The following is a 57671-nucleotide window of genomic DNA, read 5'->3' as shown; positions in this document are numbered from 1 at the left end:
GAGATGTGGCGGGAATGCAGGTAGGCAGCGATCAGGCGCCGTGAGTCGCTGCGATAGTCGCTGGTGATCGAGACCGGACCAAAGAGTGTCGTGTAATGAGGGTTGCACGCGACAAAACGCGCGATGCCCTTCCAGAGCATCAGAAGTGGTGCATAGGATCGTTGATATTTTTCTCTTACGAAGGAGCGTCCCATTTCCAGGGCCGGGCCGATCTTCTCGAAGAAATGCTCGCGGTAATGGAAAAGGGTGTTGGTGTACAGGCCTTCCCGGCCGAGGCGGGGCAGGATGACATCGGTGGGTCCGATCCGGTAGGCCCCTACTACCTCGGAGTGCTCCCGGTTCCATAAAAAGAGTTGGAGGTACCAATCGTCGAATGGGTCAAGGTCCAGAGCATGGCCTGTTCCTTCGCCCGCCGCCCGGAAAGTGATCTCTCGGAGACGGCCGATTTCCTCGAGGAGTTGGGGAATCTGGGCGGCCCGTGCGACGAAAACCTCGAATTCACCGCTGACAAGCAGGGATTGCCCCTCGGGCAACGCCTGGATTTCAGCCGCAATGGTCGTCTTGTCTCCGGCGTTGATGATCCGGGCCGGGGGAGCGGCGTGACGGCGCGGTGTTTTGAAGCGGAAGGGCAGCATCCTTGTCGCTGGTCCCATGGATTTGCCGAGCCGGCAGGTGCGATGCCTCAGGTAGTCGGAAACATCTGACGGCTTGCTGAATGCTGCAATCTTGTGGGGGTCGATGAGGCTGCCGATTTTGACCTGGATTTCGGACGAGCTTTTGTTCAGGACCTCTCGCGGCAGAAGGGCCGTTCGGAGCATGGGGTGGAGAAGGCCGGCCATTTGAAAGAGGCTGCTGTTCCTCCCCCTGAAGAAAACGGGTAAAACCGGGACGGAACTGCGCTGGATAAGCTTTGAGAGCGTCTCATTCCACAGGGGTTCCGCCACGTGACCGTGCCGAAGGGAAAAATGGGCGACCTCACCGGCGGGGAAGACCGCCAGCATGCCTCCGTTTCGCAGCAGTTCCAAGGCCTGCTTGACCGGCGCGATGTTCTTCGGTGAAGTCCGTTTCTTCTGAAAGGGGTCGGCAAGCAGAAGCAGCGGCCGCAGCTCTTTGATTGTGCCGAGGATAAAGTTGGCCAGGATTTTGAAGTCGCCGCGCACCGAAGAGAGGATGGCGGCCAGAATGATACCGTCGACACCGCCGAATGGATGGTTGGCCACAACAATCACCGGGCCGCTGGAAGGAATGGCCTTGGCTTCTTTGCCAACAAGAGAGTACCGCACCCCGAGCACCTGCAGGAGATGGTCCAGAAACTCTTTGACACTCTCACTGCGGGGAATTGCAGCGTAGGACGCCCTTATGCGATCGATGCTCAGGGCATGCTCGAGGGAACTGCTGGCCAGCGCGGCGAGTTTCCTCCGGATAAAAAACTTTTGCGAATCAACCGTCGACGGTGAAACATCCAGTGTCTCTCGGGCTAACACGGGCACTCCCTTTATTGCGAGATCAAATGTTTTTGTTCCAGTTTGTGCTGGCATGCAACACAAAGGGCGGTTTCCGGTACGGCATAAATGCGCTCTATAGGAATCAATGCACCGCAGTGCTCGCATAAGGCAGATTCATTATTTTCTTTGATCTTATTCAGGATAGAATCCAGTCTGAGAACATAAGCTCTCTTCCTTTCGATTAATGTGTAAATTGTATTTAGAGAGATCATATACTGGGCTTTATCACATATCTCCGATGGACTCCCATCTGAGTTTTCCGCGTGATACTGTTTTCCCATGCTCAGAAGCTGCCTGAGCTGGCCTTCAGCTTCTGATTTCAGTACGAGAACCTGGTCGATGAATGGCTGGCTGATGATTTGCATTTCCTTGTACCTCGCCGAGATCGAATGGCTGCGGTGTTCCGTATTGGTGCATAAGACCCGAATGCAGTAAATCGGCATGGCCGCCGGAGAAAGATGACGGGGGCGTTCTCAGGCGGCGTGGGCATGGAAAGGGGTTGTGAATCATGGGAGATATTTAGCCGAGGAATGTTTGGAACATTGGAGAGTCATGCAAGACTTTGATGAAGGAGGACCGGTTGGGAGGCATGGGAGATGGGAAAAGCGGGCGGTGACGCACTCTGCTTCAAGCGCCATCCTTTTTCATCGGCGCCTGGTTCGCTGTCAGCGTCAAGACGGATATTCCGCACGCTGCGGCTCAGATCAGGGCCGCAAGAAAGGAGAGGCCCGTCGGCTCCAGGGCCTTGCCCACGGCCCAGCCGAACAGGGCCTTACCCACGACGCCGCCGACCTGCTCTGAGACCTGGGTTTCGGGATCGGCTTGGGTGCGGATGAATCGGCTGTCCAGGAGTCCGGATCCTTCGAAACAGGCCAGGATTTGATCCGCGTTCAGTACATCCGTTTGGTATCTGATGGTGACGCTGCCCGTGACCGGGTTGATGGTGATGTGGTCGATGCCGGTCAGGCATTCGAGTTCATCCGTCAGGCGCTCGGATAAACCGGACTGGGCCTTGAGCATGGGGATCTTGACACGGAGCCTGCCGGGAATGCTGTGCATATAGACCGTCATCATCTTTTGTCTCCTTCTTTCGCTTGCAGAAGCTCCTGCTTGCTGGGTGTTGCGAGCATCGAGACTTCGGAGCGCCAGTTTCCTGCACGTATACGTGCTCACGTTCCCGGAGGTGCGGCAGAGAGGGCGCTCTTCGGTGTTTTTCCGCCTCGTCGTGAGGTTGATCTGAGGTTGCGGACCAGATAGATGAATCTTTCCCTGCCGTTCGGTGTTTTTCCGCACCGGTGTAACGCCGGTAGGCTGCATCAGGAAAAGAACTCCTGCGGCACGCACGATGGATTGTGATCGATCATGCCGCATATCCTGGAATGGGCGTATTAGGTTTTCATTAGGCGTTTATTAAAAGTAGGCTCGCCAGTAGGATGGCCTTCAGGCAGCGTCTCTGTAAGGGCATGAGACTTTTTCAAGGGCCTCTGATCCTGAAGAAGGGCTCGCCTTCGTAAAGGGTTTCCCCCCGGGAGCGCACGTGTGAGTCCGTTCTTTGGTCCGTCGAAAGATCCATGCCGCTGCTGCCACTGGTCGAGATCTTGGCCAAGAAGCTCAGCCTGAGCGTGCACAGCACGGAGGTCCCAGGCTGCTCCGCCCGTTCGCTCCGGTCAGGCCAGTGCGGTGTTTCCGACTCCCGATGATCAATCCGTTCCGGGTCGCCCGCCGAGACGATCCGACCGCCCCGAGTCAGCAGTCTCCGGATCATGGTTGGGAAGCGATTCCGGATGTCGCCGTAGATGCTGCGCTGTCCTGCAATGCTTTCTCCGCGGATCGGGTTGCGTCCATCATCTCGAGCTCAACGCTTTCCCGCCCGGTTTGTCGATAGAGCAGGGCGGCGCAAAAGGCGGTGAGGGGAGCCACCGTCACCAGTCCAAAGCTTCCAACCAGGATATTCAGCACCTCGGCGGCAACGAATGGGGCGTTCAGGATGTTGACCGCCGGGAGACCCTTGGCCATAAACAGCAGGAACATCGCTATGTGGCTGCTGGAATAGGCGAGGAGAAGCGTGGTCGTCATGGTCCCGACGACCGCTCGACCAACGCGCAGACCCGAGCGCAAGTGCTCGAAGGTGGCAATGTCCGGATGCCTGCGCTTGATTTCGTCCATGCTCGCGGCAATGTCCATGGCGAGGTCCATGACGGCACCGGAGGAGGCGATAAAGACGCTGGCGATGAAAATGCCCGTCAGATCGAGTGTGTAATGGCCGGAGTAGAGGAGGGTTTCGGCAAAAGGCCGCACCGCACCGTGGAGCGCGAACGCCTTGGTAAAACCGACTGCCAGCGCACAGGTGAGCCCGACGCCGAGCATGGAGCCCAGAAAGACGGCAAGGCCACGCCGGTTGATCCCACCGACCGAGAAGGTGATCACCGCAGTGAGAAGGGCCGCGATGGCGAGGCCCGTCGAAAGAGGAGGAAAGCCGCGCAGCAGCAGTGGGAAAAAGAGCTTCCAGAGAATCATCGCCGCGAAAAGGAAGGACAATACGGCCTTCAATCCGGTAACCCCGGCGACAGCCAGAAGGAGAATGCCGAAGATGCCGATGAGAAGAAGCTGCATCTGAAGGCGGTCGTAGCCTCGTGCAACCCCGTGGGCGGGCCGCCCGTCGATTGTGTCGTATTCGACAAGGATGATTTTCCCGGTCTCATAGAATTCGTCGAATTCCATCCTTCCGGTCAACATATTGACAATTTCGATGGTTTGTCCTTCATTGGGGCCGTTGATCAGCCGCACGGTGAGGAACTGCTCCTCGGTCTTGACGATGAGATTTTGACGTACGCGGCTGTTGTCCACGGCCTCCACCACACCGCGTGCGTGGATCCCTTTTGGAGCGCTGGGGATGCGGGCGAGATCCAGGAATGAGAGCGCGACGCAGATGCCCGCGATGATCAGCGAAAAAATCCATTCATGGTGCTGCTTGGTTGACATGTAGCTTCTCTCCCGCCGAAAAAAAGCGGCGGCGCCTCTCCGGCACCGCCTGTCACGTTATGGATTCGAATAGGACCGTCAGGGCCCCCTTTTCACCGAGGCCGTGCTGCCGAATTCCTGTGCTGGGCAGCACATCGAGTCATGAGCAGGGCTGCCGGATCCAAGCCGGCCGGATGGGAAGTGCCTTCGCACTTTTTCCAACCGGCGATGAGATGCGGCCTGGAGAAAATGGATGGAGCCAGAAAGCATTCCTATTTTTCGATGGGCAGGCTCGGGAGGTTCATGGCCTCGCCAAGCCGCTTGGCGATATCGGTGTTGTCGTAGAAACCTGCAAACCGTTCGGCTTCCCGGCCATGGGCGAAGATCGGAACCGGCACGCCGGTGTGGGAATAGGAGGTCCACCCGATGCTGGCGCGCTCGTTCAGGATATGGGTGATGGTCACGATGATCGGTTCGTAGCCGCCATAGAGATAGCGGTTTTCGTCGGCCGTGTTGTCATTTGTCCCGCAAAGCGATTGGTCATAGGCGTCCTCCAGCTTTTCCTTCTGGTATTCGTTGAGGTCAGCCCAAACCAGACCGAAGGCATTTTCCATCAGAGCAAGCATGTCTCCATTCGAAGACAGGGTTTCAGGGTCGGAGGCACAATCAGGACAGCAACCAGAGTAGGCGTCTTTGTGATCTGTCCACCCATTTTCCCGGAAGTATTGAAAGCTGTTGGTCTGTCCGAGCAGTCGATCGTAATAGGCCTTGTACGCCGTGGTGGCATGGCCGATCGTCATGCCGCCCGTCTCGTGGTCGCCGGTGACGACGATCAGGGTCTGTTCGGGGTGTTTTCTGTAGAATTCGAGGGCTACGCCGACGGCGTTGTCGAAATCGAGCATATCGCCGATGGTCGCCATGGCGTCGTTGGCGTGGCAGGCCCAGTCGATCTTGCCGCCTTCGACCATGATGAAGAATCCTTTGCCGTTGCCTTCATGTTTTCTTCCCCAGCCTCTGAAGAAATTATCGCGGGCGGGATTATTGGATCTGCCGTCATAGAGGTTGGCGATGGCGACTTCGGTCATTTCGGCGAGCGACAGGTTGGTATCGGGTCTATCGATGGCATAGGGCATGGCCGAAGAGTCTTGCAGCCACGGGTTGATGCAGACGACCCGGTCTCTGGGGGCGTCCTTGAGCGCGAGGATCGATTCGCGGGTATTGCGGACTTCGTAACCGTTGTTTGTGAGCAGTTCATAGACATCGTTTGGAGCATCGGGTTTGACCAATCCTCCGCCCCCGAAAAACTCGTATCCGGTCGCAGCCAACTGGGTGCCGATGGCATTCATGTCGCCGCGGCTCGGGACGCTGGCATAATAGGCGGCGGGTGTGGCATGGTCCAAAGAAACGCTCGAGATGATGCCGACCTTCATGCCGTTTTCGTGGGCAAGCTGGGCGACGCTTTTGTAGGAATGGGTCTTGGTGTCATCCATTCCGATGGTCCCGCTCCGCGTTTTGATTCCACAGGCGAAGGCCGTGGCCGAAGACGCCGAGTCGGTCATCAAGGCAAAGGAATCATAGGTGGTTTGCATCCCCGCCACCGGCATTTTGCTCATATTGAGGCGGTTTTCATCGGCAAGTAGATACTCGGCCTCTAATTCGCCGTAGTTCGGGCCTGGAGGCAGCCCCTTATCGATTGCAGATTTGGTAGCCAGATAGGCCTCGGTTGCCTGGATCTGCGAGGCTGACATGCCGTCCCCGAGGAAGAAAAAGACATATTTCGGTTGAGCCGCACAGGCCAACGTGGCCGCGAAAAGGATCAGCATGGCCAGGAGCGCTGCTCCAGCTTGTTTTCCGATTTTCATGGTTTGCCTCCTTACTGTTTAATGATAGTCGAGTGGTCGGATGGTTATGGATGGACGCCTTTAGTCAATAGTTTCATAATGTTTTCTAATTCTTGCCATCACCCCCTTTCGAAGATTCGACCGGAAAATCGAACCAGAGAGCCCCTTCCACAGTTTCTGGCCGGGGATTCTTCGTGGACTGGGTGTTCAACTCCGGTTCCTCTATTTAGTTTCCATCCGGAAATGGTCTTTTTGGCCAATCTCGGCGTCAATCTGCACGTTTGCTTGTGCGGCGACCACTAGGTCGCCTCCGCGCAACCGCTTGATTTCCTTGATATTGGCCAAAAATCCTCATTTCCGGATTGGAAACTGGGTTGTACCGGGAAATGGTCTTTTTGGCCAATCTCGGCGTCAATCTGCACGTTTGCTTGTGCGGCGACCATCAGGTCGCCTCCGCGCAAACGCTTGATTTCCTTGATATTGGCCAAACCGGGACCCGCCGCGAAGCGGTGGGACTGAGCACGCGCAGCGTGTAAAGAAAAATCCTCATTTCCGGATTGGAAACTGAGTCCTACCGCAAAATCATTTCCGGATGGACACTAGATACTATTTGATGGCTCCGGGCAGCACGAACCGCTCTGCCTGCGCTGGAGCGCCAGGTGTTGAAGATGGAGAGACCCAACAGGGTTGCCCGGCTGCTCCTTGGAAGACTTGCCTTACGCTCGGACAGCCGCGGCCCGATATCGGGGGCCTCAGCAAGGAACTTTGAAATCAGAGATTAGGGAGGGATTGTTGGGAGGATCTTAGGGTTTGTTTTTGATTCGGATAGAAATGCATGCAGGAAAGAATAGAGAACTGAGTCCTTGAGGCCGGCCTGCCGGTACCCCCGCTGCGGGGTTCGTGGTTCTTGAATGATGTCAGCCGAGGATGCATGCGGCGCTTGTAGTCGCTCGGCGGGCGTTTTCCGGGTATTTCGTCATGCGCAGGGAAAAATCTAGGTTTTATGCGCTCTTTGAGTATAATCCCCTTCAATTCATTCTTTCTTGCGACCCAATGCTGTTCGGCGGCTGACCTTCGCGGCATGCAGGCGGCTGTATAAGACGTCCAAGAAACTTCAACAACCGGACAGCCGCGGCTGAAAAGGGTTTTCTGGTGTTCATCTGGAAATGATTGTCCAGCACAATCCGGTTTCCAATCCGGAAACGAGGATTTTGTTCGCCGGCTGCGCCGCTACGTTCCAACGGCTCGCGACGGCTCCCAATTTCTTCATACGCTGGGCGTGCTCAGTCCCACCCGTTCGGGGCGGGCCCATGTTTTTTAAATACTCGCAAAATCAAGTTGTTAGGTGCATGATACCTGGAGGTCGCCGCGCACGTCAACGTGCAGCTTGACGTTGAGATTGGCCGAAAAGGCTGTTTCCGGATGAGAACTTTCTACCCTCCCCTCGGCGGGGATTCATAAGGATGCAGGGGTCGGGGAGGATATGGCGAAAGGGGTTTTATGACTATGGCGATCGAGACGGGGGTATCTTCGAGACGGGAAGGGGTGGAATCTGGGCGGGACATGCAACGGCTTATGGACACGGCCTTGGGAAAAAGGCCTGCGGATCTGGTGGTCAGGGACGGGACTCTGATGGATGTGTATACGGGGAGGCTGCTTCCGGGACGCTCCGTGGCGGTTTCGGGGGAGTGGATCGCCCAGGTCGGGCCTGACCTCGGCTACGCCGTGGGGCCGGAGACCCGGGTGATCGAGGCGGACGGGCGAGTGATCTGTCCGGGGTTCATCGATGCGCATACCCACCTGATCAACTACTTCAATATCCGCGAGTTCCTCTCATACGCCGTCCCCTCGGGTGTCACCTGTCTGATCGCTGAGATTGAATGCTACGGTTTCATCCTGGGGGCCGAGGGGGTGAGGATCTTCATAGAGCAGACGGAGGCCAGCCCCATCAAGATCTACACCCTGGTCCCGCCCATGGTTTCCCTGAGTCCGGCCGCGCAGTCCCTGATGATCACTCCGGAGCAGTTGGCCGGGCTGTTCGAAGACCCCCGGGTCATCGGGCTGGGGGAATCGTTCTGGCAGGCCCCTGTCCTGCAGTCGGACCAGCGGATCCTGGCGTTGATCCGTGAAACGCATAAGGCCGGGAGATCCGTCCAGGGCCATGCGGCCGGAGCCTTTGACAGAAAGCTGGCTGCGTATGCGTCCATCGGCGTGGAGTCGTGCCACGAAGCCATTTCCACCGAGGATGTGCTCAACCGCCTCGAGATGGGGTTCTATGCGATGATCCGGGAAGGGGATATCCGCCGCGACCTGGAGATCATCCTTCCCCTGAAAGACAAGATCGATTTCCGCCGCGTGATTCTGGTGACCGACGGGACCAACCCGAGCCTGCTGATCGGAAACGGTTATCTGAAAGATGTGGTGCAGAAGGCGGTGGATCTGGGAATCGATCCCATGGAGGCGGTCCGCATGGTGACCCTCAATCCGGCGGAGCATCTGGGGCTCGACAAGCTGACCGGCGGCATCGCTCCGGGCCGCCATGCCGACCTCCTGATCCTCCCCGACGCCCGGACCATCAGGCCGCAATGGGTGATCTCCAAGGGCCGGGTGGTGGCGCAGGAGGGGCGGATGACCGTGCCGATCCCCGCGGCTCGATACCCTGACAGGCTGATGAATACGGTCAGGGCACCGGCGGTGCCGTCCTCCGCCCTGGTGGTTCCCGAGTCCTGTGCAGATCGGGAGGGGATGGTGCGGACCCTGGACATCCAGCCGGGGGGCTTGGTGGCGCGGGAGGGCAGGGCGCGTCCCAGACCGGTCTCAGGGTATCTGGCGGCGGATCCGGCTGACGATCTGCTCAAGATATTCTTCATGGAGCGGATCAGCGGCCGGGGAGAGGCGTTTATCGGATTCGTCCGGGGTTGGGGCCAGAAGCGCGGAGCCGTTGCCAGCACGCTCTGTTGGGACACGGGGGGCATCATCGGAATCGGCGAAAACGACGAGGATCTGGCTTCTGCCGTCAACCGATTGATTGAGATTCAGGGGGGATCCGTCATCGTCGTGGACGGGGAGCGGAAGCTGGAGATCCCCCTTCGCGCCGGGGGGTATGTCTCGGAACTGAAGATGCCGGAACTGGCCGAACGACAGGGGCGCTTTCAAGAGATCATGACCTCCCTGGGAACAGGCCTCGATTTCGCTCATCTGACCCTGAGCGTCCTCACCACGCCCGCCATCCCGTTCATCCGCATGACGGAAAAGGGCTACTATCGGTTCAGGGAAGGCGATATTGTCGGGCTCGGATCTTGACGCTCCGCATTCCGTTTTTTTCTTGACACGTAGTTATGTTGTGGCTAGATTGTAACCACATTCTTGAGGACTCAGAATCAGAAGACGTTCCAAAATTGTTCGTCAGATCGACCTGTTGCTTTTCCTCACGCGCCTTGGTGCTTTTGCTCCTACAAGAAAGGCGAAAACAAAAAATGCCCGTCAGCAAAGTCATACACCCCACCGCTGGAATGGATCGCTATGATCCGGCCGGCTGGAGCTGTTTTCCGGCAGAAAGGTGTTTGGGATTAAGTCGTTTGCTTTTAGATAGTCTCCATCCGGAAATGATTTCCCGGTACAACCCAGTTTCCAATCCGGAAATGAGGATTTTTTGCCAATATCAAGGAAATCAAGCGTTTGCGCGGAGGCAACCTGTAGGTCGCCGCACAAGCAAACGTGCAGATTGACGCCGAGATTGGCAAAAAAGACCATTTCCGGATGGAAACTAGATAGATAAAGTCGAGATTGCCCTACAGGGATCGGCGGGCGGGTTCTCTGGCGGGATGATGAGGGGGGTGCGGTAGGACTGAGAGGGTCGGCGCCGCCCATCCCAGTGGTTCATAAGGACGGAGTGTTGACCAGTCCGGTTGCCGGCTGACCTTTGAAAGGGGGTATCCCGCCCGACCGGGGTTGCCCAGAGCGCGGCAGCGGTTTAGAAACAGCCCGGACGACTATATCGCAAGTTCAGGACAAGAGGTAGAAAAATGAGGTACGCGGAGACAGGGTTCAATCTGGAAATCGATTTATCACACGGAAACATCGAAAGGGTAGAAACTGACCCGAGAGACACGGAACTCTATCTGGGGGGGCTGGGTACGAACGCCAAGATTCTGTGGGATAGGGTTCCCCCTGAGGTCGAACCCTTTTCTCCCGATAATCTGCTCATATTCAGCGCCGGCCTTTTGTGCGGCACCCCGGCCACCGGCTGCAACCGGACGATCGTGTCGACCATTTCCCCTCAGACCCGGTTGATGCAGTTTTCGATGATGGGGGGTTTCTGGGCGCCGGAATTGAAGTATGCCGGTTACGACAAGGTGATCCTGCGAGGCAAGTCACCCAACCTGGTTTACCTGTATATCAACAACGACAAGGTGGAGATCCGGGATGCCTCTCACCTGCAGGGGAAAGGTGCGGTTGAAACGGCCGAACTCATCCGGCAGGAGCTGAAGGAGCCGAGGGCCCAGGTGGCGGCCATTGGTCTGGCCGGTGAGAACCGGGTGTACTTCGCTTCCATCGAGCAGGGCCGGTCGAGCGCAAGTCGCGGCGGGATCGGAGCCGTCATGGGGGACAAGGGTGTCAAGGCGATCGCCGTTCGAGGAACCAAGGACATCAATGTGGCGCGGCCGGCGGAGTATATCGAACTCTGCAACGAGGTGCTGGCCTATATCAAATGGCGGGAAGAACATCCCATCGAAGGGGTGATGACCATTCTGAAGGGCCTAGGGTCCCCGCAGGAGATGGCGGTTCATGACGAGAAATGGCATACGGAAAATTTTGCCTGGGGCAATGCGCGGGTTCGCAGAAAGGACTTCTGGAACGAGGAGGTCGCAGAAAAGTGGACCGAAACGCTCGAAACGATGCGGACGCGGCTGATCAGCTGCTACAACTGCCCGATGAAGTGCGGGGCGACCGTATCGGTTCCAGGGCTTTCCACTTACATGATGAAATGCTTCTCGAAGCTGACGTACACGATGGCGGCCATGTCCGACCTCGATTTCGGCTTGACGATCGCACAGCGTGCGACGGAGTACGGGGTGGATGGGTTCTCGACCCCGCAGGTGATGGCTTTCGCGATGGAGCTTTATGAGGCCGGCATCCTGACGGATCAGGACATGGCGGGGATGCCCTCCGACAACGACGGGAAATTTTACTGGCTGCTCGACCGGATCGTTCGTCGGGAAGGGATAGGCGATGTCCTGGCCAACGGCACCTACTGGGCGGCCCAGCAGATCGGCAAGGGCGCGGAGGCCTACGCCCACAACAACATCAAGAAGCATGAGCAACTGCCCCTCAAGCTTGGCATGCTTAATCCTATCTATTTTCTCATGTACGCCACCGGCGAGAAGATCAACATCACCCAGATCGAAGGGCAATTCCCGCAGGCGCCTTTCCCGACAAGGGAAGAAAGGGAGGCCTTCGTCAAGGACTGGATCCAGGTTCCGGACGATAAGTTCAAACAGTATTTCCTGGACTGGGAACTGCGGGGAGAGAAATCGATGCCTTTCTATCCGACCGTCGAGATGTGCTGTGACATCGTCGATTGGCAGGAAAGGATGCATTACATCGACGACGCCCTCGGCATGTGCGCTGGCCTGTCTTCCTTTCCGCTCAAGCCCCCGTACCACATTCACAATTATCCGAAATTCATTTCAGCAGGGGCCGGGATCGAGATGGACGAGGCCAAACTGACGGAGGCAACCAAGCGTTACCGAACCCTGGTACGGGCGAACAATATCCGGAGGGGCATGCGGAGAAGCGACGAGAAGCCGCCAGAAGACCACTGGAAGAAAAGATTCCCCGAGTTGGAAGAGAAGCTCCTGGACACCTATTACACCTTCAAGGGGTGGAACAAAGAGGGCATTCCTACCAAAGAATCTTTGCATGAACTCGGTTTGGATTATGTCGCCAAAGACTTCCTGGAGAGGGGAATCTTGACCGATAATGAAGGCACTCCTTCTAAAGAGACTTCGGCGGAAAAAGAGCCGAAATAGGCTGGAGGGAACGAATCGTGGCTGGTGAGAAGAAGAAGAAAATCGTCAAGACGATCAAGGTCGACGCGGATAAATGCAACGGCTGCCGGGCATGCGAGGTGATCTGCTCCGCCTTTCACGCTACGCCGAAATACAGCAGCAACAACCCGGCGAGGTCCCGCATCCGGGTGATTCGTGAACCGATCCGGGACATCTATCTACCTGTTTATGCAGGAGAATATGCGCCGGCGGAGTGTATGGGGCGCGACAAGTACGTGATCGACGGGAAGGAGTACGACGAGTGCGCCTTCTGCCGGGCCGCCTGTCCGTCCCGGGATATCTTCAAGGAACCGGACTCCGGCCTTCCCTTGAAATGCGATATGTGCGAAGGCGAGGACGAACCGTTGTGCGTCAAGTGGTGTCTGGTGGACGCCCTGACGTATGAGGAGCGGGAAGAGGAAGTCGAAGAAGAGGCCGAGGAGCGTGAGGACCTCGAGATCGGTTTGGAGGCGCTGGCCGATAAATACGGGTTGGATACCATCATGGAAACCGTTGCCAAGATGTCCATGTCGAAAAAAGGCTGAAACGTAACGGCAAAAAAGAGGATAGAAGAAGACAGTGGAAGCGGTAGCCGATTATAAGGAAATTATCGATGTCATCAAGGCGAACGGGGGGGACGCGTTCAAGCGGTGCTTCCAGTGCGGTCTGTGCGACACGGTGTGTCCGTGGAACCGGGTCCGGAACTTCAGCATCCGCAAGATCGTCCGCCAGGCCGCGTTCGGGATGACCGAGATCGAGAGCGACGAGATCTGGCGCTGCACGACGTGCGGGAGGTGTCCGCAGCAGTGTCCGAGGGACGTCAAACAGATCGAGTCCGGGATTGCCCTGCGCCGGGTGGCGACGGAATACGGGGTGTTCCCGACCTCCGTGAAGGCTATCCGGACGGTGAGCGCGAGCCTGGTGGGGGAAGGCAATCCGCTGAGCGAGGAGCGGAAGAAGCGGGCGGACTGGGCGAAAGGCCATTCGGTGGAGGCGTTTACCGAGGAGATGGACGTCCTTTATTTTCCGTGCTGCTATCCGAGCTACGATCCGAGGTTGAAGAAGGTGGCGCAGGCCACGGCCGACATCCTGAACCAGGCCGGCGTGAGCTTCGGGATCCTGGGCAGCAAGGAGAACTGCTGCGGGGAGAGCATCCGGAAGACCGGGGACGAGGAGTTGTTCAAACGCCTGGCGAAGGAGAACATCAAGACCTTCATCGACAGCGGGGTGAAGAAGATCCTGGTCTCCTCGCCGCACTGTTACCACACCTTCAAGAACGAGTACCCGGAGTTCAGCGTCCACTTCGAGGTGATCCATGTCTCCGAGTTTGTGCACCAGTTGATCGAGGAGGGGCGGCTGACGATCCAAAAGGAGTACCCGAAGCGGGTGACGTATCACGACCCGTGCTATCTCGGGCGGCACAACGGGATCTACGACGCGCCGCGGGAGGTGCTGAAAAAGGTGCCGGGCCTCGAACTGGTGGAGATGGCGGACTGCCGGAGCGACAGCCTGTGCTGTGGCGGGGGCGGGGGCCGGATCTGGATGGAGACGCCGAAAGGGGAGCGGTTCTCGGACCTGAGGCTGGAGCAGGCGATGGACGTGGGCGCCGAGGTGCTGGCGACGGCCTGCCCCTACTGCATCGCGAACTTCGAGGACAGCCGGCTGACGCTGGATGTGACGGAGAAACTGGAGGTCAAGGATATTACCGAGATCATCCGGGAAGTGATGTAGTTTCCGGCCGGAAAGGGTGTTTTTGCCCAATCTTGGCGTCAACCTGCGCGGTTGCTTGTGCGGCGTACCGGTCGTACGCCTTCGCGCAACCGCTGGGTTTCCTTGATCTTGGCCAAACTGGGACCCGCCGCGAAGCGGTGGGACTGAGCACCCGAAGGGTGTGAAGAAAAATCCTCCTTTCCGGCCTGGAAACCGGGATTTTACGGGCAAATCATTTCCGGATGAAGTGAGACGATTTGCAGTCCTGCAGGAGAAGGGCCGGGGCGCGGCCTTCCCGGCGGAAACGATTCAGTGCAGATGAGAAGGCCCCTGCCCGGGGGCCGCAAGCGATCTGCTGAGGTGAAAAAGTGGAAAAAGAAGAACACGTGCTGGAAGAGAAGATTCGATACCTGTGCAAGGGTCTCGGCAAGGAAGATTTCGGGGACGTGATGGTTGTCGGCGGCGGGATCAGCGGCATTCAGGCCTCGCTGGATCTGGCCACGGCCGGATTCAAGGTGTACCTGATCGAGAAGTCGCCTGCCATCGGCGGCCACATGGCGCAGCTGGACAAGACCTTTCCGACCAACGACTGCTCGATGTGAATTCTCTCCCCGAAACTGGTCGAGGTCGGCCGGCATCCGAACATAGAGGTCCTTACCTACACCGAGGTGGACCGAGTCGAAGGGGAAGCGGGGGATTTCAGGGTGACCCTGAGGAAGAAGCCCCGGTACATCATCGAGGAGAACTGCACGGGGTGCGGCACCTGCGCGGAGTATTGCCCGGTGCAGTATCCCGACCGATACAATCAGGAGATTTCCGAGAACAAGGCGGTTCACATCTATTTTGCACAGGCGATCCCGCTGATCGCCTATATCGATGAGAGCTGCCTGTATCTGAAAGAGAAGAAGTGTCGGATCTGCGAAGGGGTGTGCAAGAGCAACGCGATCGACCTGAACCAGAAGGAAGAGAAACGGGAGGTGAAGGTCGGGGCGATCTTGCTTTCCTCCGGCCTCGAGCCGTACGACCCCGGCGTGAAGCATGAATACGGCTACGGGAGGATGCAGAACATCGTGACGAGTATGGATTTCGAGCGGCTGCTGTGTGCCACCGGTCCATACGAGGGGGAGATCCTGCGCGCCTCGGACAAGAAGCACCCGCACAAGATCGCCTGGATCCAGTGCGTGGGCTCGCGGCGTGTCACGCCGGGGGACAACAGCTACTGCTCGGCGGTCTGCTGTACCTACGCCCAGAAGCAGGTGATCCTGACCAAGGATCACGACGCGGATGCGGAGTGCACGATCTTCCACAACGATGTGCGCTCGTACGGGAAGGATTTCGAACGCTACTACGAGAGGACCTCGCAGCTGCCGGGGGTGCGGTTCATCCGGAGCTACGTATCGATTGTCCGGGAGGATCCGGTCACCGGGAATGTCTTCCTCCGCTACGCGACGCCGGACGAGGGGGTGAAGGAAGAGGAATTCGACATGGTGGTGCTCTCCGTCGGGTTGAACCCGCCGGTGGATGCGCAGGCGATCGCGGAAAGGTTCGGGATTGCGTGCAATGCACATGGGTTCTGCGAGACGCACGCCACGAACCCGATGGAGACGAGCCGGCCCGGGATCTTTGTGAGCGGGGGGTTCCAGGGTCCGCTGGATATCCCCGAGTCGGTCTTCAGCGCGAGCGGGGCCGGGTCGCAGTGCGGGGAGTTTCTGGACCGCCGGCGGGGCAGGCTCACGACGGAGCGGGTCTACCCGGATGAAAAGGATGTTTCACAGGAAGAGCCGCGGATCGGCGTGTTTGTGTGCCACTGCGGGGCGAACATCGGCCGGGTGGTGAATGTGCCCTCGGTGGTGGATTACGCCCTGACGCTGCCGAACGTCGTCTATGCCCAGGAGCAGCTTTTTTCGTGCGCGACGAACTCGGCGAACCAGATCACCGACATGATCAGGGAAAAGGGGCTGAACCGCGTGGTGGTCGCGGCCTGCTCGCCGAGGACGCTCGAGCCGCTGTTCCGGGACACGCTGCGGGAGGCGGGCATCAACCAGTATTACTACGAGATGGCGAATATCCGGGAGCACAACTCCTGGGTCCACTCGAAGGAAAAGGAAGAGGCGACGCAGAAGGCGAAGGACATCACGCGGATGTCGGTCGCGCGCGCGTGCCTGCTGGAGCCCTTGCAGGAGATCGACCTGCCGGTGAACAAGGCGGCGCTGGTGGTCGGCGGGGGCGTTGGGGGCATGACCTGCGCGCTGTCGATCGCCAAACAGGGCCACGAGGTCTATCTGCTCGAAAGGGAGGCGGACCTGGGCGGGATGGCGCGGCGGATCCACTACACGCTGGAGGGGCTGGATGTGCAGAGCTATCTGCACGATCTCGAACGGGAGGTCTACCAGCACCCGTCGATCCACGTCTATACGGAGGCGGAGATCACGGAGGCGACCGGTTACGTGGGTAACTTCGTGACCCGGGTGAAAACGGGCCGGCGCGAGGTGGAGATCCGCCATGGGGCGGCGGTGATCGCGACCGGTGCGATCGAGTACCGGCCGACCGAGTACCTCTATGGGGAAAACGAGCAGGTGGTGACGCAGCTCGAACTCGAGGACCGGATCGCGCGCCGGGACGAGGCCCTTGCCGGTGCGCAGAGCGTGGTGATGATCCAGTGCGTCGGCTGCCGGCAGGCGGACCGGAACTATTGCAGCCGGGTGTGCTGCAGCCAGGCGGTCAAGAACGCGCTGAAGCTGAAGGAACTCAACCCCGAGATGGATGTCTATGTCCTGTACCGGGATATGATGACCTACGGGTTCCGGGAGGATTATTACCGGGAGGCGTCGAACCGGGACGTGAAGTTCATCCGCTGGGAGCCGGAGCGAAAGCCGCAGGTGAGCGAGGCCGAAGAAGGTGGCCGGAAGGTGGTGCGGGTGGTGGTGCCCGACCCGATCCTCGGGGAGGAACTGGCGATCGACGCGGACTACCTGGCGCTGTCGGCGGCGGTGATCCCCGCTCCCGGGGCTGTGGAGCTGTCGCGGCAGTTCAAGATATCGCTCGGGCCGGACGATTTCTTCAAGGAGGCGCACGTCAAGCTGCGGCCGGTGGAGTTTTCGACGCAGGGCGTGTATCTGTGCGGAACGGCGCATTATCCGAAGCATATCCCGGAGGTGATCAACCAGGCCTACGGGGCCGCGGGCCGGGCGTTGACCCTGCTCTCGCACGATGTGGTGACGGTGTCGGGGGCGGTCTGCGAGGTGGAGGAGAAGAAGTGCATGGGGTGCGGGGCGTGTATCGCGGCGTGCGCCTATGGCGCGATCGAGTTCCGGGACACGCGCCAGGGGCCGAAGGCGGTGGTCAACCCGGTCCTGTGCAAGGGGGACGGGTTGTGCAACGCGGCGTGTCCGACGGGCGCGATCCGGCTGAAGCACTTTACCGATGAGGAGATCAGCACCCAGATCGATGCGGCGATACCGGAAGAAGAGGCTTTGCAACCCATGGATGCGGCGGTTGGAGATGTGTAGGATAATCGAAACGGATGAAGCCGGGATGAGCGGTGAAGGGGGTGAGAAGGAATGAGTGCAGGGGCCAAATTTAAACCCAGGATGCTCGGGTTTGTATGCCACTGGTGAGCGTATGGCGCCGCTGATATGGCTGGAGTTTCCAGGCTACAATATTCGAACGAGATCAGGCTGATTCGCGTCATGTGCTCGGGCAGGGTGGATCTGGAGTTTGTGCTCAGAGCCTTCTCGAACGGGCAGGACGGGGTTTTCATAGGTGGCTGCCATTTAGGCGAGTGCAATTACATCACGCACGGGAACTACCATACGCTGAGCATGGTGCTGCTGTGCAAGCGGATCATGGAGCATATCGGTCTGAACCCGGAGCGGCTCCGGATCAAGTTCATGTCGGCCGGGGACGGGATTCCGTTTGCCGAATACATGACGGATTTCAGCCGGACGATCAAGGAACTGGGCCCGATCGGCAAGGGGGAGGGCCTGGACCCTGCGGAGGTGAAGGAGAAGCTCGACGCGGTCCGGAAGCTGGTCCCCTATATCAAGGTGGTGAAGCGGGACAAGCTCGAACGCCGTCTGACGGACAAGGCGGACTACGAAGGGTTCTACACCCGGGAGGAGATCGAGGAGCTGTTCCGGGACGTGGCGTCCTACTACATCGATCCGGAGAAGTGCCAGGCCTGTATGACGTGCTTCAGGCGGTGCCCCGCGGAGGCGATCATCGGTGGGAAGAACCTGATCCATGTCATCGACCAGGACAAGTGCATCAAGTGCGGGACCTGCTTCGAGGTCTGCCCCCCGCGCTTCGGCGCGGTGCAGAAGCTTGTCGGCGAACCGGTTCCCCCGCCGATCCCCGAAGAGCAGAGAAAAATCGTCAGAAAAGGCAAAGAGAAATAGAACCACGTGCAAAAAAAGGGCGCCTTCGGGCGCCCTTTTTTATGGCGCGCCAGGCATGGCGCGAATCTCATGAGATGAACGTCGTTTACAGGTCGGATCCCTTTCGCTCCGACCAGGCGCAGAAGCGATCAGGATGGGTTGTCCTGCAGCACACGCCCGTAACCGCAGTAAACGTAAATCCCCTCAGATCCGTGCGACGGCGAGGCCAGGGTCATGTTGAGGGACCGCGCCAGATCGATGGCGAGGGCCGTCGGCCGGGAGGCCGCCAGGATGAATGGGATGCCGGCCCGGGCCGCCTTCTGGACCAGTTCATAGCTGATGCGGGAAGAGAGCACCAGAAGCTTGGCCCGAGCGAGGGTCCCCTGGAGAAAAAGCCTTCCGACCGCCTTGTCCAGGGCGTTGTGGCGCCCGACGTCCTCGGCCAGGGACAAGCGCTCGAAAGAGGCGTCGAAGAGGGCGGCGGCGTGGGCTGCGCGCGTCAGCCGATAGAGGGTCTGGTGGTCCTTCAGGGTATCGAGGCATCTGCGGGCCTCTTGAAGGTCGAGCTTCGGTCCATCCGGGAGGATGTGCACGACCTGGGAGAGATCCTGGATCAGCTCTTTCCCGCAGATGCCGCAGCTCGACTGGCTGAGGAAGCCCCGGCGTTCGAGGATGGGCCTGATGATCTGCAGCCGTGAAGGGGTGACGGTCAGGGTGACTACATTGGTCTGCTCCCCTTCACAGGATGCCAGGGTTTCGATGTCAGCCGGCCGGTCGAGGATGCCCTCGGCGAGGCAGAAGCCCGCGGCGTGCGCCTGCTCGTCGCCCGGGGTGCGCATGACGACGGCGTAAGACTGGCCCTGGACCCGGATGGACAACGGCTCTTCGCGGATCATCTCCAACCGGGCTTCCTCTTTCTTCTTTCCTTCCTGTAGCTGAACCTTCAGTGTGATCGTGTTTTCAGTCAAGGCCCCTCCTCAAGTCTGCAGGCGGCACCGATGTCAGGATTGCCCTTTACAGCGCTCCGGCCGGACGACCGCCAATCGGATCGCCAGAAGGCGGCATATATCCTATATGCCTGGCCGGGCCGAAACCCCCGGCAGGGCTTCGGAGTTCTCGGAGCCGGGGCGGCTCATGCGAATCCGGTGATTCGTCGATCCCTCCACCTGTCCGTTCAGGTAACACCATCCAAACCGCATCGAATGTTTTCAAAACCATCCACAAGGTGTATAAAATTATCATGAACGGCATCCCCGCGCAAGGTCTGACCGGGGGGACAACCTCCGGGGCGGCGCCCGAAAAGGAGGGTTTCGATGCACTGGAAATGGTTCTTGGGCATTTTCGCGGCTGTGATCGTCCTGGTTGTCGCCGCTGTCTACATCTACGCCGCGACATATGACTATGACCGGCTCCGGCCGAGGATTGTCCAAGCCGTCAGAGAATCGACGGGCAGGGATCTCCTGATCGGAAAGCCTCTGGCCGTCGAGATCGGTTTTTCACCCATCATAGCCCTTGAAGATGTAAGTTTCGGCGATCCGCGACACGGCTCCGGCACGGACATGTTGAAGGTCAAGCGCTGCGAGATCCAGATCGCTCTGCTGTCTTTGCTGAAAGACGTCCTCGAAGTTAAGCGCTTACAGTTGATCGAGCCCCAGCTTCTCATCGAGAGGAATCTGCCGGAGAGGTCCAAAGCGCGAGGCGGTGCCAAACCCGAGACCGGCGAGGGTTCGCGGACCGTCGGCGCAGAGGACGAGGTTTCCGGGCAATCGGGCGGGTCCGATGCTGTTGCGCGGCGGTTTCCTGCCTTTGGATTCAAGGATGTCGAGGTGCTCGACGGTGTTGTCGAGTACCGTCGCCGGCCCGACGGCGGGCTGCATACCCTCCGCCTGCAACGTTTCGAGGCGCGGAGCGGGGGCGTGGATGCCGACATAGAGCTCGAGGCGAAGGGGGACTATGAGGGGCATGTCTTCGATCTCAAGGGGCGAACGGGGAGCCTGCCGGCCCTGGTCGATGCGGAAAGACCGTGGAATGTCCGGCTGGATGGGCTTGTCGGCGGGGCCGTGGTCTCGATCGAGGGAGAGATAGAGGAGCTTTCAGGCATCCGCGGGGGGCGCTTAACAGTCTCCGCCCACGGTGAGGCCATCGAGCGACTGCCGTTTGCTGCGGCTTCTGGCATACCCGGTTTGCAGGGGTCGTTTGAGGGGCGCTTCGAGATTGCCGGCAGCCCGGCGGGGCCTTATCGAATCTCGGGTTTGAATGTCAGGCTTGCGAAGAATAGGATTGCAGGCGATTTGGAGATCGATACGAGCGGGTCTTTCCCGGCCGTAAAAGGGGCGCTGTCGTCGGAGTACCTGGACCTGAGGCCTTTTCTCTTCAGAGGGGAGGCGAACGCTCCGAAGACCGGGGCTGGGGCCCCTGCGAGCGGAGGGGTCTCGGGCGGCGGGCGGGTCTTTTCGTCGGAGCCGATCCGCATCCCCGTTCCCGGGGGGCCGGCCCTGGATGTGAACTGCATCTTCAAGAACGTGTTCATGCCTCGATGGGCGTTTACGGATCTTCATGCGCGGATCCGGCTTTCGGACGGGCATCTCCGGATCGAAGACCTGAATGCGGTTACGGAAGCGGGTTCAGTCGGCGGCCGATTCCATTTCAAGGCGGCTGAGCGTGGGATAGCGGTCGACGCCCTGTGCAAGATAACGAAGCTGGATGTCGCCCGGATGATCGAGAAACTGGGCAAGAGGCCGTCATTGGAGGGGCAGCTCGATGCGGACCTCGACCTGCGGGGCCAGGGTGCTTCGGTCGCCGAGATCATGGCGGGGCTCGATGGGAAGATCTCCATGGTGATGGGTGCGGGGCGGATCGATTCAGCGACCGTCGATTTCTGGGGGGCCGGTGTCGTTCAGAGTCTTCTGCAGGTTCTCGATTCCGGCAAGAAAGCCCGATCCTACACGGACTTCAACTGCCTGGTGGCAGGCTTCCTGGTGACAGGGGGGATTGCGCGCAGCACCGCGCTCGTGCTGGATACGGATGTCACGAGCCTCGTAGGGGCCGGGCAGGTGAACCTCCGCCATGAAACCCTCGATCTCGAGTTCGCCCTTATACCGAAGTCGGGCATCGGAGTGCCCGGCCTCGCCAAGGTCGGAATCAGCATCGGACAACTGACCCGGCCGTTCAAGCTGGGCGGCACCCTCAAGAAACCCTCCGTTCTCTTCGATGTTCACGAAACGGCCTGGATGGTGGGGAAGGCTGTCGGCGGCTCGGTCCTTTTCGGGCCGGCCGGCATCGCCGCCGCCCTGGCAACCGGGGCCTCCGGCTCCGAGAACCCGTGCCTGGCGGCCGTGCAGGCGGCGGAAGCCGGGGTGCCGGTCAAGGAAGACAACACCCTGCCGGAAGACCTCCTCAAAGGGGTGGTCGATCAGGCCGGGAAACTGCTCGATCGCCTTTTGGGGAGATAAACAAGGCCGCCGGCGGAACCGGGTCAGCGGGGCGTTTCCGGAGGAGAAGAAGCGGTTTTCCCGGGGGTTGCGTCCCCGGACCGACTGCAACCTTTTTCATCGAGCCAATGGCATTGCCATGACCAGAAAGATCGACATCAACAGCGATATGGGGGAAAGCTTCGGGGCCTATACCCTCGGGATGGACGCCGAGGTCATGTGCTACATCACCTCCGCCAACATCGCCTGCGGTTTCCACGCGGGCGATCCGGGCGTCATGAACCGGACGATCCAGTTGGCCCGGCGCCACCGCGTCGGGATAGGTGCCCATCCGGGGTTCCCGGATCTGCTCGGCTTCGGTCGCCGGAACATGGATTGCAGCCTGGATGAGATCAGAGACTACGTGATCTATCAGGTTGGCGCGATGGAGGCGTTTTGCCGTCTGTACGGCATGCGTCTCCAGCATGTGAAACCGCACGGGGGGCTCTACAACATGGCGGCGGGAAATCTCGACATCCTGCGGGTCTTGGCGGGGGCCGTCGCCGCCCTGGATAGGGAGGTTCTGATGGTGGCCCCGGCCGGCGGGCGTGCCGAGGCGATGGCGCGCATCGGGCGCGAGGAAGGGGTCCGGGTGGTTTTCGAGGCCTTTCCCGACCGGGCTTACACCCCGGAAGGCGCGCTGGTTTCGAGGCGGTTGCCCGGGGCTGTCATCCTCGATCCGCAGGAGGTGCTCGACCGGGCCCTCACCCTGGTCAAGGAGGGCAGGGTCGCCGCGTTCGACGGGAGCACCGTTGCGATGGAGGCTCAAACGCTTTGCGTGCACGGCGACAATCCGGCCGCCGCGGAGATGGTTGCGGGCATCCGCAGGGGGCTCGAGTCGGAGGGGATCGAGGTGGCCGCCATGGCGGAGTGGGTTTGAGGCGAAGGTGATGGTTGGCGTGCTCTATGAGACGGCCCGGTTCAGGGTCAGCGGCGATTGCGGGCTTCTGGTCGAGTACGGGGACGGGGTGGACCTCTCCGTGAATGCGAAGGTCCACAGGATGGCCGCGCTGCTTCAAGCATCCTTGCCCGACGGTGTCGAAGCCGTCATCCCCGCTTACCGCTCCTTCTGCATCCTGTACGACCCTTGTAAGAGCGGGCCGGCCGCCTTGAAGCGGCAGATCCTGGAACTCGAAAAATTGCAGGATTTTGCGGCGGACGAGGCCGCTCGGACCGTGGGGATCCCGGTTTGCTACGGGGGCGCGTTCGGTCCGGATATCGCTTTTGTCGCCGCTGGTCGCGGCCTCTCGGAGGAGGAGGTCGTGCGCCTTCACACCGCTCGATCCTACCCCATCTATGCCATCGGGTTTGCTCCCGGGTTCTGCTACCTGGGGGAACTGGACGAGCGGCTGCACACCCCGCGGCTCGAGACCCCGCGCACGCGGGTCCCTGCCGGATCGATCGGGATCGCCGGAGAGCAGACGGGCGTCTACCCGCTCGAGACGCCCGGAGGCTGGCGGATCATCGGACGCACGCCCCTGAGGCTTTTCGCCCCGGAACGTATGGATCCCTTCCTCTACCGTGCCGGCGATCGGATCCGGTTTTTCCCCATCTCGCAGGAGGAATTCGAGGCGATCGCGGGGGGTGAACAGAGATGACGATCGTCTTGGAGGTCATCGCCCCCGGCCCCCTGACCACGGTCCAGGATGCCGGTCGGGGCCGCTTCCTGCACATGGGGGTCCCGCTCTCGGGGGCGCTCGACCCCTTCGCCTATCGGGTGGCGAACCGGCTCGTGGGCAACCCGGCAGCAGCTGCCGTCCTCGAAATGACGTTTGCGGGTCCACACCTCCAGGTGTTCGACGAGGTCGATCTGGCGGTGACCGGCGCCGACATGGCGTGGGCCGTGAACGGGGTTCCCGCCCCGTGCTGGCGCACCGTGAGGGTCGGCAGGGGGGACGTGGTGCGGATTGGACAGGCTCGGAGCGGCTGCCGCGGCTATCTGGCGGTGACCGGCGGGATCGATGTGCCGGTGGTCCTGGGCAGCCGGTCCACCTGTTTGAACGGCCGGCTGGGTGGCATCGAAGGCAGACCTCTTCGAAAAGGCGATCGGATCGCGCGGGGGGCGGGGGAGCCGCTGCAGAGGGGGCGCAGACTGCCATGCCCGCCGGTTCACGGGGGCGCCATCCGGCTTCGGGCGGTGCCGGGGCCCCAGGACGAGTGCTTCCGCGGGGCGCTGGATCTCTTTTTCGAGGCGGTCTTCCAGGTCACCCCGCAGACCGACAGGATGGGATGCCGGCTGCACGGCCCGCCGATCCGGCACGATGAGGGGGCCCCGCAGGGCATCGTCTCGGAGCCGTCCCTGCCGGGCAATGTGCAGGTGCCGCCGGACGGCCGTCCGATCCTGCTGCTGGTGGAGCAGACGATGGGAGGCTACACGAAGATCGCCACCGTGATCTCGCCGGACCTTCCCCGGATCGCGCAGGCAAGGCCGGGGGACGCCGTCCGATTCGACCGGGTGACGATCGAAGAGGCCCACGCGGCTTTCGAAGAGGCGGCCCGAAGGATGAACGATATCGACGCCCTCTTCGCCTCACCTGTAAGCTGCCTGGAGCGCCTGGGGCTTCCTTTTTGAGCTTCTCTCTCCGGAAAGGGCCTTTTTCGCCCGGCTCGGCCGCGATTTGCACGTTTGCCTGTGCGGCGACCTGCAAAGCGGTCTCGCGCAGACATTCCTGACTGACTCGATTCCCGGGCTTTGAATCTTCGTTCACTTTTCCCTGCGTGGGTTGTCTGATCGCTGGCTCCGGCAGATCCTCAAACGGCGAACGGGGCCGCGATCCCGCGGCCGAGGGCGAAGGCCTCCAGGTTGATGTCGAGGACGCCCGGCGGGATCCTGTTCTGCAGCACCTTCTGGATCGATCCCGGCTGCACCACGCCGGTCAGCTCCACCACCGCGCCGAGCATGCAGATATTGTAGACGATCGGCTTCCCGATCCGGTCCATGACCTCACGGTACAGGGGCAATTGTAAGAGCCGTGCGTCGACCCTGCTGCCCTCCGGCTTCACGTAGCGCGGGTCTGTGAGCAGGATGCCCCCCGGTCGGATGATGCCGAAGAATTTGTTGTAGGCCTCCTGCGTCAGACAAACCAGCACGTTCGGCTGGTTGGCCTTGGGAAAGCGGATAGGCGAATCGGAGATGATCACGTCCGAGCGGGTGGCGCCGCCGCGGGCCTCGGGGCCGTAGGATTGGGACTGGGTGGCGACGAGGCCCTCGTGGAGCACCGCCGCCTCGGCGAGGATGATGGCCGCCGTGATGACCCCCTGGCCGCCGGACCCCGAGAAGACCAGCCTGCATCGCTCCATCACGCACCCCCTTTCATCGCTTTTTGGATGAGCCCGTCGTATTCGCGGCAGTATTCGGGTTTTTGTTCCTGGATGAAGATGCCCCGTTCGATGAGGGCCGGGTTCCGCTGCTTGGCCTCGGAGCCGATCGGCGTCGTGTTATCCTTGAACCACTCCATCATGTCGGCTGCGTCGCCCATCTGGTTCTTCCGTCCGTAATAGGTCGGGCACTGGCTCATGACCTCGACCACCGAGAATCCCGGATGGGTGAAGGCCTTTTTGAGGATGTCGACCATCTGGGTCACGTGGTAGGTGGTGGTGCGCGCGACGAAGGACGCGCCCGCCGCCTTCGAGAGGGTGACGACGTCGAAGTCGTGGTCGATGTTCCCGTATGGGGCCGTGGTGGCCTTGCTGCCGTATCCGGACAGGGGCGAGTATTGCCCGCCCGTCATGCCGTAGATCCGGTTGTTCATCACGATGGCGGTCATCTCGATGTTGCGCCGGGCTGCGTGGATGAAGTGGTTGCCGCCGATGGCCAGGGCGTCCCCGTCCCCCATGGGGACGATGACGTTCAGCTCCGGCTTGGTGATCTTCACCCCCGTGGCGAAGGCGAGCGCCCGGCCGTGAAGGGTATGCAGGGAGTGGAAATCGACGTAGCCGGAGATGCGGGAGGAGCAGCCGATTCCGGAGACCATGACGATGCTGTTCTTGTCCCAGCCGATCTCCATGACGGCGGTGATGAGCCCCCTCAGGACGATTCCATGGCCGCAGCCGGGGCACCAGATGTGGGGGAAAAAGCGTTCCCGGATGTAATCGTTGATTTTAGGCATGGGTCAAACCCCCTTTCCCTGGATGATCCGGAGGATGTTGCGGATATCGGTCGGGTTGATAAACTGCCCGTCGATGCGGTTGGCCAGGGCGACCCGTTGGGGGTCGGAAACGGCCCGCTTGACGGCCCGGATAATCTGGCCCATGTTCATCTCGACGACCACGATGTGCTTGGCCGCCGCGCATTTTTCCTCCACCAGGCCATAGGGGAAGGGCCACAAGGATTGCAGCTCGAGCAGGCCCAGCCGCTCGCCCCTGGCCCTGCGGTTCTCGACGACATGCAGGGCGGAGCGGGCCGAGCATCCGTAGGAGATCAAGACCGTTTCGGCATCCTCCATGTGGTATTCCCGGTACCGGGTGATCGCCTCGACGTTGTGCACGATCTTGTCCTTCAGATGCCGGAGCAGTCCTTGGACGACTCCGGGGTTGTCGGAGGGAAAGCCCCACATGTCATGGAAAAGGCCCGTGACGTTGTAGCGGTGCTCCCCGCCGAAATCGGACATCGGGATCCGTCCGTCTTCCCTCGGCAGATAGGGGTGGAAATCCACGCCGGCCTTGACGGAGGTCCGCAGGCGCTGCACCACCGGGATGGCGCCCTCCTCGGGGATGACGAGACCCTCGCGGAGATGGCCGATGACCTCGTCGAAGAGGAGGATCACCGGCGTCCGGTAGGTTTCGGCCAGGTTGAATGCGTGGACCGTCATCTCGAAGACGTCTTGATGGTTCGACGCCGTAAGTGCGATGATGGCGTGGTCCCCGTGGACCCCCCATCGCGCCTGGTAGACGTCCCCCTGGCTCGGCCCCGTGGGAAGTCCGGTCGACGGCCCTCCGCGCTGCACATCCACGATGACGCAGGGGATTTCCGTCATGATGGCATAGCCGAGACCCTCCTGCATGAGGGAAAACCCCGGGCCGCTCGTGGCGGTCATCACCTTGTGCCCTGTCAGGGATGCCCCGATGATGGCGCAGATAGAGGCGATTTCGTCTTCCATCTGGATGAATTTGCCTCCGCGCTGGGGGAGGCGGTAGGACATGTGCTCTGCGATCTCCGTCGAAGGGGTGATGGGGTACCCGGCGAAAAACTCCACCCCTGCATAGAGCGCAGCCTCCACGCAGGCCTCGTTTCCCTGAACGAATCGAATCGACCCTTCCATTTAGCTCCGCTCCTCCTCCGGCATGGTCTCTATCGTCAACGCCAGGTCCGGGCACCGCATCTCGCACATCCGGCAGCAGATACAGTCCTCCGGCCGTACGGCGCAGGCCTTGTCCTGATCGTCCAGCTCCAGGACGTGCTTCGGGCAGAAGTGCACGCAGATCCCGCAGCCTTTGCACCAGTCCCGGTTGATGACGAGCCCTTTCAGTTTCGGCTTTCCTTTCGGCATAAGAGGTTCCTCTCAGGAATTTCGAGCTTAGTACCGTTTGAAGGATGAGGCTATCGAAAAACAGGCTTGATCAAACTGTGTCACGGGGTGCTATTGCCATCCGGCGATATCCGCCGGGCGGCTATGTATTTGCAGCCTCAGCCCGGTTGGTCAGTTGGAGAAGGCTCTTAAGTTGTTCCCATGCGGAAATGATTTCCCAGTAGAACCCGGTTTCCAATCCGGAAATGAGGATTTTTCTTTACACGCTGCGCGTGCTCAGTCCCACCGCTTCGCGGCGGGTCCCGGTTTGGCCAATATCAAGGAAATCAAGCGTTTGCGCGGAGGCGACCTGGTGGTCGCCGCACAAGCAAACGTGCAGATTGACGCCGAGATTGGCCAAAAAGACCATTTCCGGATGGAAACTAAGTTGAGAAGCCGCCTTCGGTCTAAATAAAGGCTCCACGCGGAGATACACCGCCAGAACGACCATGTTTTCGATCGGGAACCAATGAACTCCCGCTCTTCACGTATACGGGAGGGCTCCCCGATGTCAAGCGTTTTTGGTGAGACGGGAAACATCGTTGGGGACTCGACATCTCGACGCGCCCGAAGGTTATGTCGGGCTGGCCGGTCTCTGGACCGCCCAGCCGAAAACGCCCAAAAGTCAGAAACGTTTGCATAGATTTATGGGCGCTGCATCCTGCAGGTCTTTGGTTCAGGGGAGCGGTACGGCAGCGGCTCTTCGGGTTGCGATTAAAAAAATATTTGATTTCAATGTCTTGTATGAACCCCCATCAGCTTGTCCATCTTTGCCCGATGTTCAATGTGACGAGGGAATTCCTGGCACACGTGTTGCTATAGGATAGTGCCACACAAAGGGCCTGTCATCCCCATCTTATGACGGGGGTGAAGTCGGTCCGTGAATCGAGCGTCTCGAAACGACCGGACTGTTCACAGACGTCAGTTCGGGGGCATGGCACGCGGATGGATCCTGGGGGTATCGCGGTCTTACGATGGATTTTATAATGAAGTTTTCAAAAGGGTGTCTGGGGCTCTTCATTTTGGCGTCCCTTTTCCATTTCTGCCCGGTCTCTCATGCAACGGCGGAGGGTTCTCCTGTTTTGCCCGCCGGAGGCCGGATCATCTGCGGTGACGGACGCATCCTCGAGGAAGACAGGGGCACCCTGACAGTCCTTCAGCAAAGCAGCCGGATGATCGTCGAGTGGGATACATTCCACATCGGGGCGAAGGCAAGGGTCGCCTTCCGGTACAGCGAGGGGAAGGGACAAACGCTCATCAGGATTACGGATCCCGGTGCCGCCCGGATCTCGGGAAGCTTGTATGCCGATGGGGAGATCCTTCTGGTCAATCCTGCCGGGGTTTTCTTCGGACCCTCGGCCCGGGTGGATGTGGGCGGGATGGCTGCGTCGAGCCTGGATATCCGGGATGATGCCTTCCTGAGAGGGGATCTGATCTTTGACGGAGAAGGGAGCGCCGGTGAAATCGTCAACGAGGGTTCCATCCGGGCTGCCGACGGTGGATACCTCCTGTTTTTTTCGCCTGTAGTCGAGAATCGAGGTGAACTCCTAAGCCCGAGGGGAACCGTGTTGTTGGCAGCCGGGGAGTCTGTCACCTTGGACGATGCTCTCGATGTGCGGATCCGAGCGGGTTCGGCCGGCGCTTGCATCGACAACCCGGGGGTCATACAGGCTGACGGCGGCATTGTCCTATTAAAGGCCCGATCACCGGATGGTCTTCTCCCGGCCCTCATCGACCATTCCGGCGTGATCGAATCGAAAACCCTGGACGGGGTCCCCGGCCGGATTCTTCTGCTATCCGACCTATCACACGGTCAGGTTGTCGTGAGCGGCCGGCTTGACGCCTCGGCGTCAGGTACAGGCGATGGCGGGTTCATCGAGACGTCGGCGGCGGAAGTTTCGGTGATGGACGATGCTCGGATTTCCACCCGGGCGGCTGGCGGCGGGACGGGTCTGTGGTGTCTCGATCCCGCCGATTTCATCATTGCACCCGAAGGCGGTGATATGACCGGTCGCCAGGTGTCTGACTTCCTGCGTGATTCCAATCTCGAAATACGAAGCACTCGAGGGGCTGCGGAAGGCAAAGGCGACATCCGGATCGATGATGTCATTAGCTGGAGCGCCCACACCCTGACGCTTTGCGCCTTCCGCAGCATTATCATCGACCGGCGATTGAACGGCTCCGGCCAGGCCGGGTTGGAGTTCGTCTTCGGGCAGGGATCAGCGGATGGAAACATCGACGGGGAAGAGGCGGATTACGTTGTAAACGCGAGCGTGAATCTGCCTGCAGGCGGCCATTTTCGGACAAAGCTCGGCAGTTCCGGCGAATGGGTGCCTTACAGGGTCATCACCGAACTGGGGGCTGCGGGCAGCCGCTCCACAACCGACTTTCAGGGGATGCTGGGGGATCTGACCGGCCGGTATGCCTTGGGTGCCGACATCGATGCCTCCGCCACCGGCCAATGGAACAACGGGGAAGGATTCGAGCCGATCGGCGGAAATAGTCCGGATTTTCCGTTCGATGCGTCTGCTTTTACGGGACGGTTTGCCGGTCTTGGACATGTCGTCAAGAATCTTTTCATTTGTCGTGAAACGAATGCCATCGGTTTGTTTGGAATCGTCCAAAATGGAATTATCCGAGATATGGGGCTCGGGGATGCATCCATAAGCGGGGGATACTATTCCGGGGGGCTTGCCGGTGTCCTTAATATAACGGCTGTCAAACACTGCTTTGTCACAGGTGATATCACCCTTTTGGGAGACAGAGCTTTTGCCGGGGGGCTTTTTGGTTGTGTGAATGGCAGCAAAATCTACAACTGTTTTAATTCAGCAAAAGTCGAAGATACAGAATGTCTAGGTGGAAGTATTGGAGGGATTGCCGGCGTTATCACTTCTTGTTATTTTATGAATTGTTATAATGCGGGAACAATAGACGGCGCGGACCTTGTCGGCGGATTGGTAGGCTGTGTGGGCAACTGTCTGCCAAATGGCCTCAGTTTGGCTAATTGCTATAATTCGGGAAAAATCATTGGGAAATCAAGGAGCGGCGGCTTAGTAGGGGGATTCAGCTGCACTTCTTCGGTTTCATCCGTGAGAAGCTACTGGGATATCGAGTCATCCGGGCAGGAGGACTCCTGTGGCGGGATCGGTTTATCCACTGCACAGATGAAGCAGGCGTCGACCTTTTCAGGTTGGGATATCGATGGAGAAGGTCACACGGGTAAACTGTGGCGGATCTATGAGGGTTGTACCTATCCCCTCCTGCGAAGTTTTTTGAAGCGGGCGACCGCTGTTCTGCCCGGTACAAAGGTTTACGACGGCACGAGAAAGGTGGACGTTGGGTCCTTTGTTTGGGCGGTCGATTCGGGGGATCCTTTCGATCCTTCAGCGATCTTTTGCGATCAAGTGAAAACCGAGAGCGCTGATGCAGGGACATACCCGCTCGATCTGAGCGGTTTCTACTCCGTCCAGCTGGGTTATGATATCAAATTCGCCGGCGTTCCGACGTTTACCATCACGAAAGCGCCCCTGACGGTCACCGCGAAAGACGATCGCAAGACGTATGATGGAAAGCCGTATTCCGGCGGTAGCGGCGTCATCTACGCCGGATTGGTTCATGGAGAAAGCGAAGGGGTACTGGATGGCTCCGTCATGTATGGCGGTTCCAGCCAGGGGGCCGTTCGGCCTGGAACCTATGCGATAGCACCATCGGGCCTGAGTTCGAAGAATTATGACATCGTCTATTGCAATGGGACGTTGACGATCGAACCTACTACCGCCCGCCACACGATCATCGTCTCAGCCGATCCAGCTGGCGGGGGAATAGCAGGCGACGGCGGGGTATTGGATGCAGGTACGCAGGCGACGGTCTCAGCCGTTGCCAATCCGTGCTACACCTTTATTCACTGGAGTGAAAACGGGCGGATTTTTTGCACGACACCCACCTACACCTTTTGGGTTACCGAGGACAGAAATCTCACGGCCCATTTTCAGATGGCCGAACCGGTTATCAGCGGCCTGACACCGTCCGAGGCGCTTGCAGGAGGAGAAGAATTTTCTCTGAGCGTCAAAGGCAGAGCGTTTTGCCAAGGTTCTGTGGTCTGTTGGGATGGTTCCGAACGAAAAACCGCCTTTGTCTCACCTGAAAATCTGACAGCTGAAATCTATGCCTCGGATATTGCGAAGCCCCGAATGGTGGCGGTCGCCATCGTCAATCGGGCGGCGGACGGAAGCTCGATCCAGTCGGAGCCGAAATATTTTGTGATCCGGGACGCGGAAAAAGCGGCCGAGGCCATCCCGACCCTGACAGACTGGGGCGTGATCTTGTGCGCTTTTCTGATGTTCGCAATCGCGATCAGCGTTTTGAAACGAGGTCGGAAGGCTTGAGTTTGTTTCGGAGGTCGCTGGCTCGGGCCGGTTCCCCGTATGCTTCATCCAACAGAAGGCCTCCGAAAGCGGAGGTGCTCTGTTCTTCATGGCTCATGCTCTTCTCCTGTCGGCGTGTTGGAAGCGAGATGCTCACAAATAATGCCTCTCAAATCGGCGGGCATAAGGCTGCAGGAATAAGGCCCTGGCGATAGCTCGGGCCGCGCCGGTTGTCGACATCGCTCGCAAAAAGAGAAAGGTCAGCCGGGTGATGGCAGGTCGGATGCCCCTCAATAGATCTTTTCATCCTCGGCGAAGGCCTCGGGCGCGTCGCTTTCATAGTCCCGCTCGCGCCCGTCCTTCTTGCGCCGTGCGTATTCCCGGTACCACTCGTGGGCGGTGATCAGGGCCATCACCTCGTTCGATCCGGTCCAGATGGAGGCCAGCCCGAGGTCGCGCACGATGCGCTCGATGGGGAAGACATTGGTGTACCCGATGCCTCCCATGACCTGCATGGCCTTGCGCGCTGCCTCCTGGCACGATTCGGTGACGAACTTCTTGGTTTCGCTCACCAGGCGGCGGATCGTGTTGGGGTCTTGGTTCGAGTCGACGGCACGCGCGGTGGTGTAGACGAGTGAGCGGCTTGCGTCGAGGAGGGTGGCGGCCTCCGCCACCTGGAAGCTGACCCCCTGGAACTGGTTGACGGGTTGGCCAAAGGCCCTGCGCCGCGTGGTGTACCCCGTCGCGATATCCAGGGCGGGCCGGGCGGCGCCGATGGTCATGGCGGCGGTCCCGAGGCGCTCCGGGATCATCATCGTGTTGAAGACCTCATAGGCCCCGTTCAGCCTCCCCACGATGTTTTCCCTGGGCACCACGACATCCTTGAAGACCAGGCGGCCGGCCCCTCCGCCCCGGCACCCCATGAGGCCGTAAAGATAATCGACCTCTACACCCGGCCCCCGATCTACGACGAAGCAGGTCAGGGCCTTGTGGGGGTGGGCCTGGGGGTCGTGATCGGTGCGCGCGTAGACCAGGAAGTAGTCGGCGCCCTCCGCTCCGACGATGAAGCGCTTCTGTCCGGTGAGGAGAAAATGGTCGCCGCTTTCGACAGCCGAGGTGGTGGTGCCGAAAAAGTCAGAGCCTCCCCGGGGTTCGGTCAGGCACTCGGCGGCGAAGACTTCTCCTGCCAGCAGCGGTTTGACGTATTTTTCCCTGAGGTCATCGCTCCCATGGAGCACAATGGCGTCGCAGACGAGCTCCGCGCCCACCCCGAAGGTGCAGGCGAAGATGTAGCCGAGGGTGCCGATCTCTTCCATGACTGCACAGGTGGCCACCCAGTCCAGGCCCCGGCCGCCCCAATTCGCGGGGTAACGGCAGCCGAGGAGGTTGCGCCGTCCGGCCTCCTGCAGAAACTCCCGGGGGAAGACGATCGTTTCCCGGTCCATGCCCAGGATCATTTCCCGCGGCACCCATGCCACGAGGTCCCTGGCTTCCTCCACGATCTGTTTCTGGGCCTGGCTCAGCAGGAATTCGTACATCTTGGATTTTCTCCTGTGACAGACGGATCGGTCTCAGACAAAGACCCTTCGGATTTACCCGCCTTCCGGAATCACGGTTTGCTTCAACGGCCTTCAGCAGCGCTGCATGGACAGCGGCTTTTTATGCTGTATGCGCGGCCGGCTGAGGGCCTTGAGGCGAAAGCCGGGCCCGGCAACCGCCCTGATCTTACATGCACCGTGTGGGAACTGCAAGCCCCGCCCGTGCATGCAAATGACAGGACCGGAAGCCAAGGAAACGACCAATGGAACCGAAACATGTCCGGGGCAGGACTCGCGGCTCGGCGGACCATGTTGAGACGTGCCCTTCCTTTTTTTGTTCGAAGATGGTCCTGACGTTGTCGATTTCTTACCGACGGTGGCTCCGTGAATCCCTATCCATATCCTTTTTAAACCGGATGCACACCATTCAGAGCAATCCGCCCATTTCGCGATAGAGGAATCCTGTTTTCTGCAGGATACGAGATAGATCTGATGGGCACACCTATGGCTATGAAATTGATCTTTATTTTAAAATCAATAATTTATACAGCTTCTTCATCTTCTTGGTATGGATGTGTTTGCCTGGATGCGCTCCTTCACTACTTGGCATCTTTCTTGCTTTACCAACCCATCCAGGAAAAACTCATCGGATCGGCGGGCTCGAACCTGGGGGTTGGAGCCCGCTTTTCGGTTCTGGAGAGGCGGGAGACCCGTACCAAGTTGGAGTGAATCCAAAAACGGACAGGCTGCACGCCCTTGGGATCCAGGCCAACGGGTCCCATTACTTGTCGGAGCTGCATGATGCATTGGATGGCGCTTATTTCAGAATTCATCATCCTGGTCTTGTCGTTTGCCTTTGCTTGCGCCGACGGTTTCGCCGATCCTATTCCTCCGCCCAAAGACAAGCATCCTCGGGTGGCATTCCCGGGGATGCCTCTACGATTTGTTGCCAATGCAGGTCAAGTGGATCCACGTGTCATGTTTTATGCCCGGGCCTCGGGCTTTACGTTGTGGGTGACCGCAGAGGGCATGGTCTTTGACGTGGTGCGGGCCGAAGCGAACAAGACAGCGCCGGCCGGGGGTGCATCGCCTGGGCCGGCAAAGGAAGCGATGAAAAGGGAAGTGGTCGGACTCTCCTTTCCAGGCGCTGTGAAGAGGCCCGAAGTGGAGGCCCTGGAGGAGGCGGAATGCCGCGTAAACTTCATCAGGGGGCTGGACCGCCAACACTGGAAAACCGGGGTTCCCACCTTTCAGTCCGTCATGTACCGGGGGATTTATGAAGGGATAGACCTCAAGGTCTATGGGATCGGGAGGCAGGTCGAGTATGACTGGATTGTGAGGCCGGGGGCGGATCCCGGGCACATCTGTCTCCAATACGCCGGGGTACGCGGTACCCGCATAGACGACAAGGGCGACCTGAGGATCGAAACGGCTCACGGAGAACTGATCCATCGGCGGCCATCGAGCTATCAAGAATTCGAGGGCCGCCGTGTGGCGGTGGCATCGGCCTACCGGAAAACGGGGGAAGATACGTACGGTTTCGAGGTGGGCTCCTACGACCGCAGCCGACCGCTCGTTATCGACCCCGTCGTCGTGGTGTATGGAGGATTCCTGGGCGGCGCGTCGGACGATTTTTTGAACGGCGCCGCGGTGGACTGCGACGGACAGGCATATCTTGCAGGCATTACGCTCAGCAGTGATTTCCCTCTGGAAAACGCCTGTCGGGTCGATCCCAAGGATACCGAGATCTTTCTCGTCAGGATCGACACAACCCGGGTAGCGGGTGACAATCTGATTTATGCAACCTATCTCGGCGGGAGCGGGCAGGAATTCGGCGGATGGATCGCGGCCGGCGACGATGGAAATGTCTACATCACAGGGTGGACGGACAGTCCTGATTTTCCGGTCTTGAACGGGTGTCAGTCAATTCTCCGAGGGGATGCCGATGCCTTCCTGATCCGGATCGACACAAACCGAAAGGGCATCGAAAGCCTCATCTATGCAACCTATTTCGGGGGAACCGGGAGCGATCTCGGTTATGCGGTAGCGGTTGACGGTGGGGAGAACGCGTACATCGTCGGCTCTACGGGCAGTCCGGATCTGGCGGAGTTGTACGAGCGGTTCCGCTCGGGATTCCAGCCGCAGCCGAACGGCGGCCAGGATGCCTTCCTGGTCCAACTGGATACGCGTCTTGATGGCTCCGAAAGCCTGGTTTATGCCACGCATCTCGGCGGCAGTCAGGATGAGAGCGGTTTGGGCGTTGCGGTGAGCAGCCGCGGCTTGACCTTCGTGACAGGCTCCACCTTCAGCCTCGATTTCCCCGTTCTCAATGGTTGTCAGCCCGAATTGAAGGGGGCGTGCGATGCCTTTCTGGCCTGTCTGGACACGGCCAAAAAGGGAAAGGAAGGCCTCGTCTATGCCACCTTTTTCGGAGGGGAAAAGGCGGAAACAGGCTATGGCGTGGCCGTAGACGACAGGTGCGGAGCTGTTCTGGTCGGAGACACGGAAAGCCGTGATTTCCCGGTCCTGAACGGCTGTCAAGCGGCCTCGAGGGGAGGGGTGGACGTCTTTGCGGCCAGAATCGACACCGCCCGCAGCGGTTCAGAAGGCCTTGTCTACTCGACCTACCTCGGGGGAAGCGGTATGGAAGCCTGTTCGGCTGTCGCGCTGGATTCCGACAAACAGGTCCATGTGACAGGACAGACGGCCAGTTCGGATTTTCCTGTCCACGACGGGTATCAAACTGGACTCGAGGGCGAGAGCGACGCTTTCGTGGCGACCTTGGATACAGGACTGAGCGGCGCGGCAAGCCTGGTTTTCTCGACCTTTCTGGGTGGAGGAGGCCGGGAGTACGGAAGCGCCGTCGCGGCGGGTTCCACCGGTACGGTCTATGTGGCCGGGGTGACGGATGGCCTGTCTTCGGGTGATGGCGTGCCGGCCGCTGGAGGACCTGCCGGCATGCGGCACGATATGTTTCTGATCGTATTGGATGAGAATTCGGCCTCCGGGGTGGATTTGAGCATAGGGAAAGACGTCAGCAACGCCAACCCCTCGAAGGGCGAGGAAATCACCTTCACCCTTACGGCAATGAACCACGGCACGCAGAACGCCACGGAGGTCGCCGTGGAAGATTTTCTCCCGGCGGGGTTGGTGTTCGTGTCCGCCTTTACGGCTGTCGGAGGCTACGACCCCCAGAGGGGCCTCTGGCATATCGGCGACCTCGCCGCGGGTGGGAGTGTTTCATTGGATATCGTCGCCCAGGTGTCCGGCGGTGCGGCGGGTCGAATCGAAAATAGGGCCGAGATCCGGAGCGCTGAAAACGATGTGTATATGTGGAACAACACCGCCGTCGCCACGGTGGATGTTTGTCCCTTTCACGTGATCAGAGCGACGGCCGGACCGAACGGCAGGATCGACCCGGCCGGTGAGAGCTGTGTGCTCCCAGGTTCGGCTTTGACCTTCACCATCACACCGGACGCTGGATACGTTATCAAGAACGTTCTCGTAGACGGTGCATCCGTCGGGGCGGTGGCCCGCTACACGTTCTCTTCCGTGGCGCTCGATCATACCATCCATGCGGTCTTCACCGAAGAGGGCTTGATCAACGGCGATTTGAATGAGGACGGCGAGATAACGGCCCAGGATGCAAAGTGCGCCTTGGACGTTTCCCTGGGGATTTGCCCCACCGATTGCGGGGCGTGTGACGAACTGCCTTCCGCGGATGTCGACCGGGACGGGAGCGTGACCGCGGCCGATGCGCAATGCATTCTGGACAAAGCGATGGGGCATCCGAGTTGCCTCGATTGATGTGTCCGCGGTTCCTTCGTTTCCATCCGGAAATGGTCTTTTTGGCCAATCTCGGCGTCGATCTGCCCGTTTGCTTGTGCGGCGGCCTGCAGGCCGCCTTCGCGCAAACGCTTGATTGCCTTGATATTGTCCAAACCGGGACCCGCCGCGAAGCGGTGGGACTGAGCACGCGCAGCGTGTAAAGAAAAATCCTCATTTCCGGATTGGAAACTGGGTTGTACCGCGAAATCATTTCCGGATGGACACTCCTTAGTCGAGATTCGAAGGTGCCGTCGGTAATGGGCAGGCGACATGGTTTGGTTGTCATTTTAGAAGACCGAAAATATCAAAAACGAGGGAATGGTGATGGCGTTGGACGGCAAGGTGATCCAAGTATCGAAGGAGTGGACTGCTCTCTTTCTCCTTCTGCTGCTGAACGCTGCAACGGCGGTCGACGTCGGTGCAGGAACGGTTGAAAGGGGACTCTATCTGGCGGACAATGCTTGTACCTCACCGGGACAGTACGTGTTCGAAGTCCATGTGGTCGACGCCCCCAACGATTTGGGCGCTTTCATGTTCGAAGTCCGGTTCGACACGGCTGTCTTGTCATTTGATGGGGGAGAAAAAGGTCCACTGATATCCGGATTCGTCTCGGATCATAACGAGATTGTACCAGGTGTCATAAGGGTCGGGGGCTATTATCTTTCCAATAAAATGCCGAGCGGCTGTTCAGGGGTGTTGTATCGGCTGGTGTTTACCGCCGCTCGATGCATATGCAGCCGTTTGGAATTGATCAATTTGAAGGACAGTGTCGCGGGCTGGGATGTCCATGGTGCCCTTCTGAAGGTTGATCCCGTCATCGGGCGTTTCATGGCGACACCGGAATGCATAGAGCCAGGGGGAAGTTTGACCTTATCCTGGGCGGTGGAGGGTGCGGAGAGCATGTCGATCACGCCCGATCCGGGATCTGTGGATCCATCAGGGGGGAGTCTCCAGGTCAGTCCTTCGCAGTCGACTACCTTCACCCTGAGGGCCCTGAACGTCTGCGGCGAGACGACCGCCGCGGTCAAGGTGAGGGTGGAGCAGGATGCCTGCGCCGTTCCTGCCTTGAGCAAATGGAGCGCTATGATCGTCGCGGTTCTCCTCGGAGGTGTCTGCGTTCGCTTTCTAAGGCGTCGAAAAACCGGGGAGATGGTGAAATGCTGACGGCGCTTGGAAGGGTCGCGAGAGGCTGGAAAAGAGGTTTGAAGCCCATGCTTACGATTCTGCGGGGCGCATGCCATCGGTTTGCCTTCTATATCGCCTTCACAGGCCTGTCGGCGCTGATTCCCGGCGGGGCGTCCGCGGCTCCCGAAGTGGAAACCGCGGTCCTCCCCGTCAATGGGCGGATCGTTTTCGGAGAAGGGCATATTCAGGCGGTGGGACAGACTCTAACGATTAGCCAGACCTCCAGCCGGATGATCATCGAATGCGAGAGCTTTGACATTGGGGTTGGGGCTGCGGTCATCATCCGGCAAAGCGATGCCCTCTGCGCTCTTTTGATCCGAACCGGCAAATCCGAGCCGAGTGAGATTCACGGCCGGCTCAGCGCTGAAGGAGCCGTAGTCCTGGTGAATCGCTCGGGTATTCTCTTCGGCGCGATGTCTCAGGTGAAGGCGACGGAGTTCATTGCTTCCAGCGGGTCCATAAGGGAGAAGGAATTTTTATCGGGGGAAACGGTTTGTACGCTTTCACCCGGCCTTTCCGGGTCTCTCTGGAACGCGGGGAGGATCGAGGCCGCCGCAGGCGGCCTGGTGGTATTTATTGCCCCGCGGATCGAAAACGAGGGGGTGATCGAGACCTCCACCGGGTCGGTGCTGATGGCGGCGGGGGATTTAGTACGTCTGGCCGGCGAATGGACGGAGATCCTGGAATTCCATGCAGCACCGGGGAGGATCGACGTCCGGATCGAGAACCGGGGGGTCATCCGGGCGGATGGCGGTACGGTGGCGTTAAGAGCTGCAGCCGTAGAGGAGGGTAGGACGGCTATGGTCATCAATTCAGGGATTATTGAGGCGAACGCCCTGTCGAATCGTGCCGGACGGATTCTGCTCTTGTCGGACGCCCTACGGGGTGAGGTCATCGTCGGAGGAACGCTCGATGCGTCTGATTCGGAGGGAACCGGCGGAGGGTTTATAGAGACGTCGGCTGGCAAGGTTTCGGTAGAAGATAATGCCCGCGTTACGACGGGGGCGCACGGCCGATCCGGGGGGCTGTGGCTGATCGATCCTGTGGATTTCACCATCGCTTCCTCCGGAGGAGACATGACCGGAGAGGCCCTTTCCGGGGCCTTGGCCGAAGGCAGCGTGAGGATTGAAAGCTCCGCCGGTGGCAGGAGCGGTCAGGGCGACATTTTTGTCAATGACAAAATCATCTGGGCTCGGAACACTTTGACCCTTTCCGCTTTCCGCAACATCGAGATCGACAGCGACCTGTCCGGTTCCGAAGAGGCGAGGCTGATACTGGAGTATGGCCAAGGTTCTGGTGACGGGATGATCGACGGGACCCGAGCGGAATATCTTATCAGGGCCTCCGTCAATCTGTCGGCGGGCGACCACTTCCAAACGCGCTGCGGGAGTGAAGGCCCGGCGATGGATTTTAGGGTGCTCACTCGTCTGGGAAATCCAGACAGCCGCACGGCCGAGGATCTCCAGGGGATGCTGGGGGATCTCACCCGCCATTATGCCTTGGGGGCCGATATCGATGCCTCGGCTACACGGAGCTGGCATGATGGTTCCGGGTTCGAGCCTGTCGGCGGGGACGAAATCGATTATCGCGTAAGAGATCGATTTACAGGTCATTTCGATGGGCTTGGGCACACCATCAGGGGGCTTCACATCGAAAGGCAGGGCAGGAATTTTATCGGCCTTTTCGGTGCCATCGAAGAAGGCTGTGTGGGCCATGTACGTTTGGAGCAAGCTTCTATAAGAGGAAGTTTCGGAGTGGGAGCCCTGATCGGGACAGCCGCGAAAGCACGGATCGAGAACGTATTCAATGACGGTGACGTCATTGGAGAGCAAAGTGTCGGGGGGTTGGTTGGTCATTGCAGTGGTTCCAATATGTATTCATGCACCAGCGGGGGTTCGGTGAGCGGGGCGGTAGAAGCCGGCGGGCTTGCAGGTTCGGCATGGGAAGAGACACACATCGAGGATTGCAGCAGCATGGGGACTGTGTCAGGCAACGGGATCGTCGGTGGGCTGGTGGGAAAGGCGAATGGGTCGGAGATTCATGGTTGCAGCAGTGGCGCAGACGTGGCGCTCAACGGGCAGGTTGGGGACAGGTGTGGGGGCGGCCTTGCAGGAGAGATTAACGGTAGCACGATCAGGGGCAGTGAGAGCACAGGGAATGTCATGCTTACCGGTTTATATGGTTATGGGGGGGGGCCTGGTTGGTGCAGCCGTTGGTTCGACCATTTTCTCGAGTTGGAGCACCGCCGCCGTGATCCAGAACATCGATGAGGAAAATTCGGGTGTCCTCGGCGGTCTGGCGGGAATTTCCAGCGACAGTTGCATCGAAAACTGCTGGAGCGTCGGCAATGTTCTTGGCAAGTGCACGGCGGGCGGATTGGTGGGTGCGCTGACCCTTTCAAGTATTTCTTGGAGTTGGAGCAGCAGTGAAGTGAAAAGCGGGAGGTGGACCGGTGGCCTTGCGGGGTATTCGGAGGATTCGACTATTGTATCGAGTTGGAGCAACTCTCACGTGGAGGGTGATGGCGGTCTGGGTGGTTTGGTGGGGTACTTCTGCAAGGCAAGCGAAAAGGATTACAGGATAGGGACCTGTTGGAGCAGTGGTTCCGTAAATGGAACTCATTCAATTGGGGGGTTGGTCGGGATTCTTCAACAAGGTTGCGTGGAAAACAGCTGGAGCAGCGCTTCTGCAGGGGGGAGCCGATTCGTCGGCGGTCTGGTGGGATTGATCAGTAACGGCCGCATCGAGAAAAGCTGGAGTGGCGGTAAAGTCATTGGGGAAGAGCATTTTGGCGGATTGGTGGGAAGTACGTATTGGGGGTCTGGTTTTGTCTCCAAAAGTTTTTGGGACATGGAGACCTCGGGCCAGATGACTTCGGCCCTTGGCACGGGCCAGACGACGGCCGATATGAAAAAATTATCCACCTTTGTAAACGCGGGTTGGGACATCGACGACGCAGGGGGCTCCGGAAAGGTGTGGCGCATTTATGAGGGATGCAGCCATCCTCTCCTGCGCTGTTTTCTTGCTCCCATAACTGCTGCTTTCACATGTCAGCAGAAGGGCGATGGATCATGGGTGAAAATATACGACGGAACAAAATGCCTGCCCGACGGTTGCGAGTGCAGCGTATCCTGGGCCGACGAGCCGGAGGGTTTCGATGAAGGGAAGATCCTCGGTGAACCTATCTTCACGACCGAATGCAAAGACGTGGGATTGCGGTCCGTCGTCCTTGGCGGCCTTTACAGTGATCAGCAGGGATGTGATATCAAGTTCCGAGGGAACCAGGCGGTCGATATTTTCCCTCGGCCGATTACTGCGTCCTGTGCAGTCGAAGACAAGGTCTATGACGGCACGACTGCGGCGCGAGTGTCAGGCTTTCTGACAGGAGTCGTTGTGGGGGATGACGTAGACTTTGAATGCGGCGCTTACTTCGCTGACCGGAATATCGGCACTGGCAAAACGGCCAGGGTAAGGGATCTTGAATTGACGGGCCGGGACGTCAGCAACTATGTCTTGGAGGAGGCCGATGTGACGGCTATTGCCGACATCGTCCTCAAAAAATGAGCGGCGTTGCGTGACCCGCTGTCAAGCGTCCTCTCAATAGATCTTTTCATCCTCGGCGAAGGCCACGGGCGCGTCGTTTTCATAGTCCCGCTCACGCCCGCCCTTATTGCGCAGGGTGTATTCCCGATACCACTCGTGTGCGGTGATCAGGGCCATCACCTCGTTCGATCCGGTCCAGATGGAGGCGAGCCCGAGGTCGCGCACGATGCGCTCGATGGGGAGGACATTGGTGTACCCCGTGGCGATATCCAGGGGCGGGCCGGCGTGTCGTTCGTCTGAAACGGCTCAGCTCCCGGCAAGCAACAGCCCCCGGATCCGGTCTGCGGCATTGTGCAGGGGCTCAGGGATGATCTGGTCATCGATCCGGGCGGCGGGGATGACGCCGATCAGCGCATTGAGCACCCAGACGGTGTCAGCGTTTCGCAGGTCCGCTGGCCGGGCGGCAAGGGTATCCACGACGGTTCCGTCCCGGCCGAGCAGGCGGCGGACCTGCTGGAGGGTGATGCCAGCGAGCTGGTGTGGGCTTTCAGGGCTCCACCAGGACCCCGCACTGCGGCACAGGAGCGAGCCCGCCGCGGTTTCGCAGACCCGGCCCTCGGGGTCGAGGACCACGGCCTCGTGGCATCCGGCATCCAGCGCGGCCTGGCGTGCACAGAGATAGAACAGGTAATTCAGTGACTTGTATCGGGCCAGGGGCGGCGCGTAGGCGTTCAGCCCGCAGTGCAGGCGCCAGCCTTCGAGATAATCCCGGGCCGAGGGGGGCTGATACCGTTCGGCGCTCAAGAGGAGTGTCGGCCTGCGCGCTAGGGGAAGGCCCAATTGGGGCTCCTTTCCGCGTGTGACGATGATCTTTACCCGGGCCGCGCCTTCGCACAGGCCGTTGACGTGGAGCAACCGGACGATGGTTTCATCCCAGCGAAGGTCACCGGGCAGATTCAGGTGCAATTCGTCCGCTCCTCGTTTCAGGCGGTCCAGGTGTGGAGCGAAGTAGAGGGGCCGGCCTTCTTCCGCCCGCAGGGTCTCGAAGAGCCCATCGCCGTATAGGAACCCGCGGTCCAGGGGATGGATCGCCGGCCGGTCTTCCGGTACGAAGCGTCCGTTGAGCCAAAGCTGCGTGCCTGATGGTGTGATCGATTCGCTCATGCGTCTCTCCGGCCGAACTGCCGGTGTGCCTCGAAAAGGGTTCCGGCCTTGTGGAGGGTTTCCAGATACTCCATCTTCGGGTCCGAATCATACACGATACCGCCGCCTGCCGAAAAGCGGCATGTCCCCTGATGCACGATGGCCGTGCGGATGGCGATATTGAGGTCCAGGTTCCGGTGAAATCCGATGTAGCCGATACAGCCCGTATAAACATGCCGGACGCACGGTTCGAGTTCGTCGATGATCTCCATGGCCCGTATCTTCGGACAGCCGGTGATGGAACCGCCCGGGAAGGCGGCGCGTAGGATGCCTGCATGCGTGAGGTCCGGGATGGCTTCACCGGCCACCGTGGAGACCAGGTGGAAGACGTTCCGGTAGGCCTCCACCCGCTTGTGCGATAGGACACGGATGGTGCGTGGCTGGCAGACCCTGCCCAGGTCGTTTCGCAAGAGGTCTACGATCATCGAGAGTTCCGCATCGTCCTTGACGCTTTCCTGGAGTTCCCTCCTGAGCCGTTTGTCCTCTGCCGGGCTGCCGCCCCTGGGCCGGGTGCCTTTGATCGGCCGGGTCTCGATGTAATCGCCCCTTCTGAGAAGAAACCGCTCCATGGAAGTGCATAGCACCTGGTGGTCGTCGGCGTTCAGGTAGGCGTAGAAAGGGGCCGGGTTCCGTGCGAACAGCCGCTCCCAGAGGGCGAATGGATCCCCTTGCAGCGGGAAGCTGAAGCGCTGGGAGAGGTTGACCTGATAGACGTCCCCAGCGGCGATATATTCCCGGATCGCGGAGACAGACGCGCGGTACTCCTCGCGGGTAAAATTGCTCTCGGCCCGCCCTACGCTGGGAGGGGGGCTTGGCCTCAGGATCCGGCGGTGAAGAGGATTCACATCCAAATCCTGATGGTTTCCAGTGCCGAGGACAAGATATCGCAGGATTCCAAGCGAGCGGTCATGGGTCAGGACCTTGGATGGGAAGGTCAGATAGAGATCGGGCAGTCCCAGGTCGTCGGGGGCGGTCTGGGGGAGGGTTTCGATCCGGTTCTTGAGTTCATAGGCCAGATAGCCGACGGCTCCGCCGCCAAAAGGGGCGGCCGGCAGGTTGAAATCGGGCTGCAGCCTCCAAAACAAATGGTCTAGGCATTCCAGCGGGTCGCTCTGCTTTTGCCGGGTTCCAAAGGGCGTCTCGATGGTGATGGTTTCGCCTTTGGCTTTGAAGGTGAGAAAAGGGTCCCAGGCGATGAGTGAATAGCGGCTGCAGTCCAGATCTCCTCCGCTTAGAAGGACGCAGCAGCCGGGCATCCCTGCGAGGCCTCTGGCCATCTCCAGGAAAATGGCATCCGAGGCATTTTCGCAGAGGATCTCGTTCTTGAGCAGCTCGAGAGCGGGCTGACAGGGGAAGGTTGGTGAAGGTTTCATGGCGCGATTTCTCCGGGGGGCGGTTGATGTTCAGCGCACGGCTGCTTCCAGCGGGGAAACCGCTCACCCAGCGGCTGGGGTATGATCTCGTGGGCGGGGAAGCCGGGGGCGAGCCTCAGGAAGTTTTCGGCCAGTTGCAGCCCGTACGCACTGAAAAACGATTCCGGATGGAACTGGACCCCCCAGATGGGCAGGCGGCGGTGCTGCAGCCCCATGATGACGCCGTCTTCGGCATACGCCAAAGGCTCCAGGGAGGAGCCCGGCACCACCTGAAGGGAGTGGTACCGAGCCGCCCGGAAGGGCGAAGGCAGCCCTCGGAAGATGCCCCTTCCTGTGTGTTGGACCAGGGAGGCCTTTCCGTGGATCGGCAGCGGGCTTCGGACGGTTTGCCCGCCAAAGACCTCATTGACGATCTGCATGCCGAGGCAAACCCCCAGGATCGGGACTTGCCCGGCAAGGCGCTTGACCAGTTCTTTCGTCTCTGCCGCATCTCCGGGGGTGCCGGGCCCGGGTGAGAGACAGACCCAGTCAGGCCGAAGTCTGTCCAGCGTCTGCTTGTCGATGGCGTCGTGGCGAAAGACCGGGATGTCGATGTCGAATTCCCGGAAGAGGTGCACCAGGTTATACGTGAAAGAGTCGTAGTGGTCGATCATGACGAGCAGCATGCGCTTTGTCTCCCCAAAAAACAAAAAAAAGCCATCCAGATCGAGCCTGGATGGCCTGTGCCTGACATAACTCTTCTATAGATTGCCTCAGATCGTTCCCGATGTCAAGGGATCCCATGCGCGCCCGCGGCAGGGGCCCGGATCCGGCGGCTTTGGGCATCGAAAGCCGGAATGGGAGTTGGCCAAGATAAAGGGACGATCCCGGACAAGCCCTGGTATGACGCCGGGACTGCCGGGTATGAAGTGCGCTGGGGGCCCTGTCTGAGCCTTCCATATAGTCGTTGACAAGACGCCGGATTGCGGGCAGGCTGAAAAACGCCGACCAGGCGGACAGTTCTCCCCGAAGTCTTTTGGCCATGGATCTGCATGGATCGATCATACCGTATGAAACAGCCCAGCATGCAGCCCGAGGACAGGGGTCTTCCACTGAACCGCGAGGCCCTGCACAATCGCCTGTATACCCCTTCTTTCCTTATCATGGCGTTTGCCAGCTTCAGCATGGTCTCGAGTTTGGCATCCTTTTATCTGTTTCCACTTTTTATCACCGCGCGCGGCGGTTCGAAGATCGACATCGGCGTCATGATGGGTGTGATGGCCCTGGCGGCGGTGTTTTGCCGTCCCTGGGTCTCCCTGATGGTGGACCGCGCCGGCCGCAAGCGGAGCTACACGGCGGGGAGCTTCATCATGGGATCGGCCCCGCTCGCCTATCTCCTTCTGGATGGCCCTTTGACCGGCTTCTATTGGCCGCTCGTCGTGCTCAGGCTGTTTCACGGCGTCGGCGTGGCACTCTGTTTCACGGCTTCCTTTACCTATATCGCCGATATCATTCCTCCCGGACGCCTCAACGAGGGGATCGGCATGTTCGGCACGTCCGGTCTGATGGGGATGGCGGTGGGCCCCCTGATCACCGAGCCGATCATCCACCGGTTTGGGTTCGATGTCTATTTTCTGGTTTGCGCAGGCATGGGGTTCCTGAGTTTTTTCCTTCACCTGCCGCTGCGTGAGACCTTTGTGTACCGTGCAGACGAGCGTCAAGCGGGTTTTTTCGAAGTGCTTCGGCGCAGGAAGATCCTCATGGTCACAGTGCTGGCGTTCCTGTTCGGCATCGGGCTGGCGGGTTACGGAGGGTTCGTCGCGCCTTTCGCCCAGGCGCTGAGGCTCGAGCACATCTCGGTCTATTTCGTGGCGTACACCTTTGCGGCGGTGGTTACCCGGGTTTTCGGGGGGCGCGCGGCAGACCGGGTGGGGGAGGAGCGGATCGTTCCCTGCGCCCTTTTCATCACAGGGGGCGGACTCCTGCTGCTGACGCAGCTGGGAGGGCATGTGCTGCTCGCGATCGCGGGGCTGGTGAGCGGCTGCGGCCATGGGATTCTCTATCCGTCTTTGAACACCCTGGCCCTGCGCCGTGAACGGTCCGAGGTCAGGGGTAAGATCAACGGCATCTACACGGGGGGTATCGATCTGGGGATCTTTCTGGGTTCCGTCCTGCTCGGGTGGATCGGGGAACATGCCGGCTACCGGGCGGTTTTTGCCGTCGCCGGCGGGTCGCTCATGCTGGGGCTGGCGGTATCCCTGTTGAAGATGCGGGGGGCGCTGAAAGAAACGGACTGAAGGAAGACGATGACTGAATCTGGCTGGGGCCGGAGGACAGGGATTGACAGCAGGATGTCGACCCCTTAGTCTGAACGAGTCCGGAAGGCGAAAGGGACTGGCTTTACCCCGATCGAAGACGGCTGACCTTGTTGCAGGGATGGATGAACCTGTCGAAGGGATCTCTCATGAAAAAAACGGGATTCAGAAACCATTGGGTTGTCGTTTTGCTGGCGGGGTGTATCTCCATCCTGTCGGCCTGTGCGATTGACCCGGTTACCGGGCGGACCCAGCTCATGCTCATGAGCGAGGAACAGGAAATTCAGATGGGGAGGCAAAGCGACCAGGCGGTTTCCCGGGAATACGGCCTTTACGACAACACGGCCCTGACGGCGTATGTGGCGGGAATCGGTCAGCGGCTCGGGGGGCTTTCCCATAGGCCGCATCTGCCTTATCAGTTTGCGGTTCTGGATACGGCCGTGGTGAATGCCTTCGCCGCCCCCGGCGGGTATGTCTACATGACGCGGGGGATCCTCGGGTTCCTCAACAGCGAGGCGGAGTTGGCTGCCGTCCTGGGGCACGAGCTCGGCCACGTCACGGCCAGGCATTCGGCCGAGCAATACAGCCGAGCGCAGTTGGCCCAGATCGGCTTGGCCGCCGGTATGCTGTTTTCCCCGACCCTCCAGCGCTTCGGGGATGCGGCCCAAACAGGGGTCCAAATGCTCTTTCTGCAGTTCAGCCGGGACAACGAACGGGAGGCGGATGACCTCGGGGTGGAGTACGCCAGCAAGGCGGGGTACGACGCAAACGAGATGGCGGTTTTTTTCGAGACCCTGGAGCGGATGAAGCCCTCCTCGGACCGCAGCGGTCTGCCTGAATGGTTTTCGACCCACCCGAATCCCGACGACCGGATGGGCGCGGTCAGACGCAAGACCGCTGAGTGGCAGGATCGGCTGGGGACCCGGCAATACCGTGTGGATCGTGAGCGTTACCTGATGCGTATCGACGGGCTCGTGTTCGGGGACAATCCGCGCGAGGGATATACCGACGGCGGCGTCTTCTACCACCCCGATCTCCGGTTTCAGTTCCCCTTCCCGAGCGGATGGAAGCTGCAGAATACCCGGCAGGTGGTCAGGGTGATGAGCCCCCGGAACGATGCCGCCCTCACCCTTTCGATGGCTGCCGCCGATACACCGCGGGATGCGGCGGGGGTTTTCGTGAGCCAGTCCGGCGCCCAGGTGGTCGATTCGGGCGAGGAAACGGTCAACGGGCTGCCGGCTGTCCGCCTCGTGAGCCAGGTGCGGACGAACCAGGGGGTGCATGGGGTATTGTCCACCTTCATCCAGAAGGATGGCAAGGTTTACGAGTTCCATGGTTTTTGCGCTGCCGGCAGCTTCTCCTCCTACAGCCCGGTTTTCCGGCAAACCGTGGGAGGATTCCAAACCCTTCGGGATTCTACCAGGATCGATGTCCGGCCGGACCGGATCCGCATTGTCAAGGCCCCCTCCTCGGGGACGCTGGGACAGGTCCTGAGGGCCCTCGGCGCCCCGCAGGACAAGGTGGAGGAGTGGGCCCTGCTGAACGGCGGATCGGTGAACACCCCGGTTGCGAAGGGTGCCCTGGTGAAGGTCGTCCGCAAATAGGCTTTTGCAGAGGCTGGAGGGATGAGGAATTATGCCGGAGCTTCCCGAGGTGCAGACGATCGTAAACGACCTTTTGGAGGCGGGTCTGACGGGCGCCGTCATCACAGGGGCGGAGGTCCTCTGGCCGCGCACCGTCAGCGGGCTCACGCCGGAGCGGTTTTGCAGAGGGATTGTGGGTAAAGTCGCCGCGGCTGTTCGCCGGAGGGGAAAGTTTATCGTCTTCGACCTGGCCCCTCATGGACACCTGCTGGTTCATCTGCGGATGTCCGGCCGACTCCATGCTGCATCCCTGTGGGAGGCACGCTCGCCTTACGACCGTGTCGTTCTGCGGTTCGGATGCGATCGCGAGGTGCGGCTTCACGATACGCGCAAGTTCGGACGCTGCTATCTCGTCGAGCATACGAACGGGATTCTCGACCGGTTGGGGCCCGAACCCCTCGATCCGGACTTCACCGTGCCGCTCTTGGCCGAGAGGCTCCTTTCCTGCAGACGGCGGTTGAAGCCCCTTCTGCTCGATCAGTCTTTTCTGGCTGGACTCGGGAATATCTATGTCGACGAGGCCCTGTGGGAGGCCGGGCTGCATCCCTGCCGGGTTTCGGTCACCCTTACCCGAAAAGAGATCCGGGCCCTTCACGGAGCGATCGTCAGGGTGCTCGAAAGAGGCATTCGGAACGGCGGGACCTCCCTCGGGCGCGGCAAGGCCAATTTCAGGTCGCTGGGGGAGATGGCAGGGAGAAACCAAGCGCATCTGAAGGTCTTCCGTCGAACCAACGAACCCTGCCGGCGCTGCCGCTGCCCGATCGAACGGATCGTGGTGGGGCAGCGCAGCACTCATATCTGTCCGCGCTGCCAGGCCTTGTGAAGGCATTGCGTGGCGGCATCCCGGGTGCATGGGCCGTAGCGCTTCAAAGATTCAATTTTCCCGGTCTGAATGGGGGATTGAACCCCTGTCACGGATGGCTTGCTCGATGGCTGCGGGGATGCGTACCGGCTTCTGCTGTTCATTCAGGCAGGCATGGGTGGTGTGACCACTGACGAGCAGGCGTCCCTCTTCGTCCAGGATCCGATATTCGAAGCGCATCCGGACCTTGCTCAGCTCCGTGACATTCGATCGGGCGCGGACGAGTGCGTCATAGCCCACATTGCCATGGTACTTCGCCGCCGCTTCGATCACCACCAGACTATAGCCATCCGCCTCTAAACGGGCATAGGAAAACCCGAGATCCCGCATGAATTCCGCCCGGGCCACCTCGAAAAAGGTGAGATAGTTGCCGTAGTAGACGACGCCCATCCGGTCGGTGTCTTTGTAACGGACACGGATTCGGCACTCGTGCCAGCCGTCGGGCGGTAGTTCGTTCGAATGTAATTTCTGGTTCATTCCAAAACCTTTCAGGCTGCGCGGGCGCCGCTCAGGCGCGTGGCCTGATCGATGTGGCTTGGCGCCGGCCGTTTTGCTGACCAGGGGCCGTGGCGAGGCTGATGGTGGCTCTGCGCAAAAGTCCCTTCACGGTCGAAAGGATGGGGATTCCCCATCGTCGGGTCAGCCGATTGGGCGTTATTGTATGTTCAGCAGGGGATGTGTCAAGCCCTTAATGGTGTCAGCGGATCGAATGCGGTGCGATCCGCGCCCGGTCTGCCGCCGGCATCCGGTTCGGGGCTGCGGGGCAGCGAAGACCGCAGGGGTGGATTACGGGAAGGCCTCGTCCCAGCCGCACAGGGTCAGTCTGTTTGTGTGAATCCAATATTTTTCCGCTGCTTGTTCATCGTAGAAGAGGGTTGCCCCGTCTCCAAGAGCGGCCGTATCACTCCAGATCGCCCCATACAGGGCGGCTTCCGCCCCAAGCGAAACGTCGGCGTAAGGGGCGTAGACGAGCCCCATAACCGTGCACCCCGCCCCGATGGAGAGGGGATCGCCCGTACTGCAGAGAATGGTGAAGTCCGCCGGACTGCCCAGGACCTCGATCGTGGAACCCGGCTCACAGAGCATGGGCCCGACCAGATACAGGGTCAAAGGTCCGTTTCGTACGTCGACGGTCAGAACCGCACCGGTCTTCAGGGTGAAGTGGGTCAGGAGATATTCTGTCCCGCTGCTCCTGCCGGTGAGTGTAAGATTCCCATCGATCTCCAGGAACGAACCAAGGGAGTCCGTTTGGTTGTCGAAATCCGCCAACGGGGCGTTGAATCGGGCGCCGTAGGCGCCGGCCCTAAGCCCAAGCGGATCCGTGTTCATCCTGCCGGCCTGGATGCCTTTTTCTCCTGAAATATTGTTGTTGGAAGGGTCGGCTGCCCAAATCCAGGCCTGGATGCCTCCGATGCCTTCTCCAAGGTAGACATCGCCGTCGATGACGGCATTCTCGCCCAGAACGATCGATTCGTTCGAGGCAATCGAGCCTTTATGGGTCAAGGCAGCCGCATCGGTTCGGGAGGGTTTCCCCGTGCCCCTGGAATCATAGCTGTAGGCCCCCGCGGTCGCGTAAAATTCCACCCGCCTGTTGCCGAAGACGCCGTACCGAAGGGCGGGCGCCGTGTCTTGTTTGAAAAGAACCCTGATTCGGGCTTGAGCGCTTTGGGGTCCGAACCCCTTGCTTGTAAAGGTATAGAGGTTTTGGCCCGTCCTGATGAAGCTCCCCGGCTCTATCTGAAAATCGAGTCCTGCCGGTGGTTCTTCGATCGGCAGGGGCACCGGGGTATCTTCTGCCTGAGGGAGGCTGAAGGCTTTATCCTCGAGTCCCTGCTCCATGACCTCGAGGGTGTGCTGGATGCCGGCCTCTGCATTGTAGAAGGCGATGGCCTGATGTCTGAGGCTGCCGGCCATCAGGATCTCGTTGGTGGAGGCCCGCAGGGCGGAGAGTCCGAGTAGGCTGAACAGGGCCAGAAAGACGAGCGCGAGCAGCAATGCGGCCCCTTCTTGGCGGGGTCTTGCAGGGGAATGAATGGCAGGACGATGAACGGGTGGAGGATTCATGGCGGTCTCCTGAGGGAGTGCAGTTTTATGGAGTGGGTTCTGTTTTTGTGCTGCCAGGTGACGTTGACGGTCAGGCGCAGGCCGGCCGTATGCCCTTCCAACGGTTCAGCGGCGGATGTTACCGAGAAGCCCAGGCGATTGATGACGGGAGAACCGTTCAGTGCTTGGAGGGTCGAGTAAGGCGCGGCCAGGAACTCCTCCATGCATGTTCTGGCGATGGCCGTGGCTTTGGAAAGGTCTCTCGCATAGGCGTCGGCTCGCATCGCCGTGATCTGAAGGGACGCGAGGGCGAGCAGACCGAAGGAAAGGACCAGTGTGGCGGCCAGGACCTCGATCAAGGTCATCCCGCTCGAATGCCGCAGAGCGGATGAAATCAACCGTGCGGGATCGAGCCCGTGTCTACGATCGGGCATCATGATCCGCCAGCCCCAGATTTCTGCAGTACACCGTTTCGGTCAGATAGGCCCGGCGGTATGGGACTTTTGCGGCGGGCAGGATCCGTTGGCCCTGCAGATTGAATATGGCTGAGCTGTACCGGTATGTTCGGTCTTTCAACTGGCTTCTGACGGCCAGCAGGACTTGGATGCTGTGAATCCGATCGAGTGTTTTCGTGACGTTGCCCCGTCCGTCGTCATCGAGGACCTTCCCGCTCGCGTCGAGATAGACGAAATCGAGCGCCTCGACATGATTGATCACCGGCTGAAAGGTAGCCTGACCACTGAAGGAAGCCTTGCGCTCAAGTGCCGGTATTCCGTCGGAATCCTTGATCAGATAGGTCACGTCTTCGTTCGAGTCCTCGGCATCTCCGTCGCGGTTCAGGTCCATGGCTACCCGGACCCGGTCTTTGCCGGCGAGCAGGATCCCGTTTTGGACGGCTGGCTGCACCGGCAGAGGGTGCGGATTGTACCCTGCCATCCGCAGGTCTTCCGTGATGAGGGTCAGCGTCGAACGGAGGTCTTCCTGCATTGCGCGTGTCAGCGTTTGGGCGACATAGGCCCCGTGCTGGGACTGAAAGTTCACCCAGATCAGCGAAGAAAGGAGGACGGAAATGGCCATCGCAAGCAAGATCTCAGGAAGGCTGAAGCCTCTTGTGCCGGAAGCCGCCGGTTCCCCGGCGACAAAACGGCCGGAAAAGGCCCAATCGAAATAGGGATCTGGGTCTGGTTGGTCCATTGAATCACTCCCCTACTCTTCGGCGATCCGCAGCCGGCCGGCGCAGGAGAGGATCACGCCGAGGCGGAGGCCGTAGCGGTTCTCGAGAATAATGGCCCCCATGCCGAGCCCGCCGGTGCTGGAGATGGGGATCCCGTTCGGCCGGAACCCGACGGCCGGATGCTTGTCTGCATTACAGGCGAAAGAAAGCTTTTCCTCCCCGCCTTGTTCGCGCGCTACCGAGATCCCGGGATAATTTTTCCAGCGGACCTGCTTGATCACCCGCTCTTCCTCATCGTGACTCAAATCGGCGTCGAGATCCGAAAAGACAGTGAAGCCGCCGGAAATCCCGACGGAGTTCCGATCGAAGATCAGGGCCACGACTGTATGGCGCAAGGCGGCGGAGGTTTTTGCCAACTGGAACCCCTGGTATACATCTTGGACCGCGGTCTTCAAATGCCAGTGGTGTATGGTTTGGGATAGGGCGGGTGCGGCCATGGCGGCCGTGATCCCCGTGATGGCGAGGATGGCCAGAAGTTCAAGGAGTGTAAAGCCTTTGCTGTGCAGAAACATGGATTCACCTCACGGCGCTCCGGAGAGAAGGGGGCAGGCAGGGTCAAAGAAAACAAATCTGCCTGGGGTAAATCAGCAACAGGTATGCCAGAGGGTGCCTCACCCTTTTTTGATTAATGATATGAAAGGCATAACGATTAGTCAGGAGGGCCCGATCGCGGCGTCATGCACAAGCGGGGGTGCGTTTTGCACGGGCTGATGTCGGGATTGGGCAAAGAGGCCTTTTGGGATGGAAGCCAGACAGGTGTCCTCGATGGCTGTTCGGCTGGTCGGTCTCCGCTTGCAGGGCGGATAGAGACCGTTTCCGTGGTGCACGGTCGGGGCATAAAAAAAGGCAATCCGCCCGGTGCAGCGGATTGCCTCGTCAAAGTCCTGGGTGCTTAGATTTTTTCGACGTTTTTCGCGGCGGGACCTTTCGTGCCCTGTTCAACATCAAAACTCACGCGGTCGCCTTCGGCGAGAGACTTGAAGCCGGAGCCTTTGATCGCGGAGAAGTGAACAAAAACGTCTGAGCCCTCATCCTGCTGAATAAAACCGAATCCTTTTTGGTCATTAAACCACTTGACGGTGCCTTTTGCCACAGTGCCCAACCTCCTTTCAACAAAAGTTCAACCTGTTCCCCATCCGAGGTCGTCACTCTGACAAATGGATCAATACCTGCGAATGAAGCCGGCCCGGATGCCCTACCGGGATAATTCAGGGAAAGAATATAAATTATCCCGCAAAAAACGCAAGAGATATTTTCAAAAATTTAACGAAGAATATGGTTTTTAGAGGTCGCTCTTTCGGGATACTCATCTTTATCGGGAGCGCATTTATGGATGCACCAGGCATGTTGGCCCTTATCTGCCGCGTACTCACTGAATGCTCAATTTTCTCGTTCGCCGGAGTCATTCGGGAAGATCCCCGAGGTCAGGCCGTCTTTCAGGTTTACGTAGCCTTCCTCGCAGATGCGCAAATAGGGGATGGCAGCCCCGGTCAGCGTGACGAATGAGAGCGCGGGATCCGGAAAGGTGATCCCCATTTTTCGGAGGGCCAGGGTTGTCGTTTTCATTTTTTCGGCCACGGTTTCGATAGGTTCGAGGGACATATAGCCAAAAACCGGGAGGGGGATTTCTTCGATGATCCTGCCGCCTGCGCAGATGACCAATCCGCCCTGCAGATCGAGGATGCGGTTGACCGCCATGGCCATATCGCCCTCATCGGCGCCTGCGACGATGATGTCGGTGCAGTCCCATGCAGCGCTGATGGCTATGGCACCGTGCGTCATGTGAAGGCCTTTGATGAACCCGGTAAAGCTCTTGCCCGGGATGATCCGGCGGTCAATGGCGGCTATTTTGACGATGTCTTTCTGTGGATCGGATAATATCCGTCCTTCGACCACGGGAAGATCCAGGTGGCGCTCGGCGGTGACAAGATCCGTCACCATTTCCATGACGCGCACGCGGGCGCTGGGGCCTTGGATGGGGCTGAGCAGGTCGAAATCAGCGGGCGCCATCCGTCTTGGGAGGTGGATGGTGTTGAGGCTCGCCTCGGAGAACCGGTGGCGGCGGGGCTGTATCAGGAGTTCTCCGCCTTTCGCGATGATCCGGCCGTTCGAGACGACCCATTCCGCCCGGATCGTACGGGGGTCCGGGATGACGAGCAGGTCGGCATATCGCCCGGGTGCAATGCCTCCGATCAGGTGATCGAGATGAAAATGCTCGGCTACGTTCAGGGTTGCCATGCGGATGGCATCCACCGGTTCGAAGCCGCAGTCGATGGCCTTCTGGACGACGCATTCCAGGTAGCCGTGCGAGACCAGGTCATCGGGTGTGACGCTGTCGGTGCAGACGGTCACCCGCCGCAGATCGACGCCCGTTTCCAGAATCCCGGCCAGCACCTCCAGGTCTTTCCGAACGCCCCCTTCCCGGAGCATGACGTTGACCCCCAGGCGCAGCCGTTCGAGCACTTCAGCCGGTTTGACCGGTTCGTGGCACGAGGTGATGCCCATGGCGGTGTAGGCCTGAAGCTTTCGAGCGCTCGCTCCAGCCGTATGGCCCTCCAGCACCATACCGCGTCTCCGGGTTTCGAGCAATGCGGGGAGATAGACCTCTGGCGATTGAATCACCGCCTGCCAGTAGGATTCGCCTATCCCTACTGTCCCGGGTAGTTCGGCCAGTATCCCGAGATCGTCGAGCGCTATGGCGCGGCATGCATGGCTGATGGAGACCATGGCGGGCATCGTGGTGAAGAGCTTGATGGGTTGATCCTCCAGGGCCGCGGCGAAATCGAGGGCTCCTTCTATGCCGGCCACGGGATAGGGCTCCATCATCTCCCCGATCAGGCTCGTGGTGCCGCCCCTCATGATATACCGCAGAAACTCGAAGGGCGTGCACGGGTTCGATATATGGGTGTGTCCATCGATGAGCCCGGGGATGACGGTCTTGCCGGCGGCGTCGATGACGCGGGTCTCCTCTCCGATGGAGGCCCGGGGATCTTCCCCCGTGTAGGCGATCCACCGACCGCTGATGCAGACCCCCTGGTTTGGGAGGATTTCACCGGTGTAGACGTTGACGAGATTCGCGTTTACGATGGCGAGATTGGCGGGCCTCCGCCCGAGGGCTGTGTCCATGAGCCTCGTGGCTTCGTCGAGGGTCATGGCCTGCATGGCGCTGACGATGTCGTTCATGTGGGTACTCCTTTGAGGGAAATGTCTACTCCATGCATGGATGCCCTGTCAATGGGTGGAATCTGGTCTGCAGAGAAAAATATGGCGAGCCGGCCGCGTTTTTCCCGGCGGTGTGAGCCAGGCCCTGAACACGTGACCCATTTATATCTAGTTTCCATCCGGAAATGGTCTTTTTTGCCAATCTCGGCGTCAATCTGCACGTTTGCTTGTGTGGTGACCACCAGGTCGCCTCCGCGCAAACGCTTGATTTCCTTGATATTGGCAAAAAATCCTCATTTCCGGATTGGAAGCTGGGTTGTACCGGGAAATCATTTCCGGATGGAAACTATCCATCCGGAGTTGCTTTATCCAGCTCGACTCGGATTGGAAACCATTTTGCTTTTGGAGGTTGCTGGTGGAAAAGACGCTGTGTTTTTGGGCGACACGGGTAAACAAAAAAACAAACCCCCTTGTTACCTCTTTACGAGCGTCCGCTGTACCTTTGGCAGCCTGTGGGTCGCAGGGCAAAAAGCCTTGCAAGGGGGGCGTGTCTCACCCACATTGACACAGAGCGGTCTTGAAAAATTATCTCCCGCATTTTCTGATTTTTTGCCAAGTCGTTGTTTGCGAAAAACATACGACGACCTGTATGATATATGATATAGGGCTCGTGAGAAAGGCAGGGGGTGTCCATCCGGAAATGATTATGCAGCGCGGGCCGGTTTCCAATCCGGAAATGAGGATTTTTCTTCACGCCCTGCGCGTGCTCAGTCCCACCCCTCCGGGGCGGGTCCCGGTTTGAGTAATAGTAATGAAATCAATCGTTTGTGCTGAGTGGACCTGCAGGTTGCCGCAGGAGCAAACGTGCAAATCGACGCCGAGATCGGCAAAAAGGGCTATTTCCGGATGGAAATCAGGGAGGATTCCCAATCGTGAAAGAAGAGGAGGACATTTGATGGAGGACGAGAGGATCGGTGCCGAATGCGTTGAAAGGTTTTGACCGAGAGTCGATCCCGACGGTTCGTCGGATCGTTTAGGCCGTTTTACCGGTAAGGAGCCGATCAACTGGGATAGGTTGATCCTGGGCATGAAAAAGACCACCAAGGAATTCATCGAAAACGTCCTCGAAAATATCATCGAATCCATCGTAATTACCAACCTCGAAGGGTATCTCGTCTTTTTCAACAAATATTCGGAGCAGATGTTCGGTTTCGAGGCGTCCGAGGTCCTGAACCGCCACATCGTCGTGCTGGGAGCCAGTGAGCCTGATGTCCTCGGTTGTATCCGGATAAATGAGACCTACAACGGCGAAATCATTTTTCGCACCAAGGGTGGCAGACGCTTCCCGGCCCACGTGAGGTGCGTGCCCCTGAGGGGTGAACAGGATGAACCCATCGCTATGGTGGGTGTGGCCCGTGACCTCACGAAGGAGAAGGAAAAACAGAGGATCGATCAGGAAATGGCCCGCTTGAAGGCCTTCAACGAGAACCTGATAGCGTCCCTCAACGACGGGATACAGATCATCGATCTTTCAGGGAAGATCACGTTCGTCAACAAGAGGCTTGCCGATCTGCTCGAATACGAGCCCGGGGAGCTGCTGGGGCGCCACTACACCACGGTCGTCGATGCCGAAGATCATTCTCTGTTCGAGCGCTTGACGGCGTCCACGGAAGAAAGCGCCGGGCAGTCATCCTTCGAGACCAGCTTCATCACGAAGAGCGGGAAAAAAGTCCCCTTCTTTGTCTCCAGTTCCTACCTGTGTGAAGGAGGGGACATCGTTTCGGGCATTGTCAATGCGGTCACGGACATCTCAGAGATCCAAAGACTCAAGGAGGAGCTTTTCCAGTCGGAAAAGATGTCCCTGATCGGCACGTTGGCGAGCGAGGTGGCGCACGAAATCAACAATCCCCTGGGCGGGCTCATCATATCCGTTCAAATGCTCTTGGAGGATATCCGTAATGGAAAACTCGATCTCGAGA

Annotated in this window: 50 protein-coding genes (2 of these 50 only partly in view); 23 read left to right on the top strand and 27 right to left on the bottom strand. The window is 59.6% G+C overall.

Annotation, left to right across the window (positions count from 1 at the left end; genetic code table 11):
• From ACZ500_RS16345 to ACZ500_RS16315, 7 genes are all read right to left on the bottom strand, one after another.
• A protein-coding gene (locus tag ACZ500_RS16345; protein ID WP_464228452.1) for a lysophospholipid acyltransferase family protein crosses the window boundary here: on the bottom strand, positions 1-1484 show its 5' portion. It extends 547 nt beyond the left edge of the window; the window shows 1484 of its 2031 coding nt (coding positions 1-1484); its start codon is at positions 1482-1484; its stop codon lies off the left edge, out of view.
• Between the two features lie 11 nt (positions 1485-1495).
• Positions 1496-1870: a TraR/DksA family transcriptional regulator gene (locus ACZ500_RS16340; protein WP_464228450.1), complete on the bottom strand. Its 375-nt coding sequence runs from the start codon at positions 1868-1870 to the stop codon at positions 1496-1498.
• Between the two features lie 334 nt (positions 1871-2204).
• Positions 2205-2579 (bottom strand): HMA2 domain-containing protein, encoded by a 375-nt coding sequence (locus ACZ500_RS16335; protein WP_464228449.1) that lies wholly within the window; start codon positions 2577-2579, stop codon positions 2205-2207.
• Positions 2580-2979: 400 nt separating this feature from the next.
• Complete coding sequence (locus ACZ500_RS16330) at positions 2980-3270, bottom strand: hypothetical protein (protein WP_464228448.1); 291 nt, start codon at positions 3268-3270, stop codon at positions 2980-2982.
• The gene (locus tag ACZ500_RS16325; protein WP_464228447.1) at positions 3267-4487 is read right to left on the bottom strand and encodes a YibE/F family protein; all 1221 of its coding nucleotides are present in this window, start codon (positions 4485-4487) and stop codon (positions 3267-3269) included. The genes ACZ500_RS16330 and ACZ500_RS16325 overlap by 4 nt, the downstream gene beginning before the upstream one ends.
• A gap of 251 nt (positions 4488-4738) precedes the next feature.
• Positions 4739-6328: an alkaline phosphatase gene (locus tag ACZ500_RS16320; protein WP_464228446.1), complete on the bottom strand. Its 1590-nt coding sequence runs from the start codon at positions 6326-6328 to the stop codon at positions 4739-4741.
• A gap of 201 nt (positions 6329-6529) precedes the next feature.
• Complete coding sequence (locus ACZ500_RS16315) at positions 6530-6652, bottom strand: hypothetical protein (protein ID WP_464228445.1); 123 nt, start codon at positions 6650-6652, stop codon at positions 6530-6532.
• A gap of 41 nt (positions 6653-6693) precedes the next feature.
• Here ACZ500_RS16315 and ACZ500_RS16310 point away from each other — a divergent pair, with 41 nt between their 5' ends.
• Positions 6694-6843 (top strand): hypothetical protein, encoded by a 150-nt coding sequence (locus ACZ500_RS16310; protein WP_464228426.1) that lies wholly within the window; start codon positions 6694-6696, stop codon positions 6841-6843.
• Between the two features lie 970 nt (positions 6844-7813).
• Positions 7814-9610, top strand: coding sequence for an adenine deaminase C-terminal domain-containing protein (locus ACZ500_RS16305; protein WP_464228444.1), 1797 nt, complete (start codon positions 7814-7816; stop codon positions 9608-9610).
• Positions 9611-9799: 189 nt separating this feature from the next.
• On the opposite strand, the gene ACZ500_RS16300 is transcribed toward ACZ500_RS16305, so the two are convergent.
• Positions 9800-10060: a hypothetical protein gene (locus ACZ500_RS16300; RefSeq protein ID WP_464228443.1), complete on the bottom strand. Its 261-nt coding sequence runs from the start codon at positions 10058-10060 to the stop codon at positions 9800-9802.
• A 272-nt stretch (positions 10061-10332) separates the two neighbouring features.
• Between ACZ500_RS16300 and ACZ500_RS16295 the strand changes: the two genes are divergently transcribed.
• The 6 genes from ACZ500_RS16295 (at position 10333) to ACZ500_RS16270 (ending at position 18464) form a co-directional block, all read left to right on the top strand.
• Positions 10333-12339, top strand: coding sequence for an aldehyde ferredoxin oxidoreductase N-terminal domain-containing protein (locus ACZ500_RS16295; RefSeq protein ID WP_464228442.1), 2007 nt, complete (start codon positions 10333-10335; stop codon positions 12337-12339).
• 17 nt (positions 12340-12356) lie between these two features.
• Complete coding sequence (locus ACZ500_RS16290; protein ID WP_464228441.1) at positions 12357-12902, top strand: 4Fe-4S dicluster domain-containing protein; 546 nt, start codon at positions 12357-12359, stop codon at positions 12900-12902.
• A 34-nt stretch (positions 12903-12936) separates the two neighbouring features.
• The gene (locus ACZ500_RS16285; protein ID WP_464228440.1) at positions 12937-14088 is read left to right on the top strand and encodes a (Fe-S)-binding protein; all 1152 of its coding nucleotides are present in this window, start codon (positions 12937-12939) and stop codon (positions 14086-14088) included.
• A 160-nt stretch (positions 14089-14248) separates the two neighbouring features.
• Positions 14249-14389: a hypothetical protein gene (locus ACZ500_RS16280; RefSeq protein ID WP_464228439.1), complete on the top strand. Its 141-nt coding sequence runs from the start codon at positions 14249-14251 to the stop codon at positions 14387-14389.
• Positions 14390-14516: 127 nt separating this feature from the next.
• Positions 14517-17576 carry an FAD-dependent oxidoreductase gene (locus ACZ500_RS16275; protein WP_464233069.1) on the top strand — a complete coding sequence of 1020 codons (3060 nt, stop codon included), beginning with the start codon at positions 14517-14519 and terminating at the stop codon, positions 17574-17576.
• Positions 17577-17627: 51 nt separating this feature from the next.
• The gene (locus tag ACZ500_RS16270) at positions 17628-18464 is read left to right on the top strand and encodes a hydrogenase iron-sulfur subunit (RefSeq protein ID WP_464228438.1); all 837 of its coding nucleotides are present in this window, start codon (positions 17628-17630) and stop codon (positions 18462-18464) included.
• 128 nt (positions 18465-18592) lie between these two features.
• Here ACZ500_RS16270 and fdhD read toward each other — a convergent pair whose 3' ends face one another.
• Entirely contained in the window at positions 18593-19411 is an 819-nt protein-coding gene (fdhD, locus tag ACZ500_RS16265) for a formate dehydrogenase accessory sulfurtransferase FdhD (protein WP_464228437.1), read from the bottom strand.
• Positions 19412-19756: 345 nt separating this feature from the next.
• Here fdhD and ACZ500_RS16260 point away from each other — a divergent pair, with 345 nt between their 5' ends.
• From ACZ500_RS16260 to ACZ500_RS16245, 4 genes are all read left to right on the top strand, one after another.
• Positions 19757-21895, top strand: a complete 2139-nt coding sequence (locus tag ACZ500_RS16260) for an AsmA family protein (RefSeq protein ID WP_464228436.1) — start codon at positions 19757-19759, stop codon at positions 21893-21895.
• 118 nt (positions 21896-22013) lie between these two features.
• Entirely contained in the window at positions 22014-22793 is a 780-nt protein-coding gene (locus tag ACZ500_RS16255; RefSeq protein WP_464228435.1) for a LamB/YcsF family protein, read from the top strand.
• Between the two features lie 10 nt (positions 22794-22803).
• Positions 22804-23511 carry a 5-oxoprolinase subunit PxpB gene (pxpB, locus tag ACZ500_RS16250; RefSeq protein WP_464228434.1) on the top strand — a complete coding sequence of 236 codons (708 nt, stop codon included), beginning with the start codon at positions 22804-22806 and terminating at the stop codon, positions 23509-23511.
• Entirely contained in the window at positions 23508-24485 is a 978-nt protein-coding gene (locus ACZ500_RS16245) for a 5-oxoprolinase subunit C family protein (RefSeq protein WP_464228432.1), read from the top strand. Before pxpB ends, ACZ500_RS16245 begins: the two co-directional genes overlap by 4 nt.
• A gap of 179 nt (positions 24486-24664) precedes the next feature.
• Here ACZ500_RS16245 and ACZ500_RS16240 read toward each other — a convergent pair whose 3' ends face one another.
• The 5 genes from ACZ500_RS16240 to ACZ500_RS16220 form a co-directional block, all read right to left on the bottom strand.
• Positions 24665-25213, bottom strand: coding sequence for a 2-oxoacid:acceptor oxidoreductase family protein (locus tag ACZ500_RS16240; protein ID WP_464228431.1), 549 nt, complete (start codon positions 25211-25213; stop codon positions 24665-24667).
• Complete coding sequence (locus ACZ500_RS16235; protein ID WP_464228429.1) at positions 25213-26022, bottom strand: 2-oxoacid:ferredoxin oxidoreductase subunit beta; 810 nt, start codon at positions 26020-26022, stop codon at positions 25213-25215. Before ACZ500_RS16235 ends, ACZ500_RS16240 begins: the two co-directional genes overlap by 1 nt.
• Before the next feature lie 3 nt (positions 26023-26025).
• Positions 26026-27174, bottom strand: coding sequence for a 2-oxoacid:acceptor oxidoreductase subunit alpha (locus ACZ500_RS16230; protein ID WP_464228428.1), 1149 nt, complete (start codon positions 27172-27174; stop codon positions 26026-26028).
• The gene (locus tag ACZ500_RS16225; protein ID WP_464228427.1) at positions 27175-27402 is read right to left on the bottom strand and encodes a 4Fe-4S dicluster domain-containing protein; all 228 of its coding nucleotides are present in this window, start codon (positions 27400-27402) and stop codon (positions 27175-27177) included.
• 238 nt (positions 27403-27640) lie between these two features.
• Positions 27641-27790, bottom strand: coding sequence for a hypothetical protein (locus tag ACZ500_RS16220; RefSeq protein ID WP_464228426.1), 150 nt, complete (start codon positions 27788-27790; stop codon positions 27641-27643).
• A gap of 616 nt (positions 27791-28406) precedes the next feature.
• Between ACZ500_RS16220 and ACZ500_RS16215 the strand changes: the two genes are divergently transcribed.
• Positions 28407-31805 (top strand): two-partner secretion domain-containing protein, encoded by a 3399-nt coding sequence (locus ACZ500_RS16215; RefSeq protein WP_464228425.1) that lies wholly within the window; start codon positions 28407-28409, stop codon positions 31803-31805.
• 269 nt (positions 31806-32074) lie between these two features.
• Here ACZ500_RS16215 and ACZ500_RS16210 read toward each other — a convergent pair whose 3' ends face one another.
• Positions 32075-33322, bottom strand: coding sequence for an acyl-CoA dehydrogenase family protein (locus ACZ500_RS16210; RefSeq protein WP_464228423.1), 1248 nt, complete (start codon positions 33320-33322; stop codon positions 32075-32077).
• A gap of 930 nt (positions 33323-34252) precedes the next feature.
• On the opposite strand from ACZ500_RS16210, the gene ACZ500_RS16205 reads away from it, so the two are divergent.
• From ACZ500_RS16205 to ACZ500_RS16185, 5 genes are all read left to right on the top strand, one after another.
• Complete coding sequence (locus tag ACZ500_RS16205; protein ID WP_464228422.1) at positions 34253-37129, top strand: DUF7948 domain-containing protein; 2877 nt, start codon at positions 34253-34255, stop codon at positions 37127-37129.
• Positions 37130-37161: 32 nt separating this feature from the next.
• Positions 37162-37311 (top strand): hypothetical protein, encoded by a 150-nt coding sequence (locus ACZ500_RS16200; protein ID WP_464228421.1) that lies wholly within the window; start codon positions 37162-37164, stop codon positions 37309-37311.
• 163 nt (positions 37312-37474) lie between these two features.
• Positions 37475-38314, top strand: coding sequence for a cohesin domain-containing protein (locus ACZ500_RS16195; protein WP_464228420.1), 840 nt, complete (start codon positions 37475-37477; stop codon positions 38312-38314).
• 47 nt (positions 38315-38361) lie between these two features.
• The gene (locus ACZ500_RS16190) at positions 38362-40605 is read left to right on the top strand and encodes a two-partner secretion domain-containing protein (RefSeq protein WP_464228419.1); all 2244 of its coding nucleotides are present in this window, start codon (positions 38362-38364) and stop codon (positions 40603-40605) included.
• On the top strand, positions 40586-41899 hold the full coding sequence (locus ACZ500_RS16185) for a YDG domain-containing protein (protein ID WP_464228418.1): 1314 nt from the start codon (positions 40586-40588) through the stop codon (positions 41897-41899). Before ACZ500_RS16190 ends, ACZ500_RS16185 begins: the two co-directional genes overlap by 20 nt.
• 33 nt (positions 41900-41932) lie before the next feature.
• On the opposite strand, the gene ACZ500_RS16180 is transcribed toward ACZ500_RS16185, so the two are convergent.
• The 4 genes from ACZ500_RS16180 to ACZ500_RS16165 all read right to left on the bottom strand — a co-directional run bounded on the left by ACZ500_RS16180 (position 41933) and on the right by ACZ500_RS16165 (position 45119).
• Positions 41933-42103 carry a hypothetical protein gene (locus ACZ500_RS16180; protein WP_464228416.1) on the bottom strand — a complete coding sequence of 57 codons (171 nt, stop codon included), beginning with the start codon at positions 42101-42103 and terminating at the stop codon, positions 41933-41935.
• 81 nt (positions 42104-42184) lie between these two features.
• On the bottom strand, positions 42185-43042 hold the full coding sequence (locus ACZ500_RS16175; protein WP_464228415.1) for an aminotransferase class IV: 858 nt from the start codon (positions 43040-43042) through the stop codon (positions 42185-42187).
• A complete protein-coding gene (gene pabB, locus ACZ500_RS16170; RefSeq protein ID WP_464228414.1) occupies positions 43039-44454 on the bottom strand; it encodes an aminodeoxychorismate synthase component I in 1416 nt (471 codons plus the stop codon). The genes ACZ500_RS16175 and pabB overlap by 4 nt, the downstream gene beginning before the upstream one ends.
• Positions 44451-45119, bottom strand: a complete 669-nt coding sequence (locus ACZ500_RS16165) for an anthranilate synthase component II (protein WP_464228413.1) — start codon at positions 45117-45119, stop codon at positions 44451-44453. Before ACZ500_RS16165 ends, pabB begins: the two co-directional genes overlap by 4 nt.
• 384 nt (positions 45120-45503) lie before the next feature.
• Between ACZ500_RS16165 and ACZ500_RS16160 the strand changes: the two genes are divergently transcribed.
• The 3 genes from ACZ500_RS16160 to mutM all read left to right on the top strand — a co-directional run bounded on the left by ACZ500_RS16160 (position 45504) and on the right by mutM (position 49214).
• Entirely contained in the window at positions 45504-46730 is a 1227-nt protein-coding gene (locus tag ACZ500_RS16160; RefSeq protein WP_464228412.1) for an MFS transporter, read from the top strand.
• Positions 46731-46897: 167 nt separating this feature from the next.
• Positions 46898-48352 carry a M48 family metalloprotease gene (locus tag ACZ500_RS16155; RefSeq protein ID WP_464228411.1) on the top strand — a complete coding sequence of 485 codons (1455 nt, stop codon included), beginning with the start codon at positions 46898-46900 and terminating at the stop codon, positions 48350-48352.
• Positions 48353-48383: 31 nt separating this feature from the next.
• Positions 48384-49214, top strand: coding sequence for a bifunctional DNA-formamidopyrimidine glycosylase/DNA-(apurinic or apyrimidinic site) lyase (gene mutM / locus ACZ500_RS16150; protein WP_464228410.1), 831 nt, complete (start codon positions 48384-48386; stop codon positions 49212-49214).
• Positions 49215-49265: 51 nt separating this feature from the next.
• Here the strand turns inward: mutM and ACZ500_RS16145 are convergent, their stop codons facing one another.
• From ACZ500_RS16145 to ACZ500_RS16115, 7 genes are all read right to left on the bottom strand, one after another.
• On the bottom strand, positions 49266-49730 hold the full coding sequence (locus ACZ500_RS16145; protein WP_464228409.1) for an acyl-CoA thioesterase: 465 nt from the start codon (positions 49728-49730) through the stop codon (positions 49266-49268).
• A gap of 309 nt (positions 49731-50039) precedes the next feature.
• Positions 50040-51317 (bottom strand): DUF7305 domain-containing protein, encoded by a 1278-nt coding sequence (locus tag ACZ500_RS16140; RefSeq protein WP_464228408.1) that lies wholly within the window; start codon positions 51315-51317, stop codon positions 50040-50042.
• On the bottom strand, positions 51314-51733 hold the full coding sequence (locus ACZ500_RS16135; protein WP_464228407.1) for a type IV pilus modification PilV family protein: 420 nt from the start codon (positions 51731-51733) through the stop codon (positions 51314-51316). Before ACZ500_RS16135 ends, ACZ500_RS16140 begins: the two co-directional genes overlap by 4 nt.
• Complete coding sequence (locus tag ACZ500_RS16130) at positions 51717-52490, bottom strand: prepilin-type N-terminal cleavage/methylation domain-containing protein (protein WP_464228406.1); 774 nt, start codon at positions 52488-52490, stop codon at positions 51717-51719. Before ACZ500_RS16130 ends, ACZ500_RS16135 begins: the two co-directional genes overlap by 17 nt.
• A gap of 12 nt (positions 52491-52502) precedes the next feature.
• Positions 52503-53042, bottom strand: coding sequence for a pilus assembly FimT family protein (locus ACZ500_RS16125; protein ID WP_464228405.1), 540 nt, complete (start codon positions 53040-53042; stop codon positions 52503-52505).
• 380 nt (positions 53043-53422) lie between these two features.
• A complete protein-coding gene (locus tag ACZ500_RS16120) occupies positions 53423-53623 on the bottom strand; it encodes a cold-shock protein (RefSeq protein WP_464228404.1) in 201 nt (66 codons plus the stop codon).
• A gap of 287 nt (positions 53624-53910) precedes the next feature.
• Positions 53911-55713 carry an adenine deaminase C-terminal domain-containing protein gene (locus ACZ500_RS16115; RefSeq protein ID WP_464228403.1) on the bottom strand — a complete coding sequence of 601 codons (1803 nt, stop codon included), beginning with the start codon at positions 55711-55713 and terminating at the stop codon, positions 53911-53913.
• 164 nt (positions 55714-55877) lie between these two features.
• Between ACZ500_RS16115 and ACZ500_RS16110 the strand changes: the two genes are divergently transcribed.
• Positions 55878-56144 carry a hypothetical protein gene (locus tag ACZ500_RS16110; protein ID WP_464228402.1) on the top strand — a complete coding sequence of 89 codons (267 nt, stop codon included), beginning with the start codon at positions 55878-55880 and terminating at the stop codon, positions 56142-56144.
• Positions 56145-56442: 298 nt separating this feature from the next.
• Here ACZ500_RS16110 and ACZ500_RS16105 read toward each other — a convergent pair whose 3' ends face one another.
• The gene (locus ACZ500_RS16105) at positions 56443-56622 is read right to left on the bottom strand and encodes a hypothetical protein (protein ID WP_464228401.1); all 180 of its coding nucleotides are present in this window, start codon (positions 56620-56622) and stop codon (positions 56443-56445) included.
• 157 nt (positions 56623-56779) lie between these two features.
• Here ACZ500_RS16105 and ACZ500_RS16100 point away from each other — a divergent pair, with 157 nt between their 5' ends.
• Positions 56780-57671 carry the 5' portion of a PAS domain-containing protein gene (locus ACZ500_RS16100; RefSeq protein WP_464228400.1) on the top strand. Its footprint extends 593 nt past the window's final position, so 892 of the gene's 1485 nt are visible here — the first part of the coding sequence; the start codon lies at positions 56780-56782; its stop codon lies beyond the right edge, outside the window.

This window comes from Desulfatiglans parachlorophenolica (genome assembly GCF_055394735.1).
Note: the sequence above shows the minus strand (reverse complement) of the source record. Positions and strands in the feature narration are given on the sequence as shown.

Bases quoted from the DNA above. Each gene is read 5' to 3' on its own strand.
- ACZ500_RS16340 (WP_464228450.1), bottom strand. From the start codon at position 1,870: ATGCAAATCATCAGCCAGCCATTCATCGACCAGGTTCTCGTACTGAAA.
- ACZ500_RS16335 (WP_464228449.1), bottom strand. From the start codon at position 2,579: ATGATGACGGTCTATATGCACAGCATTCCCGGCAGGCTCCGTGTCAAG.
- ACZ500_RS16330 (WP_464228448.1), bottom strand. From the start codon at position 3,270: ATGATCCGGAGACTGCTGACTCGGGGCGGTCGGATCGTCTCGGCGGGC.
- ACZ500_RS16325 (WP_464228447.1), bottom strand. From the start codon at position 4,487: ATGTCAACCAAGCAGCACCATGAATGGATTTTTTCGCTGATCATCGCG.
- ACZ500_RS16320 (WP_464228446.1), bottom strand. From the start codon at position 6,328: ATGAAAATCGGAAAACAAGCTGGAGCAGCGCTCCTGGCCATGCTGATC.
- ACZ500_RS16310 (WP_464228426.1), top strand. From the start codon at position 6,694: ATGGTCTTTTTGGCCAATCTCGGCGTCAATCTGCACGTTTGCTTGTGC.
- ACZ500_RS16305 (WP_464228444.1), top strand. From the start codon at position 7,814: ATGGCGATCGAGACGGGGGTATCTTCGAGACGGGAAGGGGTGGAATCT.
- ACZ500_RS16300 (WP_464228443.1), bottom strand. From the start codon at position 10,060: ATGGTCTTTTTTGCCAATCTCGGCGTCAATCTGCACGTTTGCTTGTGC.
- ACZ500_RS16295 (WP_464228442.1), top strand. From the start codon at position 10,333: ATGAGGTACGCGGAGACAGGGTTCAATCTGGAAATCGATTTATCACAC.
- ACZ500_RS16260 (WP_464228436.1), top strand. From the start codon at position 19,757: ATGCACTGGAAATGGTTCTTGGGCATTTTCGCGGCTGTGATCGTCCTG.
- ACZ500_RS16255 (WP_464228435.1), top strand. From the start codon at position 22,014: ATGACCAGAAAGATCGACATCAACAGCGATATGGGGGAAAGCTTCGGG.
- pxpB (WP_464228434.1), top strand. From the start codon at position 22,804: ATGGTTGGCGTGCTCTATGAGACGGCCCGGTTCAGGGTCAGCGGCGAT.
- ACZ500_RS16245 (WP_464228432.1), top strand. From the start codon at position 23,508: ATGACGATCGTCTTGGAGGTCATCGCCCCCGGCCCCCTGACCACGGTC.
- ACZ500_RS16240 (WP_464228431.1), bottom strand. From the start codon at position 25,213: ATGGAGCGATGCAGGCTGGTCTTCTCGGGGTCCGGCGGCCAGGGGGTC.
- ACZ500_RS16235 (WP_464228429.1), bottom strand. From the start codon at position 26,022: ATGCCTAAAATCAACGATTACATCCGGGAACGCTTTTTCCCCCACATC.
- ACZ500_RS16230 (WP_464228428.1), bottom strand. From the start codon at position 27,174: ATGGAAGGGTCGATTCGATTCGTTCAGGGAAACGAGGCCTGCGTGGAG.
- ACZ500_RS16225 (WP_464228427.1), bottom strand. From the start codon at position 27,402: ATGCCGAAAGGAAAGCCGAAACTGAAAGGGCTCGTCATCAACCGGGAC.
- ACZ500_RS16220 (WP_464228426.1), bottom strand. From the start codon at position 27,790: ATGGTCTTTTTGGCCAATCTCGGCGTCAATCTGCACGTTTGCTTGTGC.
- ACZ500_RS16215 (WP_464228425.1), top strand. From the start codon at position 28,407: ATGAAGTTTTCAAAAGGGTGTCTGGGGCTCTTCATTTTGGCGTCCCTT.
- ACZ500_RS16210 (WP_464228423.1), bottom strand. From the start codon at position 33,322: ATGTACGAATTCCTGCTGAGCCAGGCCCAGAAACAGATCGTGGAGGAA.
- ACZ500_RS16205 (WP_464228422.1), top strand. From the start codon at position 34,253: ATGCCTCTACGATTTGTTGCCAATGCAGGTCAAGTGGATCCACGTGTC.
- ACZ500_RS16200 (WP_464228421.1), top strand. From the start codon at position 37,162: ATGGTCTTTTTGGCCAATCTCGGCGTCGATCTGCCCGTTTGCTTGTGC.
- ACZ500_RS16195 (WP_464228420.1), top strand. From the start codon at position 37,475: ATGGCGTTGGACGGCAAGGTGATCCAAGTATCGAAGGAGTGGACTGCT.
- ACZ500_RS16190 (WP_464228419.1), top strand. From the start codon at position 38,362: ATGCTTACGATTCTGCGGGGCGCATGCCATCGGTTTGCCTTCTATATC.
- ACZ500_RS16175 (WP_464228415.1), bottom strand. From the start codon at position 43,042: ATGAGCGAATCGATCACACCATCAGGCACGCAGCTTTGGCTCAACGGA.
- pabB (WP_464228414.1), bottom strand. From the start codon at position 44,454: ATGAAACCTTCACCAACCTTCCCCTGTCAGCCCGCTCTCGAGCTGCTC.
- ACZ500_RS16165 (WP_464228413.1), bottom strand. From the start codon at position 45,119: ATGCTGCTCGTCATGATCGACCACTACGACTCTTTCACGTATAACCTG.
- ACZ500_RS16160 (WP_464228412.1), top strand. From the start codon at position 45,504: ATGAAACAGCCCAGCATGCAGCCCGAGGACAGGGGTCTTCCACTGAAC.
- ACZ500_RS16155 (WP_464228411.1), top strand. From the start codon at position 46,898: ATGAAAAAAACGGGATTCAGAAACCATTGGGTTGTCGTTTTGCTGGCG.
- mutM (WP_464228410.1), top strand. From the start codon at position 48,384: ATGCCGGAGCTTCCCGAGGTGCAGACGATCGTAAACGACCTTTTGGAG.
- ACZ500_RS16145 (WP_464228409.1), bottom strand. From the start codon at position 49,730: ATGAACCAGAAATTACATTCGAACGAACTACCGCCCGACGGCTGGCAC.
- ACZ500_RS16140 (WP_464228408.1), bottom strand. From the start codon at position 51,317: ATGAATCCTCCACCCGTTCATCGTCCTGCCATTCATTCCCCTGCAAGA.
- ACZ500_RS16135 (WP_464228407.1), bottom strand. From the start codon at position 51,733: ATGATGCCCGATCGTAGACACGGGCTCGATCCCGCACGGTTGATTTCA.
- ACZ500_RS16130 (WP_464228406.1), bottom strand. From the start codon at position 52,490: ATGGACCAACCAGACCCAGATCCCTATTTCGATTGGGCCTTTTCCGGC.
- ACZ500_RS16125 (WP_464228405.1), bottom strand. From the start codon at position 53,042: ATGTTTCTGCACAGCAAAGGCTTTACACTCCTTGAACTTCTGGCCATC.
- ACZ500_RS16115 (WP_464228403.1), bottom strand. From the start codon at position 55,713: ATGAACGACATCGTCAGCGCCATGCAGGCCATGACCCTCGACGAAGCC.
- ACZ500_RS16110 (WP_464228402.1), top strand. From the start codon at position 55,878: ATGGTCTTTTTTGCCAATCTCGGCGTCAATCTGCACGTTTGCTTGTGT.